This is a genomic window from Vallitalea okinawensis, from assembly GCF_002964605.1.
Taxonomy (GTDB): Bacteria; Bacillota; Clostridia; order Lachnospirales; family PQDH01; genus Vallitalea_A; species Vallitalea_A okinawensis.
In genome coordinates this window covers 1-57,671 of sequence record NZ_PQDH01000011.1, presented here as the reverse complement: position 1 = coordinate 57,671, position 57,671 = coordinate 1, and the positions used below count along the sequence as shown (strand labels likewise).

51 protein-coding genes, 7 tRNA genes and 1 other RNA gene (1 of these 59 running past the window's edge) are annotated in these 57,671 nt (G+C 34.2%); 9 read left to right on the top strand and 50 right to left on the bottom strand.

Annotated elements, in window-relative coordinates:
* The 9 genes from C1Y58_RS22210 to C1Y58_RS22170 all read right to left on the bottom strand — a co-directional run.
* Positions 1-1,033, bottom strand: the 5' portion of a protein-coding gene (locus C1Y58_RS22210; protein WP_105618952.1) for a glycosyltransferase family 4 protein. The gene continues 50 nt to the left of window position 1, outside the view; the window shows 1,033 of its 1,083 coding nt (coding positions 1-1,033); its start codon is at positions 1,031-1,033; its stop codon lies off the left edge, out of view.
* 344 nt (positions 1,034-1,377) lie between these two features.
* Complete coding sequence (locus C1Y58_RS22205) at positions 1,378-2,127, bottom strand: glycosyltransferase family 2 protein (RefSeq protein ID WP_105618950.1); 750 nt, start codon at positions 2,125-2,127, stop codon at positions 1,378-1,380.
* Positions 2,127-2,870, bottom strand: coding sequence for a sugar transferase (locus C1Y58_RS22200; RefSeq protein WP_105618948.1), 744 nt, complete (start codon positions 2,868-2,870; stop codon positions 2,127-2,129). The genes C1Y58_RS22205 and C1Y58_RS22200 overlap by 1 nt, the downstream gene beginning before the upstream one ends.
* A gap of 94 nt (positions 2,871-2,964) precedes the next feature.
* Positions 2,965-4,206 (bottom strand): DegT/DnrJ/EryC1/StrS family aminotransferase, encoded by a 1,242-nt coding sequence (locus tag C1Y58_RS22195; protein WP_105618946.1) that lies wholly within the window; start codon positions 4,204-4,206, stop codon positions 2,965-2,967.
* Between the two features lie 359 nt (positions 4,207-4,565).
* Positions 4,566-5,093, bottom strand: a complete 528-nt coding sequence (loaP, locus tag C1Y58_RS22190) for an antiterminator LoaP (RefSeq protein ID WP_105618944.1) — start codon at positions 5,091-5,093, stop codon at positions 4,566-4,568.
* Positions 5,094-5,200: 107 nt separating this feature from the next.
* Entirely contained in the window at positions 5,201-7,066 is a 1,866-nt protein-coding gene (locus C1Y58_RS22185) for a nucleoside-diphosphate sugar epimerase/dehydratase (RefSeq protein ID WP_105618942.1), read from the bottom strand.
* A gap of 99 nt (positions 7,067-7,165) precedes the next feature.
* Positions 7,166-7,627, bottom strand: a complete 462-nt coding sequence (locus tag C1Y58_RS22180) for a VanZ family protein (protein ID WP_105618940.1) — start codon at positions 7,625-7,627, stop codon at positions 7,166-7,168.
* A gap of 255 nt (positions 7,628-7,882) precedes the next feature.
* A complete protein-coding gene (pepF, locus tag C1Y58_RS22175; protein ID WP_105618938.1) occupies positions 7,883-9,964 on the bottom strand; it encodes an oligoendopeptidase F in 2,082 nt (693 codons plus the stop codon).
* 368 nt (positions 9,965-10,332) lie between these two features.
* Entirely contained in the window at positions 10,333-11,307 is a 975-nt protein-coding gene (locus C1Y58_RS22170; RefSeq protein ID WP_105618936.1) for a MerR family transcriptional regulator, read from the bottom strand.
* Between the two features lie 311 nt (positions 11,308-11,618).
* On the opposite strand from C1Y58_RS22170, the gene C1Y58_RS22165 reads away from it, so the two are divergent.
* Positions 11,619-13,037, top strand: a complete 1,419-nt coding sequence (locus C1Y58_RS22165; protein ID WP_105618934.1) for a hypothetical protein — start codon at positions 11,619-11,621, stop codon at positions 13,035-13,037.
* 71 nt (positions 13,038-13,108) lie between these two features.
* Here C1Y58_RS22165 and C1Y58_RS22160 read toward each other — a convergent pair whose 3' ends face one another.
* The 4 genes from C1Y58_RS22160 to C1Y58_RS22145 all read right to left on the bottom strand — a co-directional run bounded on the left by C1Y58_RS22160 (position 13,109) and on the right by C1Y58_RS22145 (position 15,804).
* Positions 13,109-13,654 (bottom strand): GyrI-like domain-containing protein, encoded by a 546-nt coding sequence (locus C1Y58_RS22160; protein WP_105618932.1) that lies wholly within the window; start codon positions 13,652-13,654, stop codon positions 13,109-13,111.
* A gap of 16 nt (positions 13,655-13,670) precedes the next feature.
* Positions 13,671-14,540, bottom strand: a complete 870-nt coding sequence (locus C1Y58_RS22155; protein WP_170311667.1) for an AraC family transcriptional regulator — start codon at positions 14,538-14,540, stop codon at positions 13,671-13,673.
* 215 nt (positions 14,541-14,755) lie between these two features.
* Positions 14,756-15,427, bottom strand: a complete 672-nt coding sequence (locus C1Y58_RS22150; protein ID WP_105618930.1) for a hypothetical protein — start codon at positions 15,425-15,427, stop codon at positions 14,756-14,758.
* Positions 15,424-15,804 carry a hypothetical protein gene (locus C1Y58_RS22145; RefSeq protein ID WP_105618928.1) on the bottom strand — a complete coding sequence of 127 codons (381 nt, stop codon included), beginning with the start codon at positions 15,802-15,804 and terminating at the stop codon, positions 15,424-15,426. The genes C1Y58_RS22150 and C1Y58_RS22145 overlap by 4 nt, the downstream gene beginning before the upstream one ends.
* A 181-nt stretch (positions 15,805-15,985) precedes the next feature.
* On the opposite strand from C1Y58_RS22145, the gene C1Y58_RS22140 reads away from it, so the two are divergent.
* Positions 15,986-16,909 (top strand): helix-turn-helix domain-containing protein, encoded by a 924-nt coding sequence (locus C1Y58_RS22140; protein ID WP_105618926.1) that lies wholly within the window; start codon positions 15,986-15,988, stop codon positions 16,907-16,909.
* A complete protein-coding gene (locus C1Y58_RS22135) occupies positions 16,888-17,481 on the top strand; it encodes a hypothetical protein (protein WP_105618924.1) in 594 nt (197 codons plus the stop codon). Before C1Y58_RS22140 ends, C1Y58_RS22135 begins: the two co-directional genes overlap by 22 nt.
* Positions 17,482-17,543: 62 nt before the next feature.
* On the opposite strand, the gene C1Y58_RS22130 is transcribed toward C1Y58_RS22135, so the two are convergent.
* From C1Y58_RS22130 to C1Y58_RS22120, 3 genes are all read right to left on the bottom strand, one after another.
* A complete protein-coding gene (locus tag C1Y58_RS22130) occupies positions 17,544-18,437 on the bottom strand; it encodes an AraC family transcriptional regulator (protein ID WP_105618922.1) in 894 nt (297 codons plus the stop codon).
* Positions 18,438-18,501: 64 nt separating this feature from the next.
* On the bottom strand, positions 18,502-19,422 hold the full coding sequence (locus C1Y58_RS22125) for a metallophosphoesterase family protein (protein ID WP_105618920.1): 921 nt from the start codon (positions 19,420-19,422) through the stop codon (positions 18,502-18,504).
* Positions 19,423-19,490: 68 nt separating this feature from the next.
* Complete coding sequence (locus tag C1Y58_RS22120) at positions 19,491-19,847, bottom strand: VOC family protein (protein ID WP_105618918.1); 357 nt, start codon at positions 19,845-19,847, stop codon at positions 19,491-19,493.
* Between the two features lie 325 nt (positions 19,848-20,172).
* Here C1Y58_RS22120 and C1Y58_RS22115 point away from each other — a divergent pair, with 325 nt between their 5' ends.
* A complete protein-coding gene (locus C1Y58_RS22115; protein WP_105618916.1) occupies positions 20,173-21,027 on the top strand; it encodes an AAA family ATPase in 855 nt (284 codons plus the stop codon).
* Positions 21,028-21,142: 115 nt separating this feature from the next.
* Here C1Y58_RS22115 and recR read toward each other — a convergent pair whose 3' ends face one another.
* The 6 genes from recR to fucU form a co-directional block, all read right to left on the bottom strand.
* Complete coding sequence (recR, locus tag C1Y58_RS22110; RefSeq protein ID WP_105618914.1) at positions 21,143-21,742, bottom strand: recombination mediator RecR; 600 nt, start codon at positions 21,740-21,742, stop codon at positions 21,143-21,145.
* Positions 21,742-22,089 carry a YbaB/EbfC family nucleoid-associated protein gene (locus C1Y58_RS22105; protein ID WP_105618912.1) on the bottom strand — a complete coding sequence of 116 codons (348 nt, stop codon included), beginning with the start codon at positions 22,087-22,089 and terminating at the stop codon, positions 21,742-21,744. The genes recR and C1Y58_RS22105 overlap by 1 nt, the downstream gene beginning before the upstream one ends.
* Before the next feature lie 65 nt (positions 22,090-22,154).
* Positions 22,155-23,774, bottom strand: coding sequence for a DNA polymerase III subunit gamma/tau (gene dnaX / locus C1Y58_RS22100; RefSeq protein WP_105618910.1), 1,620 nt, complete (start codon positions 23,772-23,774; stop codon positions 22,155-22,157).
* A gap of 202 nt (positions 23,775-23,976) precedes the next feature.
* Positions 23,977-24,239, bottom strand: an RNA gene (gene ffs / locus C1Y58_RS22095) — signal recognition particle sRNA large type.
* 113 nt (positions 24,240-24,352) lie between these two features.
* The gene (tadA, locus tag C1Y58_RS22090) at positions 24,353-24,832 is read right to left on the bottom strand and encodes a tRNA adenosine(34) deaminase TadA (RefSeq protein ID WP_105618908.1); all 480 of its coding nucleotides are present in this window, start codon (positions 24,830-24,832) and stop codon (positions 24,353-24,355) included.
* Positions 24,833-24,862: 30 nt separating this feature from the next.
* A complete protein-coding gene (gene fucU, locus C1Y58_RS22085; RefSeq protein WP_105618906.1) occupies positions 24,863-25,291 on the bottom strand; it encodes an L-fucose mutarotase in 429 nt (142 codons plus the stop codon).
* 486 nt (positions 25,292-25,777) lie between these two features.
* On the opposite strand from fucU, the gene C1Y58_RS22080 reads away from it, so the two are divergent.
* Both C1Y58_RS22080 and C1Y58_RS22075 read left to right on the top strand, forming a co-directional pair.
* A complete protein-coding gene (locus C1Y58_RS22080) occupies positions 25,778-27,883 on the top strand; it encodes a ribonucleoside triphosphate reductase (RefSeq protein ID WP_105618904.1) in 2,106 nt (701 codons plus the stop codon).
* Complete coding sequence (locus C1Y58_RS22075; protein ID WP_105618902.1) at positions 27,883-28,572, top strand: anaerobic ribonucleoside-triphosphate reductase activating protein; 690 nt, start codon at positions 27,883-27,885, stop codon at positions 28,570-28,572. Before C1Y58_RS22080 ends, C1Y58_RS22075 begins: the two co-directional genes overlap by 1 nt.
* Before the next feature lie 64 nt (positions 28,573-28,636).
* Here C1Y58_RS22075 and C1Y58_RS22070 read toward each other — a convergent pair whose 3' ends face one another.
* The 3 genes from C1Y58_RS22070 to C1Y58_RS22060 all read right to left on the bottom strand — a co-directional run bounded on the left by C1Y58_RS22070 (position 28,637) and on the right by C1Y58_RS22060 (position 31,986).
* Positions 28,637-30,706, bottom strand: a complete 2,070-nt coding sequence (locus C1Y58_RS22070; protein WP_105618901.1) for a diguanylate cyclase domain-containing protein — start codon at positions 30,704-30,706, stop codon at positions 28,637-28,639.
* A gap of 172 nt (positions 30,707-30,878) precedes the next feature.
* A complete protein-coding gene (locus tag C1Y58_RS22065) occupies positions 30,879-31,409 on the bottom strand; it encodes a spore maturation protein (protein ID WP_105618899.1) in 531 nt (176 codons plus the stop codon).
* A gap of 1 nt (position 31,410) precedes the next feature.
* Complete coding sequence (locus tag C1Y58_RS22060) at positions 31,411-31,986, bottom strand: nucleoside recognition domain-containing protein (protein ID WP_105618897.1); 576 nt, start codon at positions 31,984-31,986, stop codon at positions 31,411-31,413.
* A gap of 480 nt (positions 31,987-32,466) precedes the next feature.
* Between C1Y58_RS22060 and C1Y58_RS22055 the strand changes: the two genes are divergently transcribed.
* Positions 32,467-32,730 (top strand): AbrB/MazE/SpoVT family DNA-binding domain-containing protein, encoded by a 264-nt coding sequence (locus tag C1Y58_RS22055; protein WP_105618895.1) that lies wholly within the window; start codon positions 32,467-32,469, stop codon positions 32,728-32,730.
* 54 nt (positions 32,731-32,784) lie between these two features.
* Here the strand turns inward: C1Y58_RS22055 and rsmI are convergent, their stop codons facing one another.
* The gene (rsmI, locus tag C1Y58_RS22050; protein WP_105619015.1) at positions 32,785-33,642 is read right to left on the bottom strand and encodes a 16S rRNA (cytidine(1402)-2'-O)-methyltransferase; all 858 of its coding nucleotides are present in this window, start codon (positions 33,640-33,642) and stop codon (positions 32,785-32,787) included.
* Positions 33,643-34,200: 558 nt separating this feature from the next.
* Between rsmI and C1Y58_RS22045 the strand changes: the two genes are divergently transcribed.
* Entirely contained in the window at positions 34,201-35,727 is a 1,527-nt protein-coding gene (locus tag C1Y58_RS22045) for a thiamine pyrophosphate-binding protein (RefSeq protein ID WP_170311666.1), read from the top strand.
* A 57-nt stretch (positions 35,728-35,784) separates the two neighbouring features.
* Here the strand turns inward: C1Y58_RS22045 and C1Y58_RS22040 are convergent, their stop codons facing one another.
* The 8 genes from C1Y58_RS22040 to C1Y58_RS22005 all read right to left on the bottom strand — a co-directional run bounded on the left by C1Y58_RS22040 (position 35,785) and on the right by C1Y58_RS22005 (position 42,099).
* Positions 35,785-36,354, bottom strand: a complete 570-nt coding sequence (locus C1Y58_RS22040; RefSeq protein ID WP_105618892.1) for a glycerol-3-phosphate responsive antiterminator — start codon at positions 36,352-36,354, stop codon at positions 35,785-35,787.
* Between the two features lie 3 nt (positions 36,355-36,357).
* Entirely contained in the window at positions 36,358-37,104 is a 747-nt protein-coding gene (locus tag C1Y58_RS22035) for a tRNA1(Val) (adenine(37)-N6)-methyltransferase (RefSeq protein WP_105618890.1), read from the bottom strand.
* A 1-nt stretch (position 37,105) separates the two neighbouring features.
* Positions 37,106-38,050: a PSP1 domain-containing protein gene (locus tag C1Y58_RS22030; protein WP_105618888.1), complete on the bottom strand. Its 945-nt coding sequence runs from the start codon at positions 38,048-38,050 to the stop codon at positions 37,106-37,108.
* A gap of 14 nt (positions 38,051-38,064) precedes the next feature.
* Positions 38,065-39,045 carry a DNA polymerase III subunit gene (locus tag C1Y58_RS22025; protein WP_105618887.1) on the bottom strand — a complete coding sequence of 327 codons (981 nt, stop codon included), beginning with the start codon at positions 39,043-39,045 and terminating at the stop codon, positions 38,065-38,067.
* Between the two features lie 190 nt (positions 39,046-39,235).
* Positions 39,236-39,679: a YaaR family protein gene (locus tag C1Y58_RS22020; protein WP_105618885.1), complete on the bottom strand. Its 444-nt coding sequence runs from the start codon at positions 39,677-39,679 to the stop codon at positions 39,236-39,238.
* 33 nt (positions 39,680-39,712) lie between these two features.
* Positions 39,713-40,036 (bottom strand): cyclic-di-AMP receptor, encoded by a 324-nt coding sequence (locus C1Y58_RS22015; protein ID WP_105618883.1) that lies wholly within the window; start codon positions 40,034-40,036, stop codon positions 39,713-39,715.
* Between the two features lie 33 nt (positions 40,037-40,069).
* Positions 40,070-40,687, bottom strand: coding sequence for a dTMP kinase (gene tmk, locus C1Y58_RS22010; protein WP_105618882.1), 618 nt, complete (start codon positions 40,685-40,687; stop codon positions 40,070-40,072).
* A complete protein-coding gene (locus C1Y58_RS22005; RefSeq protein ID WP_170311665.1) occupies positions 40,684-42,099 on the bottom strand; it encodes an aminotransferase class I/II-fold pyridoxal phosphate-dependent enzyme in 1,416 nt (471 codons plus the stop codon). The genes tmk and C1Y58_RS22005 overlap by 4 nt, the downstream gene beginning before the upstream one ends.
* Positions 42,100-42,455: 356 nt before the next feature.
* Here C1Y58_RS22005 and C1Y58_RS22000 point away from each other — a divergent pair, with 356 nt between their 5' ends.
* Positions 42,456-42,821 (top strand): hypothetical protein, encoded by a 366-nt coding sequence (locus C1Y58_RS22000; protein WP_105618877.1) that lies wholly within the window; start codon positions 42,456-42,458, stop codon positions 42,819-42,821.
* 23 nt (positions 42,822-42,844) lie between these two features.
* On the opposite strand, the gene hydF is transcribed toward C1Y58_RS22000, so the two are convergent.
* The 16 genes from hydF to C1Y58_RS21920 form a co-directional block, all read right to left on the bottom strand.
* Positions 42,845-44,074 carry a [FeFe] hydrogenase H-cluster maturation GTPase HydF gene (hydF, locus tag C1Y58_RS21995; protein ID WP_105618875.1) on the bottom strand — a complete coding sequence of 410 codons (1,230 nt, stop codon included), beginning with the start codon at positions 44,072-44,074 and terminating at the stop codon, positions 42,845-42,847.
* A gap of 306 nt (positions 44,075-44,380) precedes the next feature.
* On the bottom strand, positions 44,381-45,775 hold the full coding sequence (locus C1Y58_RS21990; RefSeq protein WP_105618873.1) for an aspartate ammonia-lyase: 1,395 nt from the start codon (positions 45,773-45,775) through the stop codon (positions 44,381-44,383).
* Between the two features lie 18 nt (positions 45,776-45,793).
* Positions 45,794-47,170, bottom strand: a complete 1,377-nt coding sequence (gene hydG, locus C1Y58_RS21985; RefSeq protein WP_105618871.1) for a [FeFe] hydrogenase H-cluster radical SAM maturase HydG — start codon at positions 47,168-47,170, stop codon at positions 45,794-45,796.
* Positions 47,171-47,203: 33 nt separating this feature from the next.
* Entirely contained in the window at positions 47,204-47,458 is a 255-nt protein-coding gene (locus tag C1Y58_RS21980) for a TM1266 family iron-only hydrogenase system putative regulator (protein WP_105618870.1), read from the bottom strand.
* A 622-nt stretch (positions 47,459-48,080) separates the two neighbouring features.
* On the bottom strand, positions 48,081-49,358 hold the full coding sequence (locus C1Y58_RS21975) for an ABC transporter permease (protein WP_105618867.1): 1,278 nt from the start codon (positions 49,356-49,358) through the stop codon (positions 48,081-48,083).
* Positions 49,345-51,387 carry a COG1361 S-layer family protein gene (locus tag C1Y58_RS21970; protein ID WP_105618865.1) on the bottom strand — a complete coding sequence of 681 codons (2,043 nt, stop codon included), beginning with the start codon at positions 51,385-51,387 and terminating at the stop codon, positions 49,345-49,347. Before C1Y58_RS21970 ends, C1Y58_RS21975 begins: the two co-directional genes overlap by 14 nt.
* Complete coding sequence (locus tag C1Y58_RS21965; protein WP_330404496.1) at positions 51,366-52,046, bottom strand: ABC transporter ATP-binding protein; 681 nt, start codon at positions 52,044-52,046, stop codon at positions 51,366-51,368. Before C1Y58_RS21965 ends, C1Y58_RS21970 begins: the two co-directional genes overlap by 22 nt.
* A gap of 254 nt (positions 52,047-52,300) precedes the next feature.
* Complete coding sequence (locus C1Y58_RS21960; RefSeq protein ID WP_105618862.1) at positions 52,301-55,360, bottom strand: efflux RND transporter permease subunit; 3,060 nt, start codon at positions 55,358-55,360, stop codon at positions 52,301-52,303.
* Positions 55,361-55,373: 13 nt separating this feature from the next.
* On the bottom strand, positions 55,374-56,657 hold the full coding sequence (locus tag C1Y58_RS21955) for an efflux RND transporter periplasmic adaptor subunit (protein WP_105618860.1): 1,284 nt from the start codon (positions 56,655-56,657) through the stop codon (positions 55,374-55,376).
* A gap of 240 nt (positions 56,658-56,897) precedes the next feature.
* Positions 56,898-56,970 (bottom strand) — tRNA-Lys (locus tag C1Y58_RS21950).
* Positions 56,971-56,978: 8 nt separating this feature from the next.
* Positions 56,979-57,051: transfer RNA gene (locus C1Y58_RS21945), tRNA-Phe, on the bottom strand.
* 7 nt (positions 57,052-57,058) lie between these two features.
* A tRNA-Met gene (locus C1Y58_RS21940) sits at positions 57,059-57,132 on the bottom strand.
* A 6-nt stretch (positions 57,133-57,138) separates the two neighbouring features.
* Positions 57,139-57,223: transfer RNA gene (locus tag C1Y58_RS21935), tRNA-Tyr, on the bottom strand.
* 3 nt (positions 57,224-57,226) lie between these two features.
* A tRNA-Thr gene (locus tag C1Y58_RS21930) sits at positions 57,227-57,302 on the bottom strand.
* A gap of 49 nt (positions 57,303-57,351) precedes the next feature.
* Positions 57,352-57,427: transfer RNA gene (locus C1Y58_RS21925), tRNA-Val, on the bottom strand.
* A gap of 42 nt (positions 57,428-57,469) precedes the next feature.
* Positions 57,470-57,543: transfer RNA gene (locus C1Y58_RS21920), tRNA-Asp, on the bottom strand.
* Positions 57,544-57,671: the final 128 nt, after the last annotated feature.

Here is a 57,671-nt window from a genome sequence, read left to right as displayed (position 1 = left end):
TATCCTTATAGTATTTCTTGTGCTTAATGCATCTGCTTTTGTCTGGCGTGAAATCAGAAAGAGAATTGTTATCATCATCATTATTGATATAATATACGTTATCAAATGCTCCAAATATTTCATGACATACAGGTATATCAGAAGTAATTAATGGAATTCCAAAAGCAGCCATTTCACACATCATTAATCCTTGTGCATCTGTTCTTGTAGGCATCAATGCGAATCTTGATGCTTGTAGGATGTCAACAATTTCTTTATGACTCAATGTCTTGTTTTCCCAATCTAAATTTGCTGCTTTTTCATAATGACTAAAAAATTTACCTTTCCCTATAACAAGGAATTTTTTCTCAGGTGTATTTTTAGCTATCTGGTTTACAACATCAATTGAATATTTTGATCCATCAATATTACTTCTTATTGTCACAAAATCATATTTCTTTTCTCCTTTTGGCATGAAAACAAGATTTTCAAAATCTTTACCAATACTGTTATAAGTAATTGAGCTACGTCCATTTAAAACCTCAGGTTCAATTTTAGTCCACTTTAAAAACTCTTCTTTCATCCAATTACTCACAAAAACAAAATATGATTTTTCTTCAATAGATGGAAGATAATATCTCCACACACTCAATTTAAAGGAATCATATACGTTTTGCACAAATGCTTTAATTTTACTTTTTCTAACATAACTATATGGTTTTGAGTAAACCATATTACATCGCAACACTTCATGTCCATGATAGAAAAATATAAATTTCCTAAAATGATTTCCGTATAATTTCAAAAATATGAAGTGATTACGTATATTAGTAGCGTGCAGTATTAAAACATCATAATCCTCCTTGTATTTTTTGTAAGATTCCAAACCAATTACTTTTATTCCTTCAATAACATAGTCCTCAATAGCTCGAAAACTAAGCACTGTAACATCAATTCCATGTTCTAAATAATATATATTACGCGTATGTATATACATCAAGGTTACCTTTCCATTGTTATCTGGATAATCTGCTGTTGTCACAAGAACTCTCATAGATAAATTTCCTCCACTATATCGCACCAAGAACGATGTCTTTGCTTTCTTAAAACAGAATACTTTTTGCTAATTTTTGTAGTATCTTTTTACATAAATCAACTTTTTAATAACCAAACAGCAAATTTGACCAAGTAAAAAAGATAGCCACTACCCTATTCTTTTAAACTACTTCCTTAAGTTGCAAGATATTCTCCAATTTCCTTATCAATGATAGGAGATTTTTTATTATTAATCATATCTACTTTTTCTTCGATAATATCAAATGCTGGAATGAAAGAACATAATTAGAAAAGCTAAATACCTAGTTCCTACTATTGTTAATTTTATCTCTTAGTTGTCCCCTACTTTATCTTAAATATTTTTAAGAACACCCAGTAACATATATGAAATGTTGAGCGAATAATTGACAGATGTTCGATCTCTCTGTATAATTGCCAATGATACTTAATTAATCCTATTTTATTACTCGATATAGAATTTGTTCTAACTCTATACCTCATCAAAACTTCTGACATTCCGTAAATATGCTTTTCTTTCTTAAGTATCTGTAACCATAAAGCATCATCATTTCGTTTTCGTATATTAGGAACAGTAAATTTTCCTAGTCTCTCAACATCATACATAACAGTCGAATTACCTATAGGACAACTTAACAAAACTCCATTATAGTCGGTTTTTATTTTTGTCTGAATCTTTTTATTTAAAAGGTTTCCTATCTCATCAATCTGTTCATAAGCAGTACATGTGAATGCATAATTGTTCTTTTTCATGAAATATAACTGTCGTTCTAACTTATCCTCAGTCCATAAATCATCACTATCCAAGAAAGCATTATATTTACCTTTTGCCAACTCCATAGCTTTTGTTCTTGCTCTTGCAGCTCCTGAGTTCGATTCAAACAGATAGTATTTAATTCGACTATCTACTTTGGAATATTTAGCTACAACTTCTTTTGTGTTATCGGTAGAGCAATCATCAAGAATAATCATTTCCCAATTCTGATATGACTGATTAAGTACGGATTCTATTGTTTCACTAATAAATTTACCACAATTATATGTTGGTGTTATTATTGAAATTAAATCTTCCATTACATATTTACCTCACTTTTATTTACAGTTACTTTTTCAAAAGTATTTTTATTGTCCCTCTTAATAACAGCTATCACAGTCCTAATCATTGTCATAACTTCTCCCCAAAAACTAAATTCTTCTATACTTGTTAAGTTATATTTCATCTTCTCAGGTAGCACTTCTTTTAAATAGGTTTCATCAATATTATCAGAATTAGACAATAGCAGTTCTTCATTTTTATATTGGATGCTCGCCTCTGAAGTCACTCCAGCCGGTAAAAGTAGCGTGGCTATCATCACATCTGTATATCTCTCAACATATTTAGAAACTTCTGGTCTTGTCCCTACAAAACTCATATCACCAGAGATAATGTTAAATAATTGTGGGAATTCATCCAGTCTAAATTTCCTTAAGATTGTTCCAGTCTTAGTGATCCTATTATCATTTTTTGTAGTTACCTGTGTGCCAATCTTGTCAGCATTATTTACCATAGTTCTGAACTTAAATATCCTAAATTCTTTCCCGTATTGTGTTACTCTAATTTGACGAAACATGATCGGTCCTTTTGAGTCTAATTTGATAGCAATACTAATAATAATAAATGCAGGGGAAAGAACAAAAAAAGTAAAAATAGCCACTACTATATCAAATATACGTTTAGTAAATAAGTTGAAGCGTTTTTTATATAAAACCTCATAATACTTTTTAACCTTTTCATTTTTCATATCTTCGGGTAAATCGTCCCATTTTTTTAATATCATTTCGTTCCCTAACCCCTTCAACAAAATTCTATGTTTCAAACCAATACATTCTTCATAATTGACAAAAAACATTTACTAATATATATAATAAGTCTTACTCTGCATCTGAAGTAACAGTTACTTCTAAACTAACATTTCTATTTTTTCTAAGAATTTCTTTTAAACCACTAGTCACATACTCAACTTCCTCATTCGTAAGCAAAGTATGAAGTGGTAATGTAATCTCATTCTTATACATATCAAATACATTCGGATAATCTTTTATATCAAATCCAAAATTCTTATATGCTGTATGCATAGGTAACGGCTTGTAATGAACATTAGTTGCAATTCCCTTCTCAGCCATTTTTACAATTACATCATTTCTATACTCTTCATCTTTTCCAGTTAATCTAACTAAATATAAATGTCCACTTGATGATGACTCATCATCAAAATGTTTTAAGCTTACAATACCACTACCTTCTAAAGCTTTATCATACATTTCGATAATTTCTTTTCTTCTTTTCAATATCTCAGGATATCTCTGTAATTGCACTAATCCCAGAGATGCCATTAGATCTGTCATATTACACTTATAAGCCGGATAAACAATATCATATTCCCATGCCCCTAGCTTTGTCTTGGCTAATGCATCCTTTGACTGGCCATGAAGGGATAGTAACATAAATTCTTTATATATCTCTTCATTATCAAAACCAGGAATATCTCTCCAAGTAACTGCTCCACCCTCAGCAGTAGTTAAATTCTTTACTGCATGGAATGAGAAGCATGTGAAATCTGCAACTTCTCCGCTCTGTTTTCCTTTAAAAGTAGCGCCAAATGAATGGGCTGCATCAGCTAATACAATCACTCTATCAAATGCCTTTTGTAAATCATTTGATGGAGTGAACAGTTCTTTTTTGCTGTTAACTACTTCGAATACCTTATCATAGTCACACATTAGCCCTGCTATATCTACAGGAATAATTGCTTTTGTTTTCTCTGTAATGGCTTGACCCAACTTTTCATAATCCATTTGAAAGGAGTCTTTAACCGTATCCACAAGTACAATTTTCGCTCCAACATGATGGATAATACTTGCAGAGGCTGAATAGGTATAAGCTGAAGTGATAACCTCATCTCCTGGACCTACACCTAACAATCTAAGTGTCATCTCCATAGCCGCAGTAGCTGAGTTAAGACATACTGCTTTTGAAGTATTTGTATATTCAGCAATTTTCTTTTCCAATAATTTCGTTTTAGGTCCAGTTGTAATCCAGCCAGACTTTAAAGTATCTACAACCTCAGCTATTTCTGCTTCTGAAATATCTGGAGGAGAAAATGGTATTTTCATATGATGATTCTCCTTTCAAATTATGTAAGCATATGGGCTTATCTTTCAGAACGACGAGGGCGTCGCTCCCTACGAACCCTTTATGTATATTGCTACAAACACACTTCTACCTAAGTAATATCAACAGTTGCAAGGCTTCAAAACACACATTGGTTAGCCTGTATTCCACCCTATCACAACACTCACAACTATTGCCACTACTGTATTTAACCACGTCACTACTCACCCAAACTCCATTTCAACATTCATCGCAAATCAGGGCATAGCTCCGCCCATTCACATGAATCCCCATCATGCTACCCAGTATTATTCTATAACCTCGTCAGCTTCTAGTAGGGCCGAAACACCTACTAGAAGCTTTAGATTTTGTCTACCAATTCAATTCCTAAATCAATAACTCTTTCTTCACCTAAAAACTGTAACTTTACTTTAGCTCTACCTTTTCTTTTGTTTATGTCTTTGATCAAGCCTTCTAACCCAACCAGTGGGCCATCTACCACTTTCACCTGGTCATTTTCCTTGAATAGAATAGAGATCCCTATGTTCCCTTCTCTATTTTTAATAAGTATATTGAGTACTTCTAATTCTTCATCTTGAATCTTAAGTGGTTCCTCTTCATCTCTAAGTAGTTTAATTAAGCCAGGTGTATCTTTTATCTGATAGTACGTTTCAACAGTCATCTTGCTCTTTATAAGTACATAACCTGGAAACAACTTTCTTTTAACTTGATACCATTGTCCTGCTTTTCTTTCTCTAAGTTGCCTTGTTGGAATGATTACTTCCATTTCATTACCATATTCCGCATCAAGACTTTTTTTTACCTTCTCTTCTTGTCCCCCTAATACAAACAGAGCGTACCAAGCCTTCAAATCTTCATTACCCCACATATTTGTATATCCCCCTCAAAATTACATGACCCTATTCCGTAAAACAGGTAGTGTTTCTACAAAGATCTATGCAGTACACTACCTAAATAACTTCTCTTTGACTTTTTTTATTCAACTGTTACTGCCACTAGCTCAGTATTTTTTCTAATGTATGTTGGTACTAATTCTTCTACCTTATCGAAAATCATACTCTCTTCGTGTTCAGCTATATGTAATAAATACTCTATTTGACCTTTTAGTGTATCCAGATCAAAACGGGATGGTCGACCAATGAAGATTTTTTTATGTTTTGTTTCTTTTAAACCTTCTTCATCCATAAGAAGTTCTTCATACAGTTTTTCACCTGGTCTTAAACCAGTGACTTTGACTTCGATATCTTTATGAGGCTCTAGTCCAGATAATCTAATTAGCTGACAGGCTAAATCATAGATCTTAACAGGGCTGCCCATATTGAGGACAAAGATTTCGCCACCGTTTGCATAAGCTGCCGCTTGTAATACAAGTTGAGCTGCCTCTGGAATCAGCATAAAGTACCTTGTAATTTCCTCATGAGTAACTGTTACTGGTCCTCCATGCTTAATCTGTCTCTTAAACAATGGAATAACAGAACCATTACTTCCTAAAACATTACCAAATCGAACTGCCGCAAATTCTGTATTACTCTTTAGATTGATAGCTTGTATGATCATTTCACACATTCGCTTAGATGCGCCCATGATATTGGTTGGATTAACAGCTTTATCTGTAGATATTAGAATAAACTTCTCTACTTTATATTTATCAGCTATTTCAGCTGTATTTAACGTACCCATAACATTGTTTTTGATAGCCTCTGCTGGACTGTCCTCCATTAATGGCACATGCTTATGTGCTGCTGCGTGGAAAACAACTTCTGGTGAATAAGCATTAAAAATTTTATCTAATCTTCTTTTATCCCTTACTGAAGCTATTAATACTTTTAAATCTAAGTCCGGGTAGAGACCCTTTAATTCATTCTGTATATCGTATGCGTTATTTTCATAGATGTCCAAAATTATGAGATTTTTAGGTTTAAACCTTGCAATCTGTCGACATAATTCAGAACCAATAGAACCACCGCCACCTGTTACTAATACACATTTATTTGTCAGGTATTCTTCTATCTCTTCGTGGTCAAGTTTAACAGGTTCACGGCCTAACAAATCTTTTACATCAACATCTCTTACTTGATTGATACTAAAGCGATCAGATATAATCTCATCAATACTTGGCATCATTTTAATTTTAACACCGTTTTTTTGACAATACTCAATTATCTGTTTTTTAACTAGTCCACCTAAACTGGGAATCGCTACAATGACAACATCAATTTTTTTACCTTCTATAACTTTGATCATATCATTACGTGTTCCTTCTACGCGAAGGCCATATATGTACTTACCTAACTTCATAGGGTCATCATCAATAAAAGCTACTGGTTTAAAATCTGTTTTGTCACTCTTATTAAGTTCCCTCAATAAAAGAACACCGCCTGCTCCTGCACCAATGATTAAAGTGCGTTGCATATTTACTTTAGTATTAAGATTATAAGCTTTAATAATACGTCGATAAATTCTCAAAAAGCATCTAAAACCTAACACTAACACTAGAGTAAATATACCCCCTAATAGTATGGTTTTGAAGGATTGATCTAAATTAAGTAGGAAATATGGAATTAGAGTAAGAAGCCAGCCCGTTACACAGCCAATGAACCCTTTGATAAACTCATGGACTCCTGCCATATGCCAAAAGCTGCTGTACAACTTGAATAGGCTTAAAATGACTAACTGAATTAGAATAACTACCAAGATATAAAACATATATCGCTGAATACTATTTTCACTTAACTCCGCTACTTGAGTACTGAAAATTAAACCGGCAATATAAGCTACTAGAATGGATAGGATATCCATGCTTACTATTACCAGCGTTTTATAGATTCTTTTTAACTTCATATTAACCCCATCCTTAACCCCTGTCTCTAATTATCTATTTTATCACATTTACATATTTTTGCAATAGATAACCTGTTTTTCTTTCATTTTATCATTCTATTATAAATTATCACTCTTTCTACTATTTGCTATCATATATATTAACCAAAATACTCCAAATGCAATGAGAGCTCCTGTCATATCGACCGCTACATCGTATAACTGTGTACTTCTTCCCTCTACGAAATTTTGGTGTAACTCGTCAAATATAGCATAAAAAGCCACTATTAATATAGAAACTTTAAATATCCTTTTTGTTCCCCAATTAATTACTCTTAATAAAAAAATTAATGATAGCTCAAAAATAGAGTATATAAAAGCATGGGCATAGGTTCTAATTAAGCTGTTGTATTTTGATATATCTTCTTCATCAAACCAAAATAGTAATTTTTCAGTCACCCATAAAGACTGGCTATTAGAAACTTCTGCCGGTTTTGATGATAATATGAAAATCAGTACTGCAATTCCTACAGTAATAAATAAACTAATATAAAAAAGTACACATTTTTTACTTTTTAACATTTATATACCTCTCTAGTTTTTATAAGTATTCTTGACTATATTATCCTAGTTTAAACATAGTACCATATTTTACTATAAAAGAAAAGTGATTTGAGGTATAATACTCTCTTGCTTATTTTCAAAATTAATGATAGCAAAAGGATGTGATAAAGTTGTGATAAATAAACCTTGTATCGGCAATTTATATGAATTCTAAAAAAGGTATGCTGGATATCCTCCGCCATACCTTTTAGCTATACTATATTATATTACTAATTACCGCGCAGGTACTACTAATGCCATGCCAGGGAAAATCATATTAGGATCTTCAAGGCTATTTAACTGAGAAATTTCTTCCCAAGTTGTAGAGAATTGCTCTGCTATTTGCCATAATACATCATCACCTTGGACTACATAAGTGGTTGTATCAGCTGTCTCTACAGCTGCTTTCGTTTCAGCTTTTTCTTCTTCACTTACTTTTTTTAATAATAGATCCATTTCATCTACTAATTCTCCAAAGTAAACTAATACTGCATCAACAGGTTCAGATGAGTTCATATCTACTCCTGTAGCTTTTAGTACTTCGATTGGATAATCAGAGCCACCAGCTGCTAAGAATTCTAAGTAATTATCTACAGCGCCATCTTCTTCCGCTACGATATCATTAACAATCTTATAAGCTGCAGCCATAGAAGTTGCATACTTATAAACATAGAAATTCATATAGAAGTGAGGAATTCTTGACCAACCTACTTGAGCTGCTTCATCAACTGTATAAGCATCACCGAAATACTTGCCTAAAAGCTCTACCCATAAGCTGTTTAATGTATCAGAAGATACTGGTTCCCCAGCTTCAACCATTTCATGAATAGTCTTTTCAAATTCTGAGAACATAACTTGAACATAAATAGATCCACGTATGTTTTCAATTTGTTTATTTAATAAGAATAATTTTTCATCATCATCTTTAGCATTCTTAATTAAATAATCCATTACTAAGAATTCATTAACTGTAGATGCAACCTCTGCAGTAAAGATTGGATAATTTGCATTAAGATAATTTTGAGCTTCATTTGAATACTTTGTGTTCATTGCATGACCCATCTCATGTGCTAAAGTTAATGTTGAATCTAATGTATTATCATAGTTCATCAAGATGAATGGATGCATACCATATGTTCCCCATTGGTAACCACCTGTATATTTATTCTCATCTTCGTATACGTCTACCCATCTAGAGTTGATACCATTGTAAAAATCTTTTACGTATTGCTCACCGAGAGGATCCAGGCCTTTACCAATGATTTCAACACCATCATCATAAGGTAATACCATATTATAATCATTAACTAACGGAATGGATGTGTCGTAACCATGTAATTCCTCATAACCTAAAGCATCTTTTTTCATTTGATAGTATTTATGTAATGGTTCTAAATTATCATTAACTGCACTAACTAGGTTATCGTATACTGATTTTGGAACGAACTCGCTTGACAATGCTGCATCAATTGCAGAATCGTACTTCTTAATCTTTGCAGTAGCGACGTTTGACTTAACTTCTGTTATATAAATTTGTGATAATGCATTGTTATAGTCAGCATAACTTTCATAACGAGCTAAGTAGGCACGCTCTCTTAAATCTCTATCTGTTGAAGTATCAAGAATATTATAATACACACCTGGTGATAATACTAAATCATTTCCATCTGCGTCCTTGATTACAGGATATTCGTAATCACCATAAAGAACTTTATCAAAAATACTTCTTGGTGCACCCAATACTTCAGATAACCCTGAAAGAATAGCTTCTTCTTCTTCAGAAAGAATATGTTCTTTTTGCATAATGATTTGCTCTAAATATAATTTGTATTCTGCTAATTTAGGATCACTCAATACTGTAGCTAAAGTCGCTTCATCTAATGATAGTAACTCTGGCTCAACAAAGGATACAGCTTGTAAATACTCACTATATGCACTTCCAGCGATACTTGCCATCTCAGACGCATTGCTATCTGATTGATTAAGATCTAATGACAAATTAGCAAATACATAACCTTTTTCAATAATTTTAGATGCTTCAATATCTAACTCTATATAAGCTAATAGATTATCTACTGTGTTCAATTTTCCTTTGAACTCAGCTAATTTAGGTAGATAATCTTCTGTTAACTTTGTCATATCTGCTTCAAACAATTCTCTTGTATCATAGAACTCTGTTAAATTCCATTTATACTTCTCTTCTGCTTCGGAGCGTGTTATTAATGAATCCTCTGCATAAACCATTACTTGACTGAATAAGAACACTAATAACATGGCTAGGGCTAAAATTGAACTTCTTTTTTTACTTGACATCATAAAACAGATCCTCCTCTTTTTTTGTGTTTCATAAAACACACCTCAAAAAATTATGTAAAATGTTACTAATAAATAATATATGCTAGTATTATACTTTCATTTTTCTAAAAATTCAAGTATGTTTTTCTTTTGCTTAATTATTCTGTTATATAATTAAATTTACAAATTATCATTACTATACCAATAAATTCTTTGCTGATAACCAATGATTTTATTGATATTTAGAATACATAACTTAAATTTTCACCATATTACGAGTTAATATCTTAATATTTTTTCAAAAAAATATTAATTCAAATAAAAGAATCATGGCTTATGATATTCTTCATTTATCATATGCCATGATTTGTTAAGTTTTGTTAAGATTTTTATTGTTCTTTAATTGGATAGTATATATCGATATGAGAAAAGAATCTTTCCTCTTGCTTAGAAGGAATACTTGTTAGATGCTCTTCTAACCATTGATGATCTCCTTGGGAATACTTACTTTCGGTCAACCACTCATGAAGATTCTTCCATACTGAAGGTATCATATCACCTGTAACACCTCTTGTATTACTTACGGCATATATACCCCCTTCAAAAGTTTTAATCTTTATTTTTCCTGAAGCTTTCACGTTTTCATCCACTGTGGCCCATACTTCATAACCATACTCCGTATCGCCTTCTTCTGGGCATGGATTATTAAACCCAAAATAACGTGTTGTAAATAGTTGATCCAGCCCCTGCTCCTTAACCCATTTAATCATTTCATCCCATGCTTCATCCTCAGGTGTACTGCTTTTTTCTACTTGATACCAAGCTACTCTCATAGGTTTTACATGAATGAGACGCACATCTTCTATCTTTGAAATATTATCATTTGCCATATTTAATTCCTCCATATAATCGACTTTCAGTGATTCAGCTATCATCACTTTATCACTTTTATCCATTTGTTTTGTTTCTAGTTCTTGTGATTTTTCTATTAGCAGTCCTAAACCATTTGCACGAGTGTAACCTTTTTCTCTTAATAACGTCAAAAACTCTTTTATATACCATCCAAGAACACTTAATGCATGGACATCCTCATTAATCTTTTCCAATTGCTTTTCAAAGACATTAATAAGATCTGACATTTCCTGTGATGAGAATATCTTCTGAATATCTTTTATAGGTAGTTGTAACTTTCTAAGGAGTATGATTTGCTGTAGTCGATGTATAGCTTCATCGTCATAAGAACGATAGCCAGCTTCTCCTACCCGGATACTCTCTATTAAACCTATTTCTTCATAATAGCGTAATGTTCTACTGGTTATATCGAATTTTTTTGCAACATCACTAATCTTTTGTACTGAATTCATCTGATCACTCCTGCATTGGTTTTATATGAAGTACTTCATGGATTTATTGTAACACTTGACGTAACGATAAGGTCAATACTTATTTTAAATTAATTGGATATAATTTTCATTTATTCTATTCAACATGGGTAAAAAATTAATAGGATACTTATATCTATTAGATATAGGTAATCGATACCTATATAATAAAGTGCTAGAACTACATTCTAAATAATCTTGAATGTTAGTATATTAATAGTAAATCATCTTTCATATATATTAAACTCTTATTCCATATAACCTAAGAATAATAATTCATCGGAGGAGATTAAATGAAAAAATTCATTATTGTAGTCTCTGCTAAAAAAATTATTTGGATAGTGATTATTGTACTCTTCATCTGCTTTATGGGTTACTCCATCTATCTTTACTTTTATCAGCAGAAATATATCTTTACTGCAACTATGGAGGAACAGGACGCTGTTACTCAGTTGGAAATAGAGAATAAAAGACTAAAAGGAGCTTTAGATAGTATATTACCAGATGAAAAAAAAGTAATGTATGAGAATCCTTCTAGATTATATGGAGACAAAACTATCTCTTATGAAACATTTTCCTTATCTAAAGCTTTGGAAAAAGGGAAATCTATTGACTTTAATATTCTATTTAATGATGCCAATTACATGCGTCCCATGTATAAATCAAGGTGGAAGAGTGCTTATTACAGAGGCTGGTTATCACTCCCCTCCAAAGTTTCAGATGCCCATCATAAGATTTTTATTTTCCCTCTTGGTGCAAGTAGTAATTATGATTTTACAGGAGAACAGGGTGGCTTTTTAAATGTGAGAATAGACGCACATAGAAATAAAAATTTACTTGTATATAACTTTGATGTCAGCTCAGTAATACTATATGAAAATCAAGTGGCTCTAGTGGGAGAACCCAAAAGAACAGGTGCTCAAGTCATCTCTATTGTTCAGGATGATTTATTAGATGAAGTGACCAATGAGAAAGACTTACTCTTCCAACTTAGTACACCTGATGGTTATGAGATTGATTATATTGCTGGTGATGTTATCAAATATGCTTATTTAAAGAAGCGCATTGAAGAGAATACAGTGCAGGGTACTAGCACTGTTCCTGACTCTAATAGTACTATGACACTAGAAGAGCTAATGAAAGAAAATACGTTAATCAAAGAAGAGTTATCCTATTACATCCCTTTAGAAGATGACCTTTTTATTACAGAGCAAAAATGTAGAAATGCTTCATACCTTACTGTTTCAAAAGGAGTAAAGGATATCCCAATCATCATGGAAAAAGGTAATGCTATTGAGTTTAGCATCAACTACCAAGATAAAGAGTTTATAAGACCCATTTATGATCCTATATGGGGAGAAAATTATCAGAAAGGTTGGGCTTATGTTCCGACAAAAATCTGCGAAAATATGCATCTTCTATTCACAGTACCTGTTGATATCGATAACCAAGCTGACTTTTTTAGTAATATGACTCTCCATGAAGAGATTCCTTTAGTTAAAGAGAATAAATCTGGATTTCTTGTCTTTAATTTCACTCCTGAAAAGGTCATGAAATTAGATGATCAGATCATTATTGTTGGTATACCTGAAAGAAAAGGTGTGCATGTTATTACTATAGATCGAGATCAATTAATGGAGGACTCTAACTATATGATTCAACTTGTAACTCCTGATGATTTTGAGATTGATTATGAAATCCTAGTAAACTAATTAGATACAAAAAATCCCCCTTTGGCTTTATTATATAGATTATACCTATAAAACTTAAGGGGGATTTGATGCTATTTTATGACTGGTAAGTAATAGTCCAGTATCACTGTTTTTTGTCCATTATTTTTTGGTATTCCAAACCTCTGCTCGGTATAGACCTCACATGAATAATAATTTGACCAATCAACGTCATAGCCATTTTGCTTTACAGCATCAACAGTCAATCGATAAGTGTTAGGATAGATATCATACTCTTCTCCTTCAATCCAAGCTTTTGCAATAGTACCAGCAGGAATATCATAGGAACTATAACCTTCTGGTACCGGTATATCGGTATTCATAAACATCCCTACTAGGTATGTGAAAGTGCCATCTTCTTCACAGAAATCTCTCATATACCCTACAAAATTACTTGAGATCTCTCTAGGTATATAATCCCTCATATTTAAAAGTACATCATAAGTTCCATCAGAGAAGCATTGTTGCCATAGGGATGGTATTGTTTGATACTCTGTTTGATAGATAGGATTTACTTCTACAATTTTTGTTCTCATTTCTTTTCCAACAATCTTGTATGGTCCAAATTGGACAAACTCTATTTTGCTAAGTGTAGCCATTTTTTATCCTCCCTCTTTACACCATATTTCTTTTACTCACAATTGGTATCCATAGCTCATTTTGAGGTTGATGTCCTGGAGGGTAATAACATTCTATTGCAGGTAAATCAGCCAAAGAGTAGCCTGAAGTTGGAATCCAGTCTGTATATAATCTCTTCCAAACTTTTGGCAGATCAGCAATAGAACTAGCCTCAAAGACTGCCCATTGACTTTCAGGAAAATCTACTTTTTCCATATCTCCAGGTGGATCTGCTTCATGGGACACAGCTGTGTAATAAAGAAATTCATCATTTCTCCCCCAGCCTCCATCAGATAAGATTCCCAAAACACCATCAAAGGATTTACTAGAGTTCCTGTTTGCTAGATCTAATAACTTCGCCGCCATACCATTTTGACTAAGTTCTAACCAAATTCCTGGTACTGAACTAAAGGCTTTTTGTGTGTCAACACGATGTTTAATACCTACAGCCGAGAACTCATCTAGTTTCTCAATTCTATAGTCCATTTCTGCTCCTCCTATAATTGATAGCTGAAAGGACATCTTTGGATAGGCTTTTAGTCTTGCTCCATTCTTTCGCACAGCAATTGGCGTGGTCCCATGCAGCTTATTAAATGCACGCGTAAATGCTGAATGGGATTCATAGCCGTATTTCTGAGCAATTTCAATAACACTTTTGCTGCTTTGCTGTAGTTCAAATGCAGCCAGCGTTAAACGCCTACGCCTAATATACTCAGAAAGTGGTATCTCAGCCATGAATGTAAACATACGTTGAAAATGATAATTAGGACAACAAGCAATTCTGGCCACTTGCTTATAATCACATTCATCTGTCATATGATCTTCAATATAATCGATCGCTGCATTCATTCTATTAAGCCATTCCACTTACATCAACCCTTTCTAAATATAAGTTTAGCAGAAGAGAATATTTTAGCTATGCATTTCATGACAATAAAATGCATAGCTAAATTTTCATATAAAAGTCTTGTATTTAACATTGTATATATTATAGCATGATTGCAAAAACATACTGTCTGTAGAATATAAAAAAGTCATATCGTCTTAGTTATTATCTACTAAAACTATATGACCTTTATATACTAATCGGATTCATTATACTTCTGTATTGATATTTTATAGTACTTTTCGTCCCTAGGCTTAAGGATAGAGACTTCTTTCCACTGCTCATCTTTTTTTATGTATTCATGGAGTAAAACATCCTCTCCATTGGTTAATCTAATAAAATCAAACTTATATTCATTATCCTTATTACTGGCGTATACTTGAAGATAGTTGTTATCCATTTCCTCATCATCAAATGTTAAATCCATCTCGTACCAATTATTATATACAATATGCAAAAAGTACATGTGTTCATAATCCCACCCATGTAATGGGTGACATAAGTATACTTCTGGCGAATAATCTACAGATTTTATTCTCCAGCCAACTTTTTCATTATATTCAGTGGTAACAATTCCATAGTAGTATTCAAAATAGTTGGGCTGACCTTTATATTCACCTTTTTTATATGGATGACCTTTCAAAACTTCAATCTCCACGAAAAAATACTTTATATAATTAGGCGTATTAGGAGGCCGATAAGCAGGTGTTAGATGCAACAAGGTTATTGCTCCTGTTCCTTTAAAAGAATCTTTGAATTCTTCTAAAGTTATTTCCTCTTTTACATCTTCGCTGAGTAATCTATAGGCATAAGGATAGGGTTCATCCATCAATACTATAGAACCACACCCTGCTTGGTAGCCTCTCAAATTGGAAGTCTCTCTAAGGATTCATAATATGCTTGAACAACATCTTCTGCAGATTCATATTTTTCAGGAAAACCTTCAGGTATATATGGCGGAACTTCATCATCCTCTTTTAGACGTCTAAGATCATATTTTAACTTGAGTGCTGGTAATTTGGAAGGTCTTTCAAACCGTTCTCCTAATGCATATGATCTTTCACTATCATCATCTGTTAAGCTATTCTCTGGCGAACTTTCTTCATTCATATGTATGAATGCCCCCATCATCATCGGGCTCTTATTTAATGATATTAAATAGATAACTGTGATTGATAGAAGTATTATAGGTATAAATAGAATACCTATCAGCCTCTTCTTAATGCTTATAATCCGAATGAACATAGTACTACCCCCTCATATTAACTTATGATATGAAGGGGGTTAATAGACATTAGGAGAAACTAAACGAGATAATAAGTTAAGCTATAGCGATTATTGTTTATTTTGTAAATCTAAGCTATAATGTTAAAAAAAGTCAAGAGTATAATTACATAACAAGATATAATAGAACAGGAGCAGGTAGATGGTTTACTTTGAGATCACCCAGGAGATTATTGATTATATTGAGAAAAACCTATATGAGAATATAGAGCTTGATGCCATTGCTAAGCGAACTCATTTCTCACTTATGCAGGTTTATAGAATATTCAGCTTAGTTACGGGTATGACACTTAAGGAATATATAAGAACACGACGAATGACCAAAGCTCTATTGGACATAAAGTATTCAAAGGAGTCTATCCTCAATATTGCGTTAAGGAGCGGCTATACTACCCACGAATCCTTTTCGAGAGCCTTTGTTAAGCTATTTGGAATTCTACCTAATGAATATAGGAAAGCTTCCATTACTATAAATCCAGCATCTAAACCAGAAATAATGAAGAACTTTCTACATAAGGCTTCTCACGAAGCTACAAATACAGGCTTGTATGAGAAGAAAATAATCGATATCTTTTTTGTTACCAAACCAGCTATGAAATTCATAGGGAAGGTGAATGGAGATCATCTTCCACCAGAAAAATTCTATGATGATTGTATAGAGCAAGGAATAGAGAAAAGCTTCGCTAAAATACAAGATAGTCTTTTTTGCTGTGGCGCTTGTCTCAACCAGCCAAACCCATATGATATGCACATGTTCTGTATGGCTGTACCTATTGACTATGATGGTTTGATACCTGATAACCTGGAGAAATTTGATATTCAAGCTTCTGAATATGCTGTTTTCTACTGTAACTCGTACCCAATCGAGGAGCATGGGAGTGTCATTAAGTCAGCTTGGGATTCTGTTGCTTCATTTAACCCAGAAAACTATGGTTATTTATCTAATATGGAAAAGGCACCGATTATAGAAATTGATGATGAACTTGGGTATTTTCTACATATACCAGTTCAAAAAAGAGAGAATGAAAAGGAGGGGGATTTTACATGCCATATCCAGAAAGTTTAAAGAAGTCCTTAGAAAAATATCATATTGACCATGCTATTATAGAACAAATATATGAAGATTATGAAAACATAACAGATAAGTCCTCTAAGAAGGTAAAAATACCATTCATGAGACATGCTATGAAAATCTTAGATGAAAACCTGGATGATGATCAAAGATATGAAGTTATTGATGCTTGTGCATGTTGTTTAGGTGGGGCAAGGCAAAAAAATGTTAAGAAGTTCTCTAAGAGTATTAACGGGCAAAACATGACGCTATTAGAGAAGGTAGATGCACTGCGTGAGGCACATCCCTTTCAAAACTATGCAACTCGCTTAAATGAAGATGGAACTATAAGTGATGGTATCTATTATGAAGTAAACGGTAAATATAAATGTGCTTGCCCATGTCTCAACAAAGAAAAAATTAATGAACCTATTTCTTCTACTTATTGTTTGTGCTGTGCAGGTCATTTCCGTCATCATATTCAAGATGCTTTGGGTATTAAATTGAGAACTAAAGAAGTGGTATCTTCAGCAATTGAGAGTTTAGAGAATGAGCCTTGTGTTTTTACTTTTGAGATTATTGAGTAAGATTAAATAACCATTTGGAGAATCATCTCCAAATGGTTATTTTTATCATCATTATGCTTTTGTTATTTCTTTATAACCGGTATCCATAACTCTACATAAGCTACATCCTCGGTACCACCATAGATTTCTAATTCAGGTCCCTCAGCCTTCTCATAATCTGAAGTTGGAAGCCATTCTGTGTAGAAACGTTTATTAAGACTTCCAAATACGCTACTTATTTTATCCCAAGTAGTTTTTGGCGATGGGAAAATAGCCCATGTTTGGGCAGGTATTTTGACTTTCGTATAACCTTCTGTATTACTTTCATCATTAACAAAGGAGCATAACATATAGGGGAATGTATGATGATCGGCTTTTCTATAATTCATTACCCCATGAATTTTACATAGATCCTCACCAATAAATGAAGGTAACTTCCCAGCATCCTTATAAAGTCTTTCATAGGAACCATTTTGATGACACTGGGTCCATAATTGCCCTGGCTGAGTTAAATAGTTCGTATCACCTACTGTTGAGACTAATGCTTCAATACCAAATACCTCAAAGGAATCTTTCTTTTCGATTCTGTAATCCATTTCTTTTTCTCCTTTAATCGAAATTTGAAAGGATATACATGGATAGGCTTTAAGCTTAGCACCATCTTTGCGCGCCATTGATGGTGTTATACCATGAAGTGCTTGAAATGCTCTTGCAAATGAAACAGGTGATTCATAACCGTACTTCATAGCTACATCTATTACTTTAATATCACTGTTTTGAATCTCAAAGGCTGCTAATGTTAATCTTCTACGCCTTATATATTCGGCTAGGGATACATCTGTTATGAATGAAAACATCCTTTGAAAATTATAAGATGAACAACATGCTTTTTGTGCAACAACGTTCATATCAATTTCACCTGCTAGATTATCCTCAACATAATCTAATGCGCATTTCATTTTCTTTATCCAATCCATTGGTAACCCTCCTTTCGATTTAAGTATATCTAAAATGGGAATTACTATCGCAACTTTTCTTGCACTAAACTATTGACTCTAAATGGAATGAAGATATAAGAGGTAGTACTATACGTCCATTCCACACATCTTCAACACCCAACTCTTTTGGTGATATGTTTTGATAATCTCCATTCATACCTTGTATGTCAATACCACCCTTTTCAGTTATCGTAATGATGCCATATAACCCTTCATCATATAAAACAATATCCTTTAGATAGGGATATTGTTTATGTATTTCATCAGAGTAACAAAAATGCTCATATTGTGGTCCTAGCCATATATATGACATTGAATTCATACCCAAATAATATGTTTGTCCAATTTTTTCAAGGGAATCACCATGATCATGTCCATTCACACATAAAAGCACTCGTTTTCCTGTTTGATTTACGCTATTAATTAGATCTCTGACTTCATTTCTATTATGTACACCTCTTTTTGCAAACTCATTTTCAAAGCTATGATGTGAGAAAATAACGAAATACTCACTACTATCGTTTACTTGATCTTCTAACCACATTAGCTCATCCTCTGGGACAATTGGATATGTATCTTTGGTCTTATTATAATTTCTTCTACAATAAGGTTCGTATCCTTTGTCTGTCTTAATGAAGCAGGTGTCTAATACAATAAACTTAACATTACCATATGTAAATGAATAGTAGCTACTATCCATATCTAAAAATTGCATAACTTCTTCCTTAGTAAATAAATCTGAATCATGGTTGCCCATTAAATGATACAGTGGTTTTCCTACACTATAAAGCATATCCAGCAGCACTTGATTTTCTTCCTTCGGACTACAGAAATCTCCTAGTTGAATAATGAAATCTAGATCTTCATTTCTGATATTGTTTATGAAGTTTTCAATTCTTCGATGCCCATCAGGAATATGTTCATAGTGCAAGTCAGTGAATACTGCAAATTTAACTTGAGCCATCTATACACCTCCGCATGGTCTAAAAACTTAATAACTAAATGAGAAAAGTGCTTATATGCATCAGTTTATTAGTCCTCTAAAAGTAAAATCTTATTGCCGTCCAAATCAAGGAAAGGAAGTTCTTTACCTCCCCACACTGCTATTGTAGGTGGTTCTAAAATCACTCCTTTTTCTTTTAATTCAGTATATGTTTGATCTAAATCATCGCATGAGAATACAAAGTTGACTTTTCCTTCGCTTGATTTACCCCATTTGTTCTCATCCCAAATAACTATAGCTGGAGTATCTTCGATAAATCCTAGAGAAACACCATCATAATTTTCATCAGGTTCTAATATAGGCAACCCTAATTTGTCATTATAGAATTTTACCAAGGCTTCAGGGTTCTTGGAAGAAATATTAACACAATGATACTTCGTAATCATAAGTTTTACCTCCTAATTTTTATTTATTTAAATATTACTTTAACTTGTTCTTAAATTGATATATCAAGCTAACAACACTCCACCGAGTAATAATTACTATTTTACCACATTATTACTTCTACTACTATTCTATGTAACACACTCATCCTTATAGTTTTTCTCTTTAAAAGGTCCTTCATATATTCTGGAATAATAAGACTAATTTGAAGGGTATAATTCTATGCAAGAAGTAAAAATTATGATAAAGTAAAATGATAGGATAATGTATATTATTGGTAGTCCAAGAACAAATGATTAATTGATTAATAGGCAAGAAAGGAGACATATGATTTATTTAAATTATTTCACATTTCCTGATGAAGATATGGAATCCGACTTTATATATAATATAAAGAGAACATGCTATGACTCTTATTATCCATTTAAGATATTATCAGCCCATGGTCTTGAGAGAATTGATTTTAATCCTATTACTATTTTATATGGTGGAAATGGTTCGGGAAAATCAACAGCACTAAATATTATAGCAGAAAAAATAAGCCTCAGGCGCGATTCAGTCTATAATAAATCTAATTTCTTTCCTGACTATGTCAATATGTGCAAGATGTCTCTTGATGCTGACGTTACAGAAAATAGCAGAATTATCACAAGTGATGATGTATTTGACTATATGTTGAATATACGTAACCTAAACGAGGGGATTGACTTAAAAAGAGAAGAACTTTTTGAAGAATATTTGGACACGAAATATTCTAATTTTCAACTAGAGTCGATTGCAGATTATGAACAATTAAAAAAAGTAAATAATGTTAGACGTAAAACACAGTCAAGATTCGTGAGAAGTGAATTGATGGATAATGTAAGGGAATATTCTAATGGAGAAAGTGCATACAGATATTTTACTGAAAGTATTGGTGAAAATGGACTTTATCTATTGGATGAGCCTGAGAACAGTCTTTCTCCAAATCGTCAGATAGAATTAAAGAGTTTTATTGAGGACTCTATACGTTTTTTTGGATGTCAATTTATTATATCTACTCATTCACCGTTTCTTCTTGCCATGCGAGGAGCAAAAATATATGACCTCGATGAAGCTCCAGTTGATATAAAACGATGGACAGAATTAGATAACGTACGTAAATACTATGAATTCTTTAAATTACATGATAATGAATTTTAATAGCATTAGGTAACACCATATGGATAAAAAAAATCATGGTTGTGGATGAGATTTTGCTCACCATGACCATGATTTTTGATAGGACTTTTTTATTTGTGATAAAACTTTTTTCTTATTATAACTCAACTCTTCCCTCTAATGCACGCGATAGAGTTACTTCATCGATGTATTCGAGATCACCACCGACAGGTACTCCGTTAGCTATTCGGGTAACTTTTGTACCTAAAGGTTTTAGAAGCTTTGCTATGTACATAGCTGTTGCTTCACCTTCTACATTAGGGTTCGTTGCTATAATGACCTCATTAATGCCTTCTGTACCTATGCGGGTAATAAGTTCCTTGATCTTAAGATCAGAAGGTCCTATCCCTGCCATGGGAGAAATTGCTCCATGTAGTATATGATATAGTCCTTCGAACTGATTGGTTCGTTCATAAGCAGCCATATCTCTTGGATCTTCAACGACCATAATAATGGAATCATTCCTTTTGGGTGATGCACATATCGGGCAGAGGTCAGAATCTGTTAAGGTACAGCATTTTTTGCAATACCTTACTTTACTCTTTGCTTCTTTTATAGCTGATGATAGGCGATCTACTTGCTCTTCAGGTTGATCTATAATATAAAAAGCCAATCTTTGAGCAGTCTTTCGTCCAACACCAGGTAATCTTGCTAATTCATCAATGAGATTAGTTATGGGATTCCCATAATAGTTCATTAAAATAAGCCTCCAGGTAAGTTCATTCCACCTGTTATTTTTGACATTTCGCCGTTAACCATTTCATCAGCTTGGCGCATTGCTTCATTAACTGCCGCAATGATTAAATCTTGAAGCATTTCAATATCATCTGGATCAACAACTTCTTCAGCAAGTTCAACACCAACAAGTTCTTTTTTACCTGTTACTTTTACTTTAACAGCACCACCGCCAGCAGTTGCTTCTACAACTTTTGCATCTAACTCTTCTTGCATATCAGCCATTTTCTTTTGCATCTTTTGTGCTTGTTTCATTAAGTTATTCATGTTACCTGGCATACCTCCAGGGAATCCACCTTTTCTAGCCATGTTTTATTCCTCCTTATATTCCAAAAAATAATTTGCAATTAGAAAATATTTTAAAGGTCAATATATTATTGAACTTCAATTGGAAAATCAACTTTTTCCATAATCTTTTTAATTTGATCTTCTTCATTATCTGGTTCCGCTTGTTCTTCTGTAGTGTTACCATAATAAGTAGCGTATAACCTATCATATTCTTGTTGATTGATAGGGCGGATATTGAACCGTTTACCAAAAACCTCTTCATAAGTTTCATTGATTTCATTCAATCGACGATTTTCATCTTCTTTTAGTATATCTTCTTGTACCTTTGTTTGACACACTAAATATAGAATATCGTCTGATATATAACCGGCTGTTAGATGATCTAATACTACCAGCATAGATGGATTAGCTTTTGCTATTCGTTCTTTAACACCTGTCCATTTCTTTGCAGCTTGTTTAACTTCATCTGGAACAGCCTTTGGTTTTTTAGTCGGCTTTATTATCTCAGTTTTTGGTTGTTTTTGTCCCGCTGGTGCAGCGACTACTTGAACACCCTTTTGAATTTTTTCTTCTAAAGCTTTAATGCGCACCATAAGTCCATCAAAGGATTGGTCTGTTTCTACTTGACATAACTTAATGATATTAATTTCAAGTAGTATTCTTTTTTGTGTGGCATATTTCAAAGCACTCTCAATACTAGATAACGTGCTTAAAAATCGTGTTAAATCATGGTAAGATACCTGAGTTGCTTGGTCCATTAAACGCTTAACATTCTCTTCAGATAAATCCAAGATATCCCCATGTCCATTTGTCGATTGAATAACAAGAAGATTTCTAAGATGTTTAATCAAATGTAAAACAAATTGATTAATGTCCCTTCCGTCAGCAATAACTTTATCAATAAGCTGAATAGCTTTTAAACTGTCTTTTGCTACAAGAGCTTCCGTCATATCAAAGAATACACCCTGATCCACTGCTCCTAGTAATTCGAGAACCATGTCCATGGTTATGGTTTGATCCAAGTAAAAAGCTATACATTGATCCAAAATACTTAAAGCATCCCTCATAGATCCATCAGCTAAGGTTGCTATATATTTAATAGCTTGTTCTTCAACGTCTGTGCCTTCTTGTCCCATATAATCGCTGATTTGTGACGCAATTTCGCTGACACCAATACGCTTAAAGTCGTAACGTTGACATCTGGAAAGAATGGTCGGTAAAATTTTATGAGGTTCTGTTGTTGCTAAGATGAAAATAACATGCTCTGGTGGTTCTTCTAATGTCTTAAGTAATGCATTAAAAGCTCCTACTGAAAGCATATGCACCTCATCTATTATATAGACTTTATATCTTCCCTTTGTTGGAGTATACTTGACTTCTTCACGAATCTCACGAATATTATCAACACTATTATTGGACGCTGCATCTATTTCAATAACATTTATTCCTTGACCTGCATTTGCAGCATAACAAGCTTCGCATTGATTACATGGCTCACCATCAACTAAGGCTTCACAATTCAAAGCTTTTGCAAAGATCTTCGCTGTTGAGGTCTTACCTGTTCCCCTTGTACCGCAGAACAGATAGGCATGTCCAATACGACTTGCATTAATTTGATTTTTTAATGTTTTTACAATGTGATCTTGACCGATGACATCTTCAAATGTTTTAGGTCTCCACTTACGATATAAGGCTAAATATCCCATATAAACACCTCATATATAATATATCAAACTTTAACTCTAAAACAAAGTAGTTTATATATAAAAGTTTAACTTATAACTAAATCATTCTTTAGGGAGTTAAGTATGTAAAAAATTCTATTACGCTTGCTGGAAAGACAACAATGCCCTATACAGCTGGATATTAAAAAAGACCCTGCATAGGGTCTTGTTAGTATAATTAAATCCGTGCGTTTCGCTTCGACAGCAATCTCCAAGCGTTACCTCAGCAGTTAGCTCGGACCAGGCACCCTCGCGGCACACAGAAGTGTTTACTTAGTGCTGCTTCCTTCCGGACCTGACACGGTTCGTAAATTTCTGTTGCGCAAGACCCAATCGTCATTACCACTTGCTAAGGGCAGACCTTACAGACTGACAGCCTCAGCTCAACATCACCCCTGCTATAGCGGATTGCAGGTTCAGGGCACCGCTACCTCCCCGGCTGCACGGAAAATTTATGACTTATTAAGGCAGTACTAAAACTGCTTCTCTAGTATATTACTTTTATAAGTGTTTGTCAACCGTAAGAGTTTAAAAACTTATTACAATTATTACATTTTTTTCTATTTGTTTTTTTTGTGTTTTTGCTGCTGCCGCATTGCTTTAAAAAATTGCTTCAATAGCTGACTACAGGGCTCTTCTAAAACACCTTCCATGACCTCTACTTGATGGTTAAACTTAGGTTCTTGGAGTAAATTAACAATGGAACCTGCACACCCAGCCTTTGGATTTCGACAAGCCATGACAACTTGAGGTATTCGGGCTTGAACAATAGCACCTGCACACATAGGACAAGGCTCTAAAGTGATATACATCGTACATTCTTCTAATCGCCAATCCCCTATATACTGTGATGCTTCATTAATAGCTTGAATCTCAGCATGGGCTAAGGTACTCTTTTTGCCGTTTCTTTGATTATAACCCTTCCCAATGACCTCATCATGGTAAACGATTACTGCTCCAATTGGAACCTCATCTTCTTGGTATGCCTGCTTAGCTAAATCATATGCTATTTCCATATAGTATTCATGTTGTTGGTCCATTGCTCTACTCCTTTGTAACGAATATATCTCTTATTCAACGACGACACCTTTTTTTAGAATAATGTTAGCATATAATGCTGTCTCTCCTGTTGCAACCACTGCATAAGCTTCTTTTGCACGGTCATAGAAAGCAAACCTCTCAACCTCTTCGATCGCTTTATCGCCTTCATTCTTCTTAATGACTTCCTTATAAGTATCCCATATAACGGGTACAGTAGGATCACCTTTAACTACTTTCATTAAAGCAACTTGCTTTACTGAGTATGTATCTAGTGGTAAGAACTTTAATATGGCATCTAAAATTTCTGGAACACCATGGCCATCTAATCGAACAACTCGTTGTCCCATAGATTCTGATGGAAAGTTACCATCTGCAATAACAATCTCGTCACCATGTCCCATTTCCATTAAGATTTTTAGTAGTTCAGGTGATAATATACTTGGAATTCCTTTTAACATAGAGTATCCCTCCTTTTAATTATTTCTTACTTTTCTTTAATTAATCACTGACTTATCAGTTTATTCATTAGTATTTTATCACTAAATCAATTATTTCACCACAATTTTTTAACGTTCAAGTATTTACATTACATACAAGATGGCATCCAAAATAATTGGAAAATTTTAAAAAGATACTTGAAAAAAATTTTTTAATGGTGCTAAGTCTTATGTATTCCTCTATGGAACCGTTGTCATAGTCTTCCACCTTCCTTGACAACTATATATGGAAATCATTATAATTATAATGCTAGATATTGTGTTTGGGACAAGTTCTAAATATAGAGAAATAACTTGATTTTAAGCACCTTTCAGCACTATTTATGATTTAATCAACCCTCATTTTGGGAGTAACGTTAAACAATTAAATGAGCGTTGAATCATCTACTAAAGTGAAGAAGCCACACTTAAAACCTGGCTAGAAAGTACAGTGAGAGGGGAATTTATATGCTTACAAATATTGTTAAGCGCGACGGGTCCATACGCCCTTTTAATCAAGAAAAAATCAAAAATGCTATTTATTGTAGTCTGGTAACCTCCAATAAGGATCGTAAACTTATTCAACTGCAAAACTTATCACAAGCTATATGTGATAAAGTGGTCTATAAACTAAATAGAAATGAACACGATGGCCAAGCCCCAACAGTTGAAGAAATCCAAGATTTAGTGGAAGATACCCTTATTGAAATGGGTGAAAAAGAAGCTGCAAAAGAGTACATCCTATACCGTTTTAAACATAAAGAAATTAGAGAAGGTAAAATAGCGTTATTGGATGCAGAGAAGATGGTTACAGATTATGTAACACAGCATGATTGGCGAGTTAAAGAAAATGCTAATATGGGCTTTTCTTTGCAAGGTCTCAATAATCATATGATTTCTGAAGTAACAAAGAACTTCTGGTTAACCCGAATTTATAATGAGAATATTCGTCATGCCCATGTAGATGGCGATTTACATATTCACGACTTAGGTTTGTTATCTACTTATTGTTGTGGTTGGAGTCTGGAAGATTTATTACTAAAAGGCTTTGGCGGCGTAGAAGGTAAGATAGAAAGTAGTCCAGCCAAACATTTCAAGACAGCTTTAGGTCAGCTGGTTAACTTTTTCTATACTCTTCAAGGTGAAGCAGCTGGTGCACAAGCATTTTCTTCATTCGATACATATATGGCACCATTCCTTCGATTTGATGAGTTATCCTATGAAGAAGTTAAACAAAGCATGCAAGAATTTATTTTTAATTTAAATGTTCCAACAAGAGTTGGTTTCCAAACGCCTTTTGTTAATCTAACCATGGATTTGGAATGTCCTAGAACTCTTACTGACCAACCTGTTATTATAGGTGGAGAACTCATTCAGGATCATACCTATGGGGAATTCCAAGAGGAAATGAACATGATTAACAAAGCTTTTTGTGAAATTATGATGGCTGGTGATGCCAAAGGTAGGATCTTCACTTTCCCAATTCCAACCTATAATATAACCGGCGATTTTGACTGGGGTAATCCTGTTATTGATAAAGTCATGGAGATGACAGCTAAATACGGTATTCCTTACTTCGCCAACTTCGTTAATTCAGATATGTCACCTGAAGATGCACGTTCCATGTGCTGCCGTTTACGATTGGACAATCGTGAATTACGAAAAAGAGGCGGTGGTCTCTTTGGAGCTAATCCTCTAACAGGTAGTATTGGCGTTGTAACCATTAATTTACCGCGTTTAGGCTATTTATATAGAGAAGAGAATAAATTCTATGAAGAACTACATCGTCTAATGGAGCTTGCTAAGTCATCTTTAGAGACGAAACGACAAGTTATTGAAAAAAATACATTAATGGGACTTTACCCCTATAGTCGCCATTACTTAAAAACAGTTCATGAACGCTTCGGTGTTTATTGGAAAAATCACTTCAGTACCATTGGTATTAATGGTATGAATGAATGTATCCTTAACTTCTTTAATGGTAAAGAAGACATAACATCAGAAGCTGGACAAGCCTTTGCTAATAAAGTTCTTGACTATATGCGTGAAGTAATTTCTGATTATCAGGAAGAAACAGGTCATCTATATAATTTAGAAGCTACACCAGCTGAGGGTACAGGCTACCGACTTGCTCGCTTGGATCAAGCTAAATTTAAGGATATCTTGGTAGCAGGTGAAGATGAACCTTATTACACTAACAGCTCCCAATTGCCTGTTGGATTTACTCCTGATCTCTTTGATGCCCTTGAGCTTCAAGAAGATCTTCAAACAAAATATACTGGTGGAACAGTATTTCATGGTTTCTTAGGTGAGCGTATCGAAGACATCGAAACATGTAAGATGCTCATTAAGAAAGTCATGACTAACTATAAAATACCCTATTTTACGGTATCACCTACATTCTCTGTCTGCCCAGATCATGGGTATATTTCTGGTGAACATTTTAATTGCCCAACTTGCCAGAAAGATGCAGAGGTTTGGACTAGAATCGTTGGTTTCCATCGTCCTGTTCAAAACTGGAATAAAGGTAAGCGTGAAGAATATGCTGAGCGCCAAACTTTTCAGGTGAGTTAGTGAACATACAAGGTTTTATTAAAACTTCTCTTCTGGATTTTCCAGGTAATATAGCTTCTACTGTTTTTACAAGTGGTTGTAACTTTAATTGTCCTTTTTGTCATAACCCTTCCCTTATCTTAGATGAAGGCTCTGATGAGATCATACAAACTGATGTTATTTTAGCCCATCTGAAAAAAAGACAAGGTCTTATTGATGGCGTCTGCATAACTGGCGGAGAAGCTACTTTACAAAAGAATTTACTTCCCTTTATTAGGGAAGTGAAAAAATTGGGTATGAAGGTGAAATTAGATACCAACGGCTATTCTCCTTCTATCTTACAAAACCTTATAGAAGATAATCTTGTAGATTACATTGCTATGGATATAAAGAATAGTCCCAGTAAGTATGCCAAGACTTGTGGACTTAAGGCTCTTGATTACAGCAAAATCAAAGAGTCCATTCAACTTATAAAAGCTAGCGGTATATCTCATGAATTTCGTACAACGATTATGAAAGATTTACATGATCTTGAAGATCTTGAAGCTATATCTGAGGAGATCAATGGTTGTGATCGCTTCTGTTTACAGCAATACCGTTATCAAGAAGGTCAAAATTGTCAGTTCTCGGCCTACGAACCTGAAACACTAATAAGTTGGCAGGAGCATCTGACCTCCCTCTTTAAAAGAGTTGAGGTCAGAGGTATATAAAAAACAAGCATATGAAAGTCATTTTTCATATGCTTGTTTCTTACTTTATATGCTTAACACTTAATTATCCAAACAAGAAGGCTATTTGGTTTCTGCCTCTAGCTTTTGCTTCGTATAGAGCTTTATCGGTTATATGTAATATGTCGTCAATGGAGCTCTCCTCAGTCAACTGCATATTGGCGGCACCGATGCTCAGTGTCACATGATTAGTAATTTTTGAATTCTTATGTCCTATCTTCAGCTGATCCATCTTCTCTTTTACTGCATTTGCTGATTTCATAAGAGATCTACTGGTTGCATCTTTTAGAACAATAATGAATTCATCACCACCATATCTAGCAATAAAGTCTTCTTGATCTAATACTTCTTGTAGCACATTAGCCACTGTTTGAATACATTCATCACCTTTCAAGTGTCCATAATAATCATTGTATTCTTTGAAATAGTCAATATCGATAAAGAGCATGGCAACACGTTCTGATGTCATATTATGGACCTTATCTTGTAAAGCTCTTCTATTATATAAGTTAGTCAATGGATCTCTTGTTGATAAGCGATTAAGCTGTTTGGATTTTGTTAGATTACGTATGGCTACTGATGCAAAGGACGCAATAATTTCCATCAACTCAATATCTTCTTGAGTATAAGCATTTTCACGGCTGCTTTGAATTGTAATGACACCAAATACCTCCATATCATCATAGAGGGGAATGTAAATTACTGATCGCATGGTTGTCGTTTTACTTACGGAACCATCATTTGAGTCTAACACTTTAAAGCTACCTTTGTACTGCTTAAGGTCATTAATGTAGAGATGCTCTTTTTCTTTAATAACCTTTGAAATGATATTTTGCTCTTTATCAAAAGGTAACTCACCTTTAATTGCAGAACGCTTGTCCAAGTTAAAGAAGTTAACGATAATGCGAGTCTTACTATCGTTGAGTAAACAAATTCCAAAAATATCTGCTTGCGTTAAGGATAAGATGTTGTGATGCAACTCTGAAAATACAGAATCCATTTCACTTTTTAATAAGATATTTTTACATAAGTCATGGATATGTTTAACTGATTTATTCATACGATGTAACATTTCATTTTGACGTTGCAATCGCATAACCTTCTTATGGGATTCAAACTTCTCATCAACTGATTTCATACTGTTTCTAAGAGTAACCTGTCGTTGTTTCTCTTTTGTATTTTGGTAATCATAAAACAACTTAAGGTATTTAATAAGTTCTTCACTGTTCTGGAATGACTCATATATTTCTATTAAGCCTTTTAAGGCTGTTTCTATAGCAGGATCAAAACCTTTTTCTTCAGCCGTTTTCAGAGCGTATCGATAATACTCAATGGCACATTTTTTCTTACATAGATGTTTTAGTATTTCAGCTTTGTAGTTCATAAATTGGATATAATCATTTGTTTTATCATTTATCGTTAGCTTAATCCCCTCATTTATATGGATTAATGCCTGTTGATAATCTTCTAATTTAATGTAAATCTGAGTTACAAGATTATAATAATAACTCCATACAACGGATATATTTTTGTCACTTAACGCTTGCTTACTTTTTTCAGCATAAAATTTTGCTAGTTCTAACTCACCTAATTTTATATAGCTTTCACAAATATTTAGATGAATAATGGTGTAATGTATAACGTCTGTTTCTGTCACGTATTCCGTACATTGTAAAAAGCTCTTTAATGCTTTTTTTGTTTCTCCGACTTCAGCATACATGACACCAAATGAATTAAATATTTTTAGGAATATCTCTTTTTCGCTGCCAATTTTAAATGATTCATCGTAGGCCGCATATAAGTATTCATAAGCTAATTGATAATTGCTAGAGTCTTTAAGAATGGCTGTATATTCTAGATACATATGAATTCTTAGTTCTACTTCTTCAACAAGCCTTAGAGCTTTTAATATGTAAACTTCTGCAACTTCCCACTCATTCAAATGTCTTTTACTCTTAGCCATATAATAAAGACCATAGGCACAAATTCTCTTATCCTCTGTATCTGAATATTTCTCATAAACAGATTTAGCGAAGCTATAACACTTTTTGGGGTCAACAAAACTATATTTCTCCATCTCGGTAATATATTGTTGGTTCGCTACACTCTTTGTCATAAAATCACTCTTCCGTTTATTGATAGGATTACGTCACAAAAAGTACTTAGTTGATTGGGGTAATGTTTCTTAATCCTATTATAATCAGTTTCTACGAGTGTATCAACCTTTTTTCCTTTCTTGTTCATATATTGAAATAAAAAATTGAAATATTGAATAAGGTTGGATTTTTTTAAGGGAAAATTTTATAGGTTAATATGGCAGAAGCGATAATACCCGCTAGATTAGCTATTAAAGCTCCTGGTAGTGTGTATCTGGTTTTTCGTATATTGACTGTCATAAAATAAATGGACATGGTATATAAAATTGTTTCAGTACACCCCATCATTATGGAGCACATTCTACCAATAGTTGAATCTGGTCCAAATGTCCTAAAAATATCTAGAACTAAGCCCAGTGTCGCCGAAGCTGAAACTGTTCGCATTAATGCAATAGGTACTAACTCAGATGGAAAGTTCATGAGGTCACTCACTGGCTTGAGAGCTCCAGTCAATAAACCAAGTGCACCAGATGCTCGAAATATACCTACTGCTACCATTAATCCAATAAGAGTTGGCATTATTTTTAAAACAATTTTGAATCCATCAGCTGCTCCTTCTACAAAAGCATCGAAGACCTTTACCCTTTTTGTTAACCCGTATACGATGATTAAAATGAAAACTAAGGGAATGAGTAAGTCTGATATTAACATTATAAGCTTCATTCTATCCCACCTTTTCCATAACTTTAGCAAAGATAACACCTGCTAATGTAGAAGCTAATGTGGCTACAATGGCTGGACCAATAATTTCAGATGGATTAGCAGAGCCGTATTGAGATCGATAGGCTAAAATATTAACTGGAAGTATTTGCACTGATGAAATATTGACAATAAGGAATGTACACATGGCTTTACTTGCCACTTTTTTATCTTTGTTGAGCTCTTGTAAACTTTTCATTGCTTCTAAACCTGGTGGTGTAGCTGCCCATCCTAAACCTAAAACATTTGCAATCATATTGGTTGCAATATATTTTTGCGCTGGATGATGATCTGGTACATCAGGAAATAAAAAACGTAAAATCGGTCTCATTTTTTTGGTTAGACTACTGATTAATCCGGCTTTTTCACCAATACGCATAAGCCCCATCCACATAGAGATAACACCTAATAATGTTATGCAAAGGCTTACAGCTTCTTTAGATGAGTCGATAGCTGCTTGTGTAACATCATCTAGGCTTCCGTTGTATGAGGCTACAATGATGGCTAATACAATCATTCCCGCCCATATATAATTAAGCATTCAATAGTATCCTCCATAACTAACTTGTTACTTAATTATATATTTATGGTAATATTAATATTTTTAGAACATCCTCGTTTAACCCATTTCCCGGTTTCTAAGCACCTTTAAAAATACAAGATAAATCCTCCAGATGCAATCTTAAAATTAAAATTGCTGTAGTATTACAGAGAATATTAAAAAATTTTGCAGAATTTATTACAATATGATGAATTTTTAAAGGCTCCACTTGTGTTTGACAAATAATATCGTATAATAGAATAAATACTTACTTTGTGTTGATTTGTTAATACATAATATTACAATCAGAATTACTAACAATTAACAAAATTGCAGCATTATATAATATATCAAAATTATGTTGACTAATTTTGATATATATGGTATTATTACATTGTTAGTTATTGTCGAAGTAAATTTTTATTTTTTTTTAATTTTTTACAAAAAGAGATATAAAAGAGAGAAGAAGGAGTGGAAAAAATGAAGTCTACAGGTATCGTAAGAAAGGTTGACGAATTAGGAAGAGTGGTTTTACCTATCGAATTACGTAGAAATTTCGATATTAATGTAAAAGATTCTTTAGAGATTTTCGTTGACGATGAAAGAATTATTTTAAAGAAATATCAACCAGCTGACATCTTTACAGGTGAAATGGATGACTTAATTGAGTACAAAGGTAAAAAAGTATCTAAAGCATCTATCATTGACATGGCTAGACAAGCTGGCTTAAAAATCGAAGAATAATAAGCTAATAAAGTTTTAGATAAACAGGAGCAAGGTTAAACCTTGCTCTTTTTCTTATATTTTTTCTTTCTCTTTTTCTAACTGTGCATATACCTCACGCTTGGATATGCCCCTATCCTTAGCAACTTTTTTCATAGCATCCTTTTTACTAAGTCCTTGATCTAAATAAATACCCATATGTTGATTGAGATCATATGTCATCCAGCTTTCTATTTGCTCTTCTTCAATTTTTCTTAAATCTTTGCCTTGTATGATGAGAACAAATTCTCCTCTAGGTTCATTCTCTTCAAAATAAATTAAACTATTTTCGAGTGTTGTTGGAATGACCTTCTCATGCCTCTTAGTTAACTCCTTAGTTATCGAAATTTGTCGATTTCCTAGAGTTTTGTAGAGATTTGTCAATGTTTGTTTTAATCGGTGAGGTGCTTCATACAGGATGATAGTCCTTGTCTCATTTTCTAATAAAGATAATCTTTCTTTCATTTTCTTCTTATCTGTAGGCAGGAAACCTTCAAAACAAAAATAACGTGTAGGTTGTCCAGAAATGATAAGAGATGTAATTGCTGCCACTGCCCCAGGTAAAGATGTTACTGTTATACTTTCATCTAAACAAGCTTTTACCAATTCCTCACCAGGGTCGGATATTCCTGGCGTACCTGCATCGGTAACTAAGGCTAAATTTTTTCCATCTTTTAAATCTTTGATCAATTGGTTGCCTTTAACATGTTTATTATGTTCATGATAACTTGTTGTTGATGTGTGTATATCAAAATGATTCAATAGCTTTCTTGTATGTCGTGTATCTTCACATGCAATAAGATCCACTTCTTTTAATGTATTAATACCACGAATAGTCATATCATCTAAGTTGCCAATAGGCGTTGCTACAAGAAATAAACTTCCGTATGCCATAGAATTACCTACTTTCTTATATCCCATTATATTATTTCTTCGATTGAATGAATTACACTTTATGTGAGTTAATTCTATTATAACCGAAATCTATGGTGCTGACCACATAAGCATTACTATGCGGAAAAGGGTATTTTTTTAAAATAAGTTCTTATCAGTCAGGATTTGACTTGAAATTACAATATAAACATATTATTATTATTATATACTAAAACTTCACACATCAAATACTTATGTGAAGCAATCATAATGATATTGAATAAATATTCAGTATCGTTGATCAGCGTATTTAATTTGAGAAGTTTAGTTATCAAGTAAAACTTTGATGGCATGTATCCCCCGAATACTGTCAGTGAGTTTTGCTCCTTTTCTCTGAGCCATAAGTCACTATTTAATCTACCTAATGCCCATCAGCTAAGGTGATACATAAAGTTTGTTAATAAAGGGTTTCTTACACTAATCAACACTTGGGATAAATACAAATATACATAATTCTAAATAAGTTCATTAATCGATTAAAGATTAATGCCTCTTATTAATAAGGGGTTGATTAATAAAATGTTGTTATGGAAAGCCCTAACTTTGTACTTAGAAGAACTCAAAACTGATTTCTTATATGGAATTTCATCGCAGTTTGATAAAACAATCTATAATATATTTAGAGACGTTAACATCAAATATATTCCTTTTAAAAGAGAATCAGGTGCAATTTTTTCGGCTTTAAAATATGCTAAACTATCACATAAAATTGGAATTTGCTTTATAGATACAGAAGCTTCCTTTGATAGTTGTATTAATGGTATCGCTCATGCGTACCGTTCAAAAGTTCCTTTATTGACGATTAACTGCCTAGATGATGCACAAATTGAGCAACATTTAACATTACATATTACAAAATACTCAAAAACTATTGATCATCCTTGGGAGGTATTAAAAGAAATAAACACAGCGATTAATATCGCCTTAACACCTCCATATGGACCAGTTCATTTAGCATTTCCAAGTAAATTTCTTTTCTATTCATTTAAAGAGGATCTTCAACTTCCTAAACCTTTGAATGTCCCCCAGAAAGATGACCTTTCACTGTCTAAAGCTATTGAAATTATAAATAGACATGATCATGGTTTAATTTTCATTGGAGAAGGTTGTAGAGGTTCAAGGGAGAATATTAAGAAACTAGCAAGCACATTGCACTGGCCAATTATATCCACAAGCAATGCTAAAGGCATTGTTAGTGATACTTTTGATTATTATATAGGTAGGTATAGCTCAACACTCAGCCCCACTGTTAAAGAGTTTATAGAAACCTATAACTATGATGTTGTACTCATTCTTGGCTCATCCTTAGGTAATACCATGGACTCAGATTTTATGGAAAGGTTTATAAAAAACAGGCATACTATACATATTGATTATGACCAAAACGAATTGGTAAAGATTTATAATACAACAGTTAATGTCCATACGGATATTGAAAGTGCTTTATTAAAAATGCTCTCCTGTTTATATCAAAAAAAATGTCGCAAAAGAATATCTTTACCAAGCAATACACCGCTTGATAGCGTTCACTCATTTATGAAAGACTTCTTCAAGGTCTTTGCAACAGTTATTCCACAGCAATCCAACCTCATTATCGATAGCAGGTTCTTTAATGAATATATTATTGAATCTATTCTTTTAGGTGATGAAATGATTTTGGATTATACCATGGACCATTCCATAGGTTCAGGGGTTAGTGGATCCATTGGCAGCTATTTAGCCGCACCAGAACATCTATGTATTTGTCTTCTTGATGATTATGTATTTTTTAAAGATGGCTATGAGCTATTTACAGCCAGCAGAAAGGGATACCCTATCCTTTATGTAGTCATTAACTATCATGGTGATCAATACATCGATAAGAGTGATTTTTCCATTAGCGCTATCGCTAAAGCTACACATATTGATAGCCTAACCATTAGAGAACCTAATGAGTTAGAATCCATTAAACCACTTATTCAGAACTTAGAGAAAACGTTTTTGCTTGATATCGTTATTGATGGACCTGTGCTTTCCAATCCACATCGTTGTAAATTTAATAACTAAAAATGGTGGTATTATTTAAGGGATTAACCTCTTTTGATGGTTAATCCCTTTCTAACATTATATTTCCCACAGTTCATAATTACCCATTGATACACCTAATGCACCAGCCTTCAGCACCTCTATAATGTCCTCTTTATCATTGATGAGACCACCAGCAATGATAGGCGTCCTTATCTCATGGCTTATTTTTTTTATAGTCTTTGGAAGGACTCCTGGCATTAGTTCTACCAAATCTGGTTTCACCGATCTTATGGTCCTAATAGTGGTATCACAGGAAAGGCTATCTACAAGAAAAAACCTTTGGATGGTAAAGATACCCATCTCTTTTCCATACTTTATAGCACTGCTCCTGGTACTGATTATTCCGTGTGGCTTTACCACCCTGCAAATAAACTCAAGTGCTTTTTGATCTTTCCCCAGTCCCTCTATAAAGTCAAGATGAATAAATACCACTTTATCCAATTCTTTCAACTCTTTAACCATCTTGCCGACACTCAGAATATCTGAATGTAATATGAAGACCACGTTAACATCTTTATCATGTATATGAACTAAATCTTCCTTGTAACGTATAGCTGCAATAATGGGATTTATTTCTAATCTTTCGTATATTTCTTTGGTATTCATGATTTAATCAGTCCTTGTCATACCGTATATATCGTATATCTCATCTGTATAAACACCCACTTCTTCATATACGATTAATGGTGGGTCAACCTTCAACATAGGTTTACCTCGTCTAATAGCTTGAATCAGCACCATATTAGGTTCCTTATCAATGAAAGGATGAACCATACGCATACGTTTAGGCTCAAGATGATACTTTCTTAAGAGATCCATAATATCCACTAGGCGATGAGGTCGGTGCACCATATAGAAACTTCCTGATACTTTAACCAGTGATGCGGCAGCCTTAATAACATCTTCTAAAGAACAGAGTATCTCATGTCTTGCTATAGCTTTTGGTGTAGAATCATTGGTGAGTCCTTTACCACTGTTCATATAAGGTGGATTAGATGTAACAACATCAAAGCTAGAAGGATCAAATAGCTTAGTGGCCTCTTTTATATCACCTTGGATGATAGATACTTTGTCGTCTAACCCATTTAGGGTAACACTTCTTTTGGCCATTTCCGCACTGTCTTTTTGAATTTCTAATCCGATAAAACGACTTCCTTTGGTTTTTGCTTCTAGAAGTATGGGAATAATACCTGTTCCTGTCCCCAAATCTAGAACTTTTTGCTCTTCAGTAACTTCTGCGAACCCAGATAGCAAAATGGCATCCATTCCAAAACAAAATTTCTTGGGATGTTGGATTATTTTGTAACCTTTACGATGTAATTCATCCAGCCGTTCTTCATCTTTTATGTGGATCATTCTATTTTCCGCCTTCAATGCTATTACCAATGCGTTCATTATCTAATTCTTTTAATGCCTTTTCTTCAGCTGCATCGATAACTTCAACATTTGAGTTGTTGTGACGTCCACAACTTTTACAACCTTTTTTACGTCTCAATATTTTAATATCGTCAACATGATAATCTCTAATCTCAGTTTCATCTTTATCCTTTTTACGGATAATAACCTTAACCATTTGTCTAATGACATTGATGTGCTGTACTTCACCTCTACCATCTGGTGTGTCGACTGAATCACCGTTGACAGGCAGCTTTCTATTAAGCTCTTCATAAGTGCTTTCTTCGTACTTAAGACAACACATCAGTCTTCCGCATACACCAGAAATCTTGTTAGGATTTAATGATAGGTTTTGCTCTTTTGCCATCTTGATTGAAACAGGTTGGAATTCTGTTAGAAATGAAGAGCAACAAAGTTTCATACCACAGACACCTATTCCACCACACATTTTTGTTTCATCTCTAACACCAATTTGTCTTAATTCAATACGGGTTTTAAATACAGAGGCTAGATCTTTAACCAGCTCTCTAAAATCTATACGACCTTCTGCTGTAAAGTAAAATAGTACTTTATTATTATCAAAAGTATATTCCACATCAATCAATTTCATATCTAAACCATGCTTTGTTATCTTTTCAAGACATGTATCAAAAGCTTTTTTCTCTTTTCTTTGATTTTCTTCATTCTTATCATCATCCTCTTGATTCGATACACGAATGACTTTCTTAAGGGGAAGGACTAATTCCTTTTCCTCCACTAAACGGGGACCGATTACAACTGCTCCATACTCAATTCCTCTGGCAGTCTCAACAATAACATGATCGCCTCTTTTTATCAATTTTCCAGCGCCATCAAAGTAATAGATCTTGCCGGCTTTTCTAAATCGTACACCAATTACAGTTACCATTCGAATTTTCTCCTTCACTTGAGATTTAGTAATAGTATTTCCATGGTTAATTGAAAATTTGTATTTCGCCTTAACTTATATTTTGTTTCCTCAATTAACTGTAAATTATTTAATATACTTTCATAAGTTCCATGACTTTGTTCTTTAATCAGATCTATGTTGTCTTTATTCATTATATAGCCAGTATCCCCAAGTTCCTTATAAAATAGAATATCTCTATACCAAATTGTCATAAAATCTAATATCGATTGAATTTGATCTTTATATTTTTCTAGTTCCTTATATTGATTCATCCGTTCAACCTTATTGATGGTCTTTAGAGTAGTTAACAAACTGATCATTTCTTCTTTCATGGAAACAAATTCTTCTGATATAGCCAGTTTTTTCGCTAAACCAATGGACCCATTTGAAAATTGAGCGTATATATCTGCTTGATAATCTGGCACTCCTTCACTTTTAATCAAGTAATCTTTAATGATATCAAAGGATTGGGGACGTAAATTTAATAGCACACATCGTGATAATATAGTGGGTAAAAAGCTGTTGCTATTCTTTGTTAACAGTAGAATCATTGCATAGCCTGGTGGTTCTTCTATGGTCTTCAATAAGGCATTCTGTGCTTGCTCTGTTAACTTTTCTGCCCTATCGATAATATAAATCTTATACGGATACTTATAAGGTTTAATATCAATGGTGTCTTGAACTTGTTTTCTGATCTCTTCGACCCCGATAGATTTTTTTTTCATTTGCTCCACATAAATCACATCAGGATGATTGCCAGAATCAAAAGTTGTACAAGATATACATGTATTACAGGGTGTATCTCCCTTTTCCTCGCATTGAAGGGTTTTAGCAATCGTACCAGCAATAAGCTTCTTACCACTACCTTCTAACCCTTCTATAATATAGGCATGTGATAATCTATTTAATCGGATTGAGTTTTGCAAGTGTTTCTTTATATCTTCATAACCGATTATATCTTCAAAGGTAAACATTTTGCACCTCATCGTTATATGATTAACCTCAAAAAGTAATTCCCCTCTTCAAAGTACTTTTTGTGACTTCACCATTATATAAATTAAAAAACTCATAAGCCTAAGGCTCATGAGTTTATTTTATAAGTTTTCCACTAAAAAAGCAAATTTTTTGAATCAATTTAAAACTTAGATTGTATTTTTGAGCTTTTTAAGCTAAAAGGTCTAGTAAAAGCCCTTTAATTTGCCCTATCTTATCCAAAATAGAAATCTGTTTTTTTTCTTCGCTAAGTAGTTCTTTGGCTAATTCATCTAAATGCTCATTAACAAGTTTTACAATACCATAGACCCTATGTCGTCCTCTTCTATCTAAGAAGTTCTCTCTCGAAAATTTATGTGAGCGATAAACCACTTCATTCATAAATTCTGTTATGAGTAAACGGTATTGTTTCATATCACGTATATCCATATGGTCGACTATCTTTTGTCCTTGCACTTGTATGTCTCTGAGAATTTGATCTAATCTAGCTTGAAGTTGTTCTTCCTCTATTTTACTCAGCAAAGTAAATTTAAAATCTTTTGTTTTATCCGTTTCTTGAGTTGCTCTAACACTATTGATGTCAGGCATTTTTATCTGGTTTACTTTAAGATCCATTTAATCCCTCCACATATCTAATGGGATTACACCTTATATTTTTAGGAACTGGTCTACATCAAGAACAAATACTGTAGCACCGCCTACTACAACCTCAACAGGATAAGGAACTCTTCCTGATGGTAACCCACTATGGTGATCTAATGTTAACTGTTTGCGTGTTGTACACTCTTCTTTAATAATATCAATAACTTCATCTACTTTTTCTTTAGGTACACCAACCATCATTGTTGTGTTCCCTTGCTTTAAAAATCCACCTGTGCTAGCAAGTTTAGTTGTTTGAAAACCATTATTACTTAATGCATGAGATAATTTTGCTGAATCTTCATCATGAATAACAGCTAATACTAATTTCATAGAATCCCCCACTTTCTAAAGATTTCATATCTTTTATAATACGGTTTCGAGTAGTTTTAATACCTCTTTATGAATATCTTCAATGTTCTTGGATGCATCTATAAACTGAATACGGTCAGCGTGCTTCTTGGCTAAAATTTTGTAGCCATCACATACTGTTTGATGAAACTCAATCTTTTCTCCTTCAAGGCGGTCCAAGGTCTGCTGTTCAGACTTCCTCTTAATACCTTCTTCAGCATCGATGTAGAGTAAAAATGTAATATCAGGAACTAAACCTGCTGTAGCAAAACTGTTTATGGCTTCAATGTTATCAATTCCAAGATTTCTGGCTACACCTTGATAAACAACACTGGAATCAACAAATCGGTCACATATGACGACTTCACCTTGTTCTAATAAAGGTTTTATCTTCTGCTCAACGTGCTGTGCTCTTGAGGCTGCATAGAGAAGTGCTTCTGTCATATTACACATGTCATGATTTTCTGGTGATAAAATAAGATTTCTTATCTTCTCACTGATTACAGTACCACCGGGCTCTCGAGTTAGATGAACATGGTATCCTTCTTTTTCTAAGTAGTCCTTTAGTAAATTGATTTGTGTAGTCTTTCCTGAACCATCGGGTCCTTCTATAGTAATAAATCGTCCCTTCATGCATTAACCTCTCTTTTTATTATTTTTATGTCATCTCTTCCCAAAATATTGATACCTTTTATTAGATTATCCTTTAAACAGTCTACAATTTCATCTGTTATGACCTCACCAGGCGCTACTACAGGAATCCCTGGTGGATAAGGTATCATATAATCACCACTTATAGCTCCTCTTGCTTCATGAAGAGATGCTCTTTCTGTATCAGCAAAATAAGCTTTACGAGGCGTTAGTTTTATTATCGGTTGAATAGGTTGTCTATAGTTTATATCGTCTTTGACTTGTTTATGCTTTAATCCATCATCAATAGCCTGTAATGCATCGTATAATGCGTTTAATGCCTTTTCACTATCAGCAACAGTACTCATAGCTATTACCATACTATCTGTGGCCATTTCAGTCTGTATATGATAATCTGTTCTTAACATCTTTTCTAATTCTATTCCAGTCAAATTAGTATCCATGGTACTAATCAGTATCTTTGTCATATCCATATCTACAATATTACTACAACTAATGAGCTCATTATCCATTAGTTGAAGATGCTTTAAAGTCTTTAATTGCTTTCTTATTGTCTTGAGGTTCTTTACATATTGTTGAAATAACGCCTTACCGTCGCGCTCTAATAAGTGCCTACAGTTATCTAAGCTAGTCATCAACACATAAGAAGGGCTACTGGTTTCATAAAGTCGTAAAGCACTTTGTATTTTGTTTTCATTGACACCACTGTTATTGATATGCAGAATAGCACTTTGCGTCAGTGATGGTAATGTTTTATGGATACTTTGAATAACAATATCCGCACCTTGACTCAAAGCTGTCTCCGGAAACTCTTGATGCATAACAAAATGTGCGCCGTGTGCTTCATCCACGATTAGCACTTTATTGTTTGCATGTAGTATTTCAGCTATCTTCCTAATATCGGAAGTGAATCCCTCATATGTTGGACTTGTTAGTACCAGTCCTTTCGCATTTGGGTTTTGCTGTATCATTGATCTGACTTCTTCTGGATCAATACCTCCAACTAAGCCATTCTTATTAATAATCTTTGGATATATATATATAGGATTAACACCTGTTGTTATTAGACCATCATAGACACTTCGGTGACAATTCCTAGCAACTATTAATGAATCTCCTTCTCCACATACAGCAGTTATAGCTGCCATGAGCCCAACCGTTGAACCATTTACAAGAAAAAAGCTCTTTTCAGCTCCAAATAAAATAGCTGCCTTTTCTTGAGCAATCTTAATGACTCCTGAAGGCGCATGAAGATTATCTGTTCCATCTACTTCTGTCACATCAATTGTATATAAGTTCTTAAGGCTGCCTAATCTCCCCATTTTATGACCTGGCATATGCATGGGGTATATTTCGCTATAATCCATTAGATGGTCATAAAGCGTCTGATCCATTATCATCACACCCCTTTTACATCATTGAGTAATTTGGTTCATTACCTTTCACATGTCTATACTTTAAGTATAGCTTTTAACACTTTTAATTTCAACTGGATATGTGTCAATTGCATAACTCATATATGTAACTATATACATATATGAGTTATGCAATTGGATAAAATTAGGTGGTTTTTTAACAATTTATTAACAATTACATTAAATATTTATTAAAATTGTAATAATTATTAACCTGTACTTTATTGCTTTATAGTAATTTTTAACTTATACTTAATTTAGATTAAAGGTTATGACGTTGTAATAAGGTCGAAATTAACTCATCTGCCTAGAGGGTTGTGTGAGGAGAGAATTTTATGTATGATGAATTCTGTATGAATTTTAAGCAATATTTAAGACACCATTCTAGTAACTTATGTAAAAATAAAGAGCTGTTAGAGATATTAGGACCATTTTATGGTTTATCCAATTTTGATACTTACGAAAATTGGAAACTAAGAAGTGATATAAGGTATTATGAAACTTCAAATTTGGTACATCATCTCAGTACGAATATTGATCAATATCCAGCCTTTGAAATGTTCTATCAAGAGTTATGTGACCAAGGTTATGATGCACATAAAAGTGAAGAATTTCTGTCTGATATAATTGTCGATCAGCTTAAATTAATCAACCTTCTTTTGGGACCAGCAACTGCTGAGCATCAGAAGATTGGAAGTTAAACTCAGGGAATTCCCTGAGTTTTTTATTCCTCCCAAATCATTTTGGCTAATGGAAATGGATCTAGAGCTCTATCCAGTATACCTTGAACATAGGCAATTAAAACCCCATAGTTGACCATAGGTACACCTACCTCTTTGGCTCCCTGAATACGCGTCAGCATACCTCTTCGATTTAGCATGCAACCTCCACAGTGTACAATGAGTGTATAATCCTCTACATTATCAGGAAAACCACTTCCAGAAGTATAATCAAATGCTAACTGTTTACCCGTTGATTGTCTTAACCATCTTGGTATTTTCACACTTCCAATATCGTCGGATTGACGGTGATGAGTACATCCTTCAGAAACCAATATTTTGTCTCCGTCTTTTAGATTTTTAATAGCCTTAGCCCCTTTAATGAGTTCTACTAAATCTCCTTTGTGACGAGCAAATAGGATAGAGAAAGATGTCATTAATATATCCTTAGGTGTGTCTGCAGCAACTTTTAAGAAAGCCTGTGAATCCGTAACAACCAGCTTTGGTTTTTTACCCAAGTTTTCTAGGGTTTCTTTCAGCTCAAATTCTTTTGTTACTACTGCCATGGCATCACTTTCTAAAATATCACGAATGGTTTGCTGTTGTGGTAATATTAAACGTCCCTTTGGTGCTGCTTTATCTATTGGTGTAACCAATACGACAAAATCACCTGGATTAATCAAGTCACCTAATATCTTAAACTTTTCTTCGTCATCGGGTAATAGCTTAATGATCTGCTCTTTTAAAGCATTAATTCCCTTCTTATTCAGTGCTGATACTGAGATAACAGGCATTTTAAATTGAGTCTTTAATTCTTTGATTACTTCCTCGGAGCATTCTTTTAAGTCTTCTTTATTGATGACTATAACCGTAGGTATTTTTTTCTCACGTATTTTCTTTAAGGCTTCTTCATCTTCAGCAGTTATACCAACAGAAGCATCAACAGCATATAGTGCCACATCGGCTTTACCTAAAACCTCCATGGTTTTCTGTATTCTAAGATCACCCAATCCCCCTATATCATCCAAACCTGCTGTATCAATGATAACACAAGGACCAATAGGTAAAATCTCCATTGATTTATAGACTGGATCTGTGGTGGTACCTTTCACCTCTGATACAATGGCAATACTCTGATTGGTCAAAGCATTAATGATACTTGACTTCCCTGCATTCCTCTTCCCAAATAAAGCGATATGGACCCTTGACGATCTGGGTGCATTATTTAAACTCATCGTGTATCCCTCCACTCTAAGTATTGTTAGCTTAGTTGTTATTTTAAACTTGTTTAATATATCAATTGAAAACAAATTTAGAGAATTAACTCACATACTACTGGTATTAAACACATTCTATATCTGGTTTTCTATGGCTATCTGCGTATTATAACTAAGATCCCCCTATACCGAAAGCAGATAAGGGGTCCTATGGAGTAGCGAACCATGGACGGTGAGCCCAGCTGTCTAAGACATGGACGTCTTTCCAGCTGGCGTAATAGGATCCCTTATCTGCTTGACCCTATTAGTATTAACGAATGGAGCTTACATTTGTCCAGGTATCCCCGGCTTAGTAATCGCATAAGGATTCAATATCTCTTTTAACTTCTCCTCAGTCATCAATCCTCTCTCTAAAACAACCTCAGAGATAGTCTTATTATGAGCCATTGCTTCTTTAGCAATATCACTTGCCTTATGATACCCAATATGATGAACCAAGGCTGTTACTAGAGCAGATGAGTGCTCTAAATGCTCTTTACATACGTTTTGGTTTACTTCTAATTCTTCGATGCATTTCTCTCTAAAGATCTTCGTACAATCTCTTAATAACTCTAAACTTTCTAAAAGACTGTCAGCAATAAGAGGCATGAAGGCATTAAGTTCTAATTGACCCGATGCACTTGCCATAGTGATGGCATGATCATTTGCCATGACTTTCATAGCTACTTGAGCTACCATCTCAGGAATAACAGGATTAACCTTTCCTGGCATGATACTAGATCCAGCTTGAACTTGAGGGAGTCTTAATTCTGCTAACCCACCCTTTGGTCCTGACCCAAGTAATCTCAAGTCATTTGCTATTTTCATCATATTAACACTACAAGCCTTTAATAACCCTGATACCTCTACAAAGACATCAGTATTTTGGGTAATATCCATAGGGTACTCACTTCTAGCTAAGCCGAGACCTGTTAAACTCTGTATGGCATCTGTCACCATATAAATGTATTTTAATGATGCATTCATTCCTGTACCTATAGCCGTTCCACCTAAATTAATTTGTCTTAAGCGTTCTTCTACCTTATAGATACGCCATCTATCTCTAGCGGCTGCTTTAGCATAAGCACCAAATCCCTGTCCCACCATCATAGGTAGGGCGTCCATGAGTTGAGTTCTACCTAATCGTATACTATCACTGAAAGCATTTTCCTTTTCTTGAAGTGCAGTCTGAAATAAAGATAGTTCATCTGCTAATTCTCGTAATAAACGAATAGCCGCTATACGTAAGGCCGTTGGATAAACATCATTGGTTGATTGAGACATGTTCACATGGTTGAGAGGATCAACTATTGCATAGTCGCCCTTTGTGCCACCTAACAGTTCAATAGCTCGATTAGCAATCACTTCATTAACATTCATGTTAGTGGATGTACCTGCTCCTCCTTGAAGGGCTGATACAACAAAGGAATCATTCAACTTGCCTTCAATTACTTCGTCAGCAGCTTCCATAATAACTTTTGCAATCTGATCATCCAATTGTCCAAGCTGCTGATTAACCATTGCAGCTGCTTTTTTGATTAACGCTATTTCTTTAATAAGTTTTAGATTAACACTGTTGGTATGGAGGTTAAAGTTATCCATAGCTCTTTTAGTATGAATGCCGTAATAGCCCTCATCTATCAGTTCTATTTCTCCAAGCATATCCTTTTCAATACGCATAAACCTTTGTCCTCCTGTCTATAAGTATAAATCCCTTGTTCCTGATGTCATTTTGTTTAAGTTCTTTCGAACCATTTCTCTGACTTTATCGCTTTCTATTTTTTCAAGCTCTTTTTCTATAAGTTTTTTACCTTTTTCCATAAGGTCCTCATCGCCGTAATCTAACATGTATTCAAAGAGTGTCATCAAAGCATTGGGTTGACAAACATTATGAATTTGACCACTTTTGGCTAAGCGCATGAAGCGGTCACCAGTACGACCACTGCGATAACACGCTGTACAGTAGCTTGGTATATAGCCGTCAGATACAAGTTCTTTTAGGATATCCATTGGTTCACGGTGGTCCTCTAGAGTAAACTGTGTTACCGTTCTTCCATCTTCACGATCTTTATAACCACCTACATCGGTACATGATCCTGCACTGATTTGAGACACACCATATTTAAGAAGTTCTTTTCGCATCTCTGCTGATTCTCTTGTTGATAAAATGATCCCAGTAAAAGGTACAGCTAGACGAATGACTGCAACAATCTTTTTAAAGGTTTTATCATCAATAATATTGGGGAATTCCTCAATACTCATTCCTTCTGCTTTTTTCAAACGGGGAACAGAAATGGTATGGAAGCCAACACCGAATTTTTCTTCTAGATGTTCGTTATGAAGCATCAAGCCAAGAACTTCAAATTTATAATCTGCTAGACCAAAGAGAACCCCACCACCAACATCATCAATTTCTGCTTCCATAGCTCTATCAAAGGCAGTTAAATGGTAGTTATAATCGCCTTTTAGTGATTTTGGATGCATATATTCATATGCTGGTTGATGATAAGTCTCTTGGAATAATATATAGGTCCCTATGTTAGCTTCTTTAAGTTTTTTATAATTTTCCACTGTTGTGGCAGCAATATTGACATTGATACGTCTAATGGCACCATTCTCATTTTTTGTACTATAGATCGCATCAATGGCATCCAATGTAAAATCAATATCACAATTAACTGGGTCTTCCCCTAATTCAAGAGCAAGCCTCTTATGACCCATCTTCTCAAGCAACATGACTTCTCTTTGAATTTCTTCTCTCGTTAATTTAACCCTTGGAAATTTATTGTCACGTTTATACCCACAGTATTTACAATTATTTACACAGTAATTACTTACATAAAGTGGTGCAAACACTACAACTCTGTTACCGTAAATACTATCCTTTATTTCCCCGGCAATCTCTAATAACATTTGTAACTGTTCATCATCATCAATGTTTAAAAGGGTTGCTATTTGCTTATGGGATAAACCTCTTTTTTCTTTAGCGATATCTAATACCTTTTGTATTTCTTCCTTTGTCGTTCCTTTTGTTTCCTCAATTAACTCATTGATATACGGATGGTTAATAAACATATGAATGCCTCCCCTGATTGATATAGGTGTAAATTACTCCACTTCTTTTTTGGATATGGATGTCTTGACGCTAACACTATCCATTCGTCCTAATTTTCCTGTTAAGCTATTGATCTCATCGACTGTGCCTATGACTGTGATGGATATGACTGTAATACCTGCATCGTGTAACGGTAAACCCATGCGTCCTCTTATAATACCTTTAAAGCTTGTAATAATTTCGTTAAACTTCTGCTGCGTATTTTCTGGTTCCTCTAAAATAGCACTAATTACTGCAATTTTCTTCACCATGAACACCCTTTCAATCAATTTACATTTTTGTCCATTACAATTTCTCTATTATGAATCAACTGTTAGTTGTCTTTGTCTGTCATTTCAAGTTATTTATGAACGTATGATTCCTGGCTACACCAAGAAAAGTGGCTATCGTCACGTTTCATGTATGCGCAAGAAAGTATGGTTCCTTGCTTGATCATTTCGTGTAACGAAATGTATGAAAAGTAATGAGGTTCGACGCCTCATTGCTTTTATAAGCAAAACGCAGTACTTTCTTACACTATAAAAAAACTTCCTGCTTGAGGAAGTTATACGCATAGTTATCGTTAAAGAATCTTTGAAACAATTGCAATCATTAGACGCAATTATTTTAACATTCCTAAAAGGCATCATAAGCCTTTTGCCGACTATGAATAACTTCCTTTCAGATAAGACATCTCTCGTCTGTTAGGGCGTTACATTTTAAATTGGAATAGTATAAGAGTTAATCTCATACTATTCTCTTTTATTTTAACAACTTTTGCGTCCACTTTCAAGTGATGTTGGTTAATTCCTTAACAAACAATAAAATTTACGAAAAATAGTACATAATCATTCATTACATTCCTATGATTATGTACTATCACTTAATTTTTTATTGTGTTCTAATAGCTTGTAAAGCACTTAATTTCATTGCTCTCCTTGCAGGTAAATAACCTGATATAATACCAATTAGGGTACTAAATGCTAATGATACTAATGCAAGCCATGCTGGAATCAGGGAAAGTTTCTCCTCTTCTCCCATACCATATACAAATCCTCCTGCAAAATGGTTAATGACACCAGATAATAAATAACTTAAGCCCAAACCTACAAGCCCACCCAAGAAACCAATTAATGCTGCCTCTACAAGGAATAAGCGTTTTATATCTTTAATATTAGCTCCAACTACTTTCATAACACCAATTTCCTTAGTACGCTCATATATAGCCATGATCATGGTATTTGTGATACCGATAGCTGCAACTAATAAGGATATACCACCTATGCCTCCTAAAACAGCTTGAATAATAGCCATTTGTTTCTTAGCTTGCTCAATATATTCTAGATCACTTCTAGCTCTTACACCATAGGCTTCTATATCTGTGATAAGCTGTTCCACATTCTCCATATCGTTAACGTATACCCAAGCTCTTTCATAACCTTCTGAGTCATCTACGTCTTCACCTTTAGCTTCCTTTAATTCATTCATAAATGTTTGCCAATAGTCAATACTGACGAATACGCTATAGTTCTTATCGTATCCACTAGGCTCTAATACACCAACAACCTCAAATCCATACATTTCAGGATTCTCATAGTCATCCGTATAACGTGGCATAAAAAACTCTATTTCTTCACCGTATAAATCTATAGGCTCCTCAGGCGGCTCCCAGTTACCTGATGATGAATCATACATGTTCTCCCAAATGCTAGAGCCAGCAACGATTTCTAGTTCATCATCCTCATTCAATAGTCGCCCTTCAGCTATTTTGAAATCAAAAACTTTCATTGCCGATGGCTTAATAGCATAAAGTTCACTCCACATGTTGTACTCTTCATATTTCATTTCAACATTATAATCTCTTATAATAGGTGTTACAGCAACCACATCAGGATGACTCATGATTTGCTTCAATTGATCATCTGTTATAACGGGCTCTTCTTCATCGAAATCCATATCTTCGTTGTACGCAGGATTAATTTCAATGGTATTTAAGCTTCCCATTTGATCAAACTGACTGGTAAACATTGTATTTAATCCAATACCAATGGATAACATAACGACAATGGAAGTGGTTCCAATGAGAACTCCCAATATGGTTAATAGAGCCCTTAGTTTACGACGTGTTAAATTTTTAAGGGCCATGCTAATTATATCAGATGGCTTCATCAAACATCAGCTCTTTCTTTTTACGTCTTCTTCTAATGATTAAAAGAATAACAATAATAAGGGCACCTAAGGCAACTCCACCAACAATCCAAGGTGTTTTACTGCCTTGTTCTTCTTCCATACCCTCCATATTCCCCATATCTTCATACATATCAAAATCTGGTTCTGGCATTGGCTCCATAATATCTAATGTAAATTCTTCTGTAGATTCATGAACTTCACCTCTTGTATCTTTATAAGATACTGTAATGGTTTCATTCATGGTACCTACTTGATCAGGACGTAATTTGAATTTAAATTCATGACTTTGACCGCTATCCAAGTCACCAACGAATATTGTTTCTTCGCCAAGGTCACCTTTTATAATGGCTTGAAGATTTTTTACCTTTACATTACCTATATTGTTACATGTAATATAAACATAACCTTTGTCACCTGCAAATTGAGGTGCGCTGTCTGTATTAAAGTTAACAACTTGAATTTCAGCAGGTTGCACTACTTGGATACCAATTTGATCTGTACTTGTTCCTTTTGTAATTTCATCCGCTTGCTCATATTCATATTCAAAGTTAACTTCAATCTTATAGTTACGTGCTTTAGCATCTGGCACTGTGTAAAATCTTAATTGTTGACTGGTTTTTGCTCCTGGTTCTAAATAGGGAACATAAAGTGTATTACTACCATCAACAGGTGTAAATACATCATCTTGCGTATCTTCACTATTCTCTTTAATCTGTAATGTGACTTTCATGTTTTGAACAGCTTTTTCGCTATTTGTATTCCATAATGTAAGATCTAAATTAAACTCTTCACCTGCATTAACGATTGTGGGATCAGATGAATAATCGGATACAATCACCAAAGGTACTGTACTTGTACTTGATGCTGATTTACCTTGTACATTAATTCCTACATACTGACTAAATGACATCTCTTCTTTGTTTTCAGTATAAGTAAAAGTTAATTTAATAGGATAATTTTTTGTTTCTACACCATCAATAGCCCTAAAAGAATAAGACAATGTAGTCTTTTCCCCAGCTTCTAGTGTATCTAGAATTTTTTTATTTAAAGATACTGGAATGATCTTATCACTTTCAGGCTCAGCTACTATTTGTAGATCTGAAGCTTTACCTTCTCCCATGTTAACGACATCAAAATCCACTGTGAATTCCTCATTAACATTAACCTGCCCTAGCTGACTCATATTTTCAACAGCTAAATTAACTTTTCCTGTAAATCCTTCCCCTTCAACTGGAATGAAGAGTTCAAATTCTTTCGTTTTAGATTCCTTGTAGTTATCTATGTATGTTACTGTACCGTTAATAGGATACAAACCTGATTCTAATTCTTCTTTTGGCGTAATACTGTATTGAACATTTGATTTAACCATTCCTGGTATACTTAATATATACTGCTCTGACTGATTATCTGTTACTATGAAATTATTATTTGATGATAGTACCACTAAAACATTTTCTGCTTTTAATGTACCCGTATTTTTTAAGCTAAGATTTATGTCAAACTCTTCACCTGAAATAGGAGTGCTGACATCATATGTTAGAGAATCAACAATAATTTCTGCTGGTAGTTGATCCGTTGTAACCTTCACATATACAAGAGCAGTCTCATCATAAACAGTCTGAGATGCCTTATATTTAATATTAAAAACTATGGGGTATATACCTTCTTTAGCATTCTTGTCTACTTGCAAGACAAATTCCAATAGATGATTATCCCTCATTTTGATTGACTCTATTGTTTGATTCAACAAAAGGCTATCTCCTATAAATGGAGAGTCTTCTTCTAACGTAGGAGTTACCTCTATATTTTTTAAGAAATATGTACTTATATTTTTAATATCGATTGGAATTGTTATTGTTTGACCTGCCTCTACTTCTGGCATATCTTTATTAACTATTTCAATTCTAGGTGAATATGTCTCTGTTGCAAGCACTGGCATCGCAATGATTATTATTATTATTAATGCTAAAATTCCTTGATAGACTCTTACTCCTCTATTGCTTCGCATAATTGTTCTCCTTCCCTTAACATTGTTTCTACTGCTTCTATTTTTCCATCTCTTAAATGAATAATGCGATCTGAATATGGTTTAATTTCTGTATCGTGACTAACTACTATTAATGTTTGATCATTTTCTTTAACCATTTTATACATCAAATCTAAAATAATGATTGTTGTTTTTGTATCCAAATTCCCTGTTGGTTCATCAGCAAATATAATTTTAGGGGCACCTACAAATGCTCTTGCGATACTCACCCTCTGTTGCTGTCCACCACTCATTTCATTAGGCTTATGAAAGAGTCTGTCTCCTAATCCAACTTGCCTTAACATTTTTGCTGCCATTTTATTTCTTTTTGAGGCAGGTATACCTTTAAATATAAGCGGCATTGCTACATTCTCTAATGCTGTTAATGTTGGAATTAGATTATAAGACTGAAATATAAAGCCAATGTGTTTTTGCCGAAATAAGGTTACATCTTTTTCTTTTAATTGATGGATAGGTGCTTTACCTATATGTACTTGCCCCTTAGATGGTTTTTCTAAACCTGCAATCATATTGAGAAGGGTACTTTTCCCTGAACCTGATGGACCAAAGAGGCAACATATTTCTCCCTTATTGATGGATAAATCTACACCAGCTAAGGCAGTCACTTTCTCTTGACCCATTCGATAGACCTTCCAAAGGTCTTTTATGGTGACGATTTCTCTCATATTCCCACACTTTCTTTACAAAAATAAGACTTCTTGAAATTTAATCCATTAATGGTCATCCAATTAATTATCATACACCCAATTTGAAAATTTTTCAAGTGTCTCCGTCTTAACTTAACCTTAATAATAAGTAAGCAAAAGGACCTACACATAGGTAAGCCCTTTTACTACAATAATAATGAATTATTGCTCTATATCATTGTCTATTACTAAATACTCATTTTCTTTTTTTTCTTACCCTCACGTCTAGCCCGGATATCATGTAAAAGGGCATAATTAACCGGTATGATGATTAATGTGACAACTGTTGAGAAGATCAAACCTCCAATCACCGTTATCGCTAATGGTGCTATCATCTCCGTACCTTCACCTATACCTATAGCAACTGGTATCATAGCTAACACCGTGGTCATTGTAGTCATAAGAATAGGTCTTAAACGAGTAGGACCAGCCTTTAAAATAGCTTCCTCTACTGTACTGCCCTGTTCTTTTAATTGATTGATATAATCAATTAAAACGATGGCATTATTAACAACGATACCTGCCAACATGATAACACCCATCATGGCTGGCATGGTTAATGTTGTACCAGTGATGAATAATCCTATCATAGCACCAACAATGGCATAAGGAACTGAGAACATAACGATAAATGGTGTTACAAAGGATTCAAATTGTGCTGCTAATATAAAAAATACAAGGAATATTGACATGATTAAAGCTAAACCTAAGCTCATAAAAGACTCCATCATGTCTTCATACTCACCAGTAAAGTAAAAAGTATACCCTTTAGGCATTTGATAATCTTCTAGCTCATTTTTAATAAGTTTTTGTGCTTCCGTTGTACTTATTCCATATACATCAGTATCTACATTCATAATACGGTTACCACTTTTACGAGTAATACTTACTGGTCCTTGAACAATTTCCACATCTGCTATTTCATTTAAAGTTACAGTGGTTCCTAGTTGTGTAGGTATTTGAATATTATCGATATCATTTAATGTTGAGGCATAATCAGAATCGTAAGATACATTAAGATCTATTTCTGTACCATCCACATTTAGTTTAGTCGGAACGCTTCCTGCTACATAGAGCTGGAGCGTTTGTGTTACTGTTGGTACATTTAATCCATATAATGCAGCTTTTTCTCGATCGATAGTTATGATCGCTTCAGGAACACCTTCTCCTGATGAACTTTTCACTTCTCGAGTTCCTTCAATGCCTTCTATGATATCCACAAAATCGTTGGCAATCATATTGAGCGTATCTAAATCATCTCCAACAACTTCGATGGTGATATCTCCACCACCTCCGCTCATCATACCCATGGATTGAGAATCAATATTGAATTCAGCCCCAGGTATCATCATAATCTGTGGACGAATCTCTTCCACTACTTCATGGGTTGGTCGTCTATCTTTATCTTCACTTATATCAATAGAGACTTTGGCACTTCCATCATCTTTTATTGTATAGTTAATGTCTTTTTCTTCACTAATACCTTCAGCAATTTCTACTACTTGATTCGTTATATTAAAGGTCTTTTCTTGTGTTGTACCTTTTGGTAAAGCTAAATTAATATTGATAATACCTTGGTCTAACTCTGGCATAAAGTCCATGCCTACAAATGGAATTAACCCTAAAGTAGCAATGAATAAAATGAGCATGAAAGCCGCCGTTATTTTTCTTTTATTCAAAGTTGCATCTAATAGCTTTCTGTATTTTTTATCTAAGGTATTAAAGAGATTTCCCCATAAATCCAGAATTTTGCCAAAATACTTATTTTCTTTATTCTCTCCTACATCGTCAACATACTTGGATGCTAACATCGGTACAACAGTTAATGCCACAACTAAAGATGCAATTAGAGATGCTGTTACAGTTAATGAAAGATCTCTAAATACATTAGCCATCATATCTTCTACAAAAACAATCGGTAAGAATGCTGCTATAGTTGTTAATGTTGATGCCGCAACAGCCATTGCTACTTCCTTTGTTCCTAAATGGGCTCCCTCTACTTTGGATTGTCCCTTCTGTCTATAACGGAATATATTTTCAATAACAACGATTGAATTATCCACTAGCATTCCGACCCCTAGAGTCAAACCGCCTAAAGATATCATATTTAATGATACATCCATGAAGTACATTAATACGAATGTAAAGACAATGGACAGAGGTATGGATAAGCCAACAATTAATGTACTACGTACATTTCTTAAGAAAAGAAAGAGTATAATAACAGCAAACACTATCCCTAGAACAGCTGCACTACTAACGGAACTAATGGAGCTTTCAATGGATTCTGCTGAATCATAAAGAATTTTAAAATCTAAATCAGGATACTCGTTTTCTAAGGTTTCAATCTCCTTCCTTAATTCCTTAGCAACCTCAACTGTATTTGCTATAGACTCCTTATTTATGTCAAGTGTTATAATTTGTTCACCATTAATAAAAGCATAAGATTTCATATCCTTGTCTACTTGCTCTATTATAGCTACATCACCCAATTTTACAGGTCCTGTAGATGTAGGGATTGGTAGATTCTTAATATCTTCTAAGGACTCAAACTCACCAACTACTCTAATAGACATTTCTTTTGAGCCGTAAGCAATGTCTCCTACTGGAAGATTAAGATTTTCGGCACTAAGCAGTTGAGTGATTGTTTGTGGTGAAATTTCATACCCTTCCATTTTGTCTGGTAATAATGTTATGTCTACTTTATGTTCTTGACCACCAGATACATCAATGGAGCCTACTCCCTCAATTCTTTCTAAACGACCAACAATTTCAGTATCTACTATGGTCATCAAGTCCTGTAACTCTTCTCCTCCAGCTACACCTATAGTCATAGCTGCACTAGCATTAGGATCAATCGATACAATTAAAGGGTCACCTGTTCCTTCAGGTAGATAACCTTTTATCATATCTACACGTTCACGTACATTGATACCCGATACATCCATATCTGTACCGTCAGTAAATTGAATAATTATACGTGATTGCCCTCTTGACGATGTTGAATTAACCTCTTGAACATTACTCACAGTTGATAAAACATCCTCTAAAGGTTCTGTCACAAGCGCTTCTACTTCACTTGGTGAAGCACCTTCATAATCTGTCATAACCACTATAATTGGAATATCTATAGCTGGAAAAAGGTCTAATGGTATCTTTGATAATGATACTAAACCAAACATTAACACAATTAATATACAGATAACGGTGGTAACAGGTCTCTTAATCGATAATTTAGTAACATCCATGTACTCTGCCTCCTTAATTTACAACAACTTCTAATTGATCTCCGTCACCTATATAGTTCTGCCCTTCTCCGACTAGGATTTCTCCTTCTTGAATACCATCAAGAATGATCATATTTTGCCCATCATTAATACCTGGCGTAATGTATCGCTTTTCACTCCTATTTTCATTTACTACATATACATATTGACCCTCTTCATCTGTTAATACTGCATCCACGGATACGAGAAGCCCCGATTGTTGCTTTGTTGTGAAGATAACTTCTGCAAACATACCTGGATAAATCTCTCCACTTGTATTATCAATTTCAACAGTTACCATGTACTTACCTCTTTGTTGATCAGGTGCTATACCTACGTTGGTTACTGCACCTCGATAAGCTTCTTCAGACACAGCTGAAACATATACATCTACTTGGTCACCTTTATTGATACTTTTGATTATATTTTCTGTAACACCAACATCTACTAAAATCTTATCTGTTTGCACGATAACATATGCTGGATTTTGCGTTGATACAATTTGCTCATCAACTACTGTTGCTGTAGTTACAACTCCATTAATAGGACTTTTAACATCTGTATCATCAATTGCATCTTCTAATGTTTGAATTTGAAGTAGAAGTTGCTCTTTTTGTAACTGTGCTTGTTGTAATTGAGCTTCTGCAATAGTTGTATTTGAAGAAGATAGATCTCCAACATATAAATCGTAATTGAGTTTGGCTGTATCATACGCTACCTGGGCTTGCTTATAGCTTGATTCAACGTTTGTAAACTGTTGCTCAGACACAGCTCCACTTTCATAAAGTACTTTTGTATCTTCATAAGCTTTTTGTGCATTTTCCAAACCAATTTCTGTATTTATTACCATTTGCTCTAATTGAGATAATTGTTGATCGTACTGTGCACCTGTTGCTAAATTTAATGACTCTTGCTGCATTGAAATGGCTAGATTAGCTTGCTCTAGTCCCTTATACGCTTCCTTCAATTGATTATCTAATTGTGTACTATCAATAGAGAAAAGGACATCATCTTTTTTTACTTCATCGCCAACTTCATAATATACCTCATCAACTATGCCTGGTGAAACTGGGAAGACCATAACTTGCTCACTTGACGCTGTCTTTGATGCAAATGTTTGTTGAATTTTCAATGTATTTTGCTCAATATTTTTTACTTTCACAGGTGTACCTGTTGACATTTCTACTTCCGTAGTTTGCCCACTACTTGACGAGCACGCTGTGGTAGCAGTAATCATTACTAAACATAATGCTATTGCAATATACTTCTTACTTATCATATTAGTAAAACCTCCTATATGTATATAAAAATCTTTATAAGACTAATCAGGAAAATAATACCCTTAAATGATGACAATTTGATGACATTTGAATAAGGTTCATAAAATGTTCAAAGTTTTTTCATAACGGATATTTATAAGAGCAGGCTTACATATGCTTTTTAATGACTTCAACATAATAGAAAAAATTATAGAAAAATAGACATGAAAAAAGCACTATAGAATATCTATAGTGCTAAATGAATCACCCGGGGCTCGAACCCGGGACACCTGGATTAAAAGTCCAGTGCTCTACCAACTGAGCTAGTGATCCATACACAATGCCCAGAGGCGGAATCGAACCACCGACACGAGGATTTTCAGTCCTCTGCTCTACCGACTGAGCTATCTGGGCATATGAATTGCGGAGAGAGGATTTGAACCTCTGACCTTCGGGTTATGAGCCCGACGAGCTACCAGACTGCTCCACTCCGCGTCATTATGGTGGAGGAAGAAGGATTCGAACCTTCGAAGGCGTTGCCAACAGATTTACAGTCTGCCCCCTTTGGCCACTCGGGAATTCCTCCATATGGAGCCGACGATCGGACTTGAACCGATAACCTGCTGATTACAAGTCAGCTGCTCTGCCAATTGAGCCACGTCGGCATATACTATACCTAAATTACCATAATGATTATATTTATTAAGTTTTAAATGGTGGGCGCAACAGGGCTCGAACCTGTGACCCCCTGCTTGTAAGGCAGGTGCTCTCCCAGCTGAGCTATGCGCCCAAATAAACTTTTACTACAATTCTCACTGGGATGAGAATTAAACGACCCAGAAGGGACTCGAACCCTCGACCTCCGGCGTGACAGGCCGGCGTGCTAACCAACTGTACCACTGGGCCATGAAGTTTGTAACTTCAAAATTACACATTGAAATATCAAATATCACCATTATAACTCTTACTAAATCTTTTTAGGTCAAGACCTCGACCTATTAGTACTGGTCAGCTGAACGTATTGCTACGCTTAC

What these genes read in the sequence shown, in the direction of transcription:
- C1Y58_RS22205 (WP_105618950.1), bottom strand. Translation starts at nt 2,127, where the DNA reads ATGGAAGATTTAATTTCAATAATAACACCAACATATAATTGTGGTAAA.
- C1Y58_RS22200 (WP_105618948.1), bottom strand. Translation starts at nt 2,870, where the DNA reads ATGATATTAAAAAAATGGGACGATTTACCCGAAGATATGAAAAATGAA.
- C1Y58_RS22195 (WP_105618946.1), bottom strand. Translation starts at nt 4,206, where the DNA reads ATGAAAATACCATTTTCTCCTCCAGATATTTCAGAAGCAGAAATAGCT.
- loaP (WP_105618944.1), bottom strand. Translation starts at nt 5,093, where the DNA reads ATGTGGGGTAATGAAGATTTGAAGGCTTGGTACGCTCTGTTTGTATTA.
- C1Y58_RS22185 (WP_105618942.1), bottom strand. Translation starts at nt 7,066, where the DNA reads ATGAAGTTAAAAAGAATCTATAAAACGCTGGTAATAGTAAGCATGGAT.
- C1Y58_RS22180 (WP_105618940.1), bottom strand. Translation starts at nt 7,627, where the DNA reads ATGTTAAAAAGTAAAAAATGTGTACTTTTTTATATTAGTTTATTTATT.
- pepF (WP_105618938.1), bottom strand. Translation starts at nt 9,964, where the DNA reads ATGATGTCAAGTAAAAAAAGAAGTTCAATTTTAGCCCTAGCCATGTTA.
- C1Y58_RS22170 (WP_105618936.1), bottom strand. Translation starts at nt 11,307, where the DNA reads ATGAATTCAGTACAAAAGATTAGTGATGTTGCAAAAAAATTCGATATA.
- C1Y58_RS22165 (WP_105618934.1), top strand. Translation starts at nt 11,619, where the DNA reads ATGAAAAAATTCATTATTGTAGTCTCTGCTAAAAAAATTATTTGGATA.
- C1Y58_RS22160 (WP_105618932.1), bottom strand. Translation starts at nt 13,654, where the DNA reads ATGGCTACACTTAGCAAAATAGAGTTTGTCCAATTTGGACCATACAAG.
- C1Y58_RS22145 (WP_105618928.1), bottom strand. Translation starts at nt 15,804, where the DNA reads ATGTTCATTCGGATTATAAGCATTAAGAAGAGGCTGATAGGTATTCTA.
- C1Y58_RS22140 (WP_105618926.1), top strand. Translation starts at nt 15,986, where the DNA reads ATGGTTTACTTTGAGATCACCCAGGAGATTATTGATTATATTGAGAAA.
- C1Y58_RS22135 (WP_105618924.1), top strand. Translation starts at nt 16,888, where the DNA reads ATGCCATATCCAGAAAGTTTAAAGAAGTCCTTAGAAAAATATCATATT.
- C1Y58_RS22130 (WP_105618922.1), bottom strand. Translation starts at nt 18,437, where the DNA reads ATGGATTGGATAAAGAAAATGAAATGCGCATTAGATTATGTTGAGGAT.
- C1Y58_RS22125 (WP_105618920.1), bottom strand. Translation starts at nt 19,422, where the DNA reads ATGGCTCAAGTTAAATTTGCAGTATTCACTGACTTGCACTATGAACAT.
- C1Y58_RS22120 (WP_105618918.1), bottom strand. Translation starts at nt 19,847, where the DNA reads ATGATTACGAAGTATCATTGTGTTAATATTTCTTCCAAGAACCCTGAA.
- C1Y58_RS22115 (WP_105618916.1), top strand. Translation starts at nt 20,173, where the DNA reads ATGATTTATTTAAATTATTTCACATTTCCTGATGAAGATATGGAATCC.
- recR (WP_105618914.1), bottom strand. Translation starts at nt 21,742, where the DNA reads ATGAACTATTATGGGAATCCCATAACTAATCTCATTGATGAATTAGCA.
- C1Y58_RS22105 (WP_105618912.1), bottom strand. Translation starts at nt 22,089, where the DNA reads ATGGCTAGAAAAGGTGGATTCCCTGGAGGTATGCCAGGTAACATGAAT.
- dnaX (WP_105618910.1), bottom strand. Translation starts at nt 23,774, where the DNA reads ATGGGATATTTAGCCTTATATCGTAAGTGGAGACCTAAAACATTTGAA.
- tadA (WP_105618908.1), bottom strand. Translation starts at nt 24,832, where the DNA reads ATGGACCAACAACATGAATACTATATGGAAATAGCATATGATTTAGCT.
- fucU (WP_105618906.1), bottom strand. Translation starts at nt 25,291, where the DNA reads ATGTTAAAAGGAATTCCAAGTATATTATCACCTGAACTACTAAAAATC.
- C1Y58_RS22080 (WP_105618904.1), top strand. Translation starts at nt 25,778, where the DNA reads ATGCTTACAAATATTGTTAAGCGCGACGGGTCCATACGCCCTTTTAAT.
- C1Y58_RS22070 (WP_105618901.1), bottom strand. Translation starts at nt 30,706, where the DNA reads ATGACAAAGAGTGTAGCGAACCAACAATATATTACCGAGATGGAGAAA.
- C1Y58_RS22065 (WP_105618899.1), bottom strand. Translation starts at nt 31,409, where the DNA reads ATGAAGCTTATAATGTTAATATCAGACTTACTCATTCCCTTAGTTTTC.
- C1Y58_RS22060 (WP_105618897.1), bottom strand. Translation starts at nt 31,986, where the DNA reads ATGCTTAATTATATATGGGCGGGAATGATTGTATTAGCCATCATTGTA.
- C1Y58_RS22055 (WP_105618895.1), top strand. Translation starts at nt 32,467, where the DNA reads ATGAAGTCTACAGGTATCGTAAGAAAGGTTGACGAATTAGGAAGAGTG.
- rsmI (WP_105619015.1), bottom strand. Translation starts at nt 33,642, where the DNA reads ATGGCATACGGAAGTTTATTTCTTGTAGCAACGCCTATTGGCAACTTA.
- C1Y58_RS22045 (WP_170311666.1), top strand. Translation starts at nt 34,201, where the DNA reads ATGTTGTTATGGAAAGCCCTAACTTTGTACTTAGAAGAACTCAAAACT.
- C1Y58_RS22040 (WP_105618892.1), bottom strand. Translation starts at nt 36,354, where the DNA reads ATGAATACCAAAGAAATATACGAAAGATTAGAAATAAATCCCATTATT.
- C1Y58_RS22035 (WP_105618890.1), bottom strand. Translation starts at nt 37,104, where the DNA reads ATGATCCACATAAAAGATGAAGAACGGCTGGATGAATTACATCGTAAA.
- C1Y58_RS22030 (WP_105618888.1), bottom strand. Translation starts at nt 38,050, where the DNA reads ATGGTAACTGTAATTGGTGTACGATTTAGAAAAGCCGGCAAGATCTAT.
- C1Y58_RS22025 (WP_105618887.1), bottom strand. Translation starts at nt 39,045, where the DNA reads ATGTTTACCTTTGAAGATATAATCGGTTATGAAGATATAAAGAAACAC.
- C1Y58_RS22020 (WP_105618885.1), bottom strand. Translation starts at nt 39,679, where the DNA reads ATGGATCTTAAAGTAAACCAGATAAAAATGCCTGACATCAATAGTGTT.
- C1Y58_RS22015 (WP_105618883.1), bottom strand. Translation starts at nt 40,036, where the DNA reads ATGAAATTAGTATTAGCTGTTATTCATGATGAAGATTCAGCAAAATTA.
- tmk (WP_105618882.1), bottom strand. Translation starts at nt 40,687, where the DNA reads ATGAAGGGACGATTTATTACTATAGAAGGACCCGATGGTTCAGGAAAG.
- C1Y58_RS22005 (WP_170311665.1), bottom strand. Translation starts at nt 42,099, where the DNA reads ATGGATCAGACGCTTTATGACCATCTAATGGATTATAGCGAAATATAC.
- C1Y58_RS22000 (WP_105618877.1), top strand. Translation starts at nt 42,456, where the DNA reads ATGTATGATGAATTCTGTATGAATTTTAAGCAATATTTAAGACACCAT.
- hydF (WP_105618875.1), bottom strand. Translation starts at nt 44,074, where the DNA reads ATGAGTTTAAATAATGCACCCAGATCGTCAAGGGTCCATATCGCTTTA.
- C1Y58_RS21990 (WP_105618873.1), bottom strand. Translation starts at nt 45,775, where the DNA reads ATGCGTATTGAAAAGGATATGCTTGGAGAAATAGAACTGATAGATGAG.
- hydG (WP_105618871.1), bottom strand. Translation starts at nt 47,170, where the DNA reads ATGTTTATTAACCATCCGTATATCAATGAGTTAATTGAGGAAACAAAA.
- C1Y58_RS21975 (WP_105618867.1), bottom strand. Translation starts at nt 49,358, where the DNA reads ATGAAGCCATCTGATATAATTAGCATGGCCCTTAAAAATTTAACACGT.
- C1Y58_RS21970 (WP_105618865.1), bottom strand. Translation starts at nt 51,387, where the DNA reads ATGCGAAGCAATAGAGGAGTAAGAGTCTATCAAGGAATTTTAGCATTA.
- C1Y58_RS21965 (WP_330404496.1), bottom strand. Translation starts at nt 52,046, where the DNA reads ATGGGTCAAGAGAAAGTGACTGCCTTAGCTGGTGTAGATTTATCCATC.
- C1Y58_RS21960 (WP_105618862.1), bottom strand. Translation starts at nt 55,360, where the DNA reads ATGGATGTTACTAAATTATCGATTAAGAGACCTGTTACCACCGTTATC.
- C1Y58_RS21955 (WP_105618860.1), bottom strand. Translation starts at nt 56,657, where the DNA reads ATGATAAGTAAGAAGTATATTGCAATAGCATTATGTTTAGTAATGATT.